This window comes from Prescottella defluvii (genome assembly GCF_000738775.1).
Classification (GTDB): domain Bacteria; phylum Actinomycetota; class Actinomycetes; order Mycobacteriales; family Mycobacteriaceae; genus Prescottella; species Prescottella defluvii.
In genome coordinates, this window is the sequence record NZ_JPOC01000040.1 from 1 (window position 1) to 57,671 (window position 57,671).

The window sequence follows — 57,671 nt, forward strand, 5'->3', positions numbered from 1 at the left end:
GGCCGCGGGGCGGGCCCTCCGGACGGCGATCCTGGCGATCGGCGTCCTCGACGTGCTCATGACGTTCGCGTTGTGGGGCCTGGTGCCCACGATCCCCGGAATGGGGGTCTGACGTGGACGTGTACAGCCGCCGCCGCACGACCTTCCTCGTACGCGGGGCGGTCGCGGTCCTGGTCGCGGTGGTGGCCGGCGCGGCCATGGTGTTGCGCGGAACAGGCCAACTGCACCGGGACCCCGAGGTGGTGGTCGCGATCCCGGCGTCGGCGGGACTCGTCAACGGCGAAGCGCCCGTCCGCTACCGCGGGGTCAATGTCGGCCGCATCTCCGGGATCGAGTCGGGCACCGAATCGTCGGTGGTGCGCCTGCAGATCGACGCAGCCGCCATCGGGGCGATTCCGGTGACCGTCGCGGCGCGGGTAGTGCCTCGCACGTTCTTCGGGGACATCTACATACAACTCGTCGACGACACGGGGAAGGCAGCAACGGGAACGAGCCTGTCCGACGGCGACGAACTGCGCATCGACACCGGACCCGATGCGGTGGCGCTGTACGGGGTCTACACCCGGCTCGTGGACGTCCTGGACCGGATGCAACCGCAGCAGATGCAGGTGGCACTGTCGGCGCTGTCGCAGGCACTGGACGGTCGCGGCGAGACGCTGGGACGGATCGTCGACCGACTCGACGTCGCGTCGCGGGCGCTCGGACCGGCCGTGCAGACCCTCCTCGCGGCGGCGCCCGAGTTCCGGACGGTGCTGCAGGCGTTGGACACCGCCACCCCTGACCTGGTCGCCACGCTGGCGTCGGCGACGTCCGTGTCCAGGACTCTGGTCGACAACGCGGACTCGCTGTCCGAGACACTGGGAGCGGCCGCGAGTTTCACGCCCGTCCTGGCCGGGTTCCTCGGCGAGCAGCGCGACCGGATCGTCACGGTGCTCGACTCGACCGGGGTGATCCTGGCGACCACCGCGGCGGATCCGTCCGGGCTGGTCGACACGCTGGAGGGCGCGCGGGCCTTCGGGGCGGCCGGTGGGCGGGTGTTCTCCACCGGGCACTTCGACATCGTCGCCGTGCCGACGTTCGCCGATCCACTGCCCTACACGGCCGCCGACTGTCCCGCCTACGGTGCCCTGTCGGGCGCGTGCGGGCCCGCCGACGTCGACGGCGGCGTCGACGAGCAGCAGGCGTTGCAGGTTCTGCAGGACCGGTTGCTCGGCGAGACAGCGGATTCGGTTCCGGCGCCCAATCCGGTGTCGGCACTCATGCTGGGCCCGCTGGTGCGGGGAACCGAGGTGCAGATCCGATGAAGGTGGCCTGGGTTCCACTCGTGAAGGTGATCGGCTTCTGCGCGGTCGGCGCCGTGTGCGCCTCGTTGGTCGCGAACACGTTGTCGGTTCCGGTGCGCGGCGCCACCGAGAGCTACACCGTCGAGTTCACCGACGTGGAGGGCTTGGGGGAGGGCAACCCCGTGACGATGTCCGGTGTGCGGGTCGGCCGCGTCGACTCCATCGAGTTCGCTGATGCGGGCGGGGGCACCAGCAAGGCCGTCGTCGGGATCGAGGTGTCGTCGGACCATCCGTTGGACCGGAACGTCACCGCGGCGGTTCGTTACGGTGACATGCTCGGTGCGCGGTACCTCGCCCTGACCCCACCTCCGGGCGGCGCCATCGAGACGGCCGCGGCCGGCGGGCCCTCGGAGACGCTGGAACCAGGTGGCATCGTCCCTCTCTCGCGGACCAGTCCGCCGGTGGACCTCACCGCCCTCATGAACGGTTTCGCGCCGTTGTTCGACGCACTCGACCCCGACGAGGTCAACACGCTGACCCGCGGATTCGTGGAGACCTTCGACGGCAGCGGGTCGACGGTCGCGACGCTGCTCGACCGGATCGGGACGCTCACCACCGACCTCGCGAACCGTCGGGGAGTCTTCGAGGAACTGGTGGCGAACATGATCGCCTTGATGGGGTCGGTGGACGCACGGCAACCGCAGGTCGAGGAACTCGTCACCGGTCTGCGCGACCTGAGTACCTCGGTGGCCGGCAGCAACGACCGGCTTGCGGCGCTGCTGGACAATGGGAATCGGGCCGTGGCATCGCTCGCGGACGCACTGTCGCAGTCGCAGGGTGCGTTCGGGAGTTCGATCACCGACCTGACGTCCGTCACCGACGCCTGGATCGCCGACACCGATGCATTCGAGCGGTTCGTCACGCAGATGCCCCAGTTCGCGGACGGGGTGAACCGGATCAGTGACTACGGCGGCTTCGTGAGCCTCTACCTGTGCAACTTCGTCCTGAAGGTCGGCGACGTCGAGGCGAACATCTTCGGCACCACCCATTCGGAGGTGTGCCGATGATGTTCCTGGTCCGGATCATCGACGTCGCCGTGGGAATGTGGCTGTTCGTCTTCCGCGGCGAACGCCGCCCGGGTGCGGCCGGTCCGCTGGCGTTGGGCACCGTCGGCATCGTGGTGCTGGTGGCGGGTCTGGCGGCGGCGATCGGCATCCCCAAGGTGTGGTACCTGGCCCGGACCAGCCCGTACACGGCCGAACTGGCCAACGCCGCCGGCCTGTCCGGTGGCGACCCGGTCTACGTCGCAGGCGTGCCCGCCGGCCGGGTCGAGGGCATCGATCTCGCGGGTGACCATGTGCGCGTGGACTTCCGGCTCGACGACGCGCAACCGCTCGGGAACCGGACCACCGCCACCGTGCGGTTGAAGACGGTGCTCGGCAAGCGTTATCTCGAGGTGGTGCCCGCCGGAATCGTCGACGAGAACGGGTCCGACGCTGCGGCGCCGAACGTCATCCCGCTTGCCCGGACCACCGTGCCGTACAGCCTCGACGACGTCAGCCGAGACGCCACCGATGCGGCGGCACGAATCGACTCGAAGTCGTTGGAGGCCATGATGGCGACGCTGTCCGATGTGATGCCGGACGATCCGGAGCAACTCGGGAAGGCACTCGCGGGCATCAGCGGAGCATCGGTGGCGGTGTCGCAGAACGCCGAGCAGATCGACCAGCTACTGGCGATGTCGCGATCGTTGTCGGATCTGGCGGTCCGGCAGAGCGATTCGCTGACCACGACGGTGGCGAACGCGCAGACCATCGTCCGCACGCTCGCGGTACGCAAGGAAGTGCTCACCCGGTTGGTCGAGAACCTCCGCTCCGTCCTGGCGACCCTGGCGACCACCTATGCCGAACACGAGGAGGAGTTCGGGCAGATGACCACGAACCTGGTCGAGGTGACCGAGACGTTGCAGCGCAACGCCGATCACGTCGACCAGATCCTGAACCGGCTGCCGAGGGCACTGCGCGCAGCCACCGACGCGACGGGCAACGGATCGTGGACCGACGTGACCGCCCCCGCGGCCGTGGTCCCCGACAACATGCTGTGCATGCTCGGCGTGATGCAGGGGTGCCGATGAGCACCCCGACGAGCACCCCGACCAGCCGCCGGACCACCGTCCGCACCGTGCTCGCGCTGGTCCTGGTGATCGCCGTCGCGGCCGGCGCCTGGTTCGTGTTCGCGGGGACCGATCGCGCGAAGACCGTGTACGTCGACTTCGCGTACGTGAACGGTCTCTACCCGGGCAGCAACGTCACCGTGCTCGGGGTGCCCGTCGGCACGGTCACCGCCGTCGAACCGCGAGGAACCCACGTCCGGGTGTCGGCGTCGGTGCCCGACACGGTGGACCTACCGGCGGATGCCCACGCGTACGTGCTGAACCCGTCGGTGATCAGTGATCGGCACCTCGAGTTCGGCCCGGCCTATCGGGGCGGTCCGACACTCGAGGACGGCGCCGAGATCCCGCTCGAGCGCAGCCACGCACCCATCGACTTCGACGGTCTGATGGGCAGCCTCAGCACGCTCACCGACGCGCTGGGACCGGACGGCGGTGACGCGGGCGACCTGCTGACCCGGGCCGCCGCCGGTCTCGGCGGTCGCGGAGACGACGTCAACCGCGCGATCCGGAACCTAGGCGCCGCAACGGGTATCGTGGGTGCGCGCAGCGAGGACATCGGTGCCGTGGTCGAGAACCTGAACACGCTCGTGGTCCAACTCGACGCGCGGCAGGTGAGCCTCGACGCGCTGGTCTCCGACCTCGCCGCACTCGGTGACGAGTGGGCGGCCGAGGACCTCGACATCTCCCGGCCGCTGCAGGATCTGGCGACGGTGTTCGATCAGATCGACCGCTTCACCGCCGACCACGGCGACGACGTGGGGGCGATCTCGCAGAACATGACGGTCCTCGGTGACGTGCTCGCCGCGAATCGGCCGGGTCTGGCCGAGTTCATGGACCTGGTGCCGCTGCTCATGCAGAACCTGTCGAAGACCGTCGGCCCCGACGACCGCGGCCGGATCCGGCTCAACATCTCCACTGCCCTCACCCAGTTCGCCGTGGCGCAGCCCCTGTGCGAGCAGTATCCGATGCCGCTGTGCACGGGTGCCGGATTCACCAATCCGATCTCCTTCCCGGTCAGCGCGTCCGACCCGCTGGGGTTGGCGACGCTCCTCTCGGGCGGGATCGCGCCGATAGGAGGGAACTGATGCGGCGCAGGGGGATCCCGGCACTCACCCTCGCCGGAGTGCTGATCACCACCGGTTGCGGCGCCGGGATCCAGGACCTGCCGCTGGGCCGGTCCGTGCCCGGCGACAACTACTCGGTGAGTGTCCAGCTCGCCCACGCCGACGGACTGCTCCTCGGTGCCGACGTCCGCCACGGCCAGCGGGTGATCGGCCGCGTCGCGCAGCTGTCGCCGGACCCCGTCGGAGCGGTCGCGGAACTGAGCCTGACGTCGTCGGTCGAACTCCCCGGCAACATCGAGGTGGCGGTGGAACTTCCGTCCGCGCTGGGCAGCCCGTTCATCCGGCTCCGGGCACCCCAGCAGCCGTCCGAGGCGACCCTGTCGGACGGTGACGTGATCGCTTTGTCCCGCACCGAGATCGGGCCGCAGATCGAGAGCGTCCTCGCCACCCTGGGCGCCGTCCTCACCGGCAGCGGGTTCGAACAGTTGCAGACCGTGATCGGTGAACTGAACACCGCCTTCGACGGACGATCCCCGCAGGTCCGGAACCTGCTCGACACGATCACCGCCCTGACCGGGACGGCGACGCAGCACCAACAGGACTTCGCCGCCGCGACCGACCTCGCCGCGAACATCTCGCGCCGGCTGGTGGCGCAGCAGGACGTTCTCGACGGATTCCTCGACATCGCGCCCGAGACGGTCAGCATCCTGGCGGGACAACGGGATCGCATTGCGGTCCTGCTCGATTCCGGCGCGCGCCTGGCCGAGCACGTGGACTTCGTGACCTCCCGTTCGTCCACGGGTCTGGACGACGTGATCGGCGACGCGGCGACCGTGGTGGCGGCGTTGCGCTCGTACAATTCCCGCATCGGCGAGACGCTCGCGAACATGAACAGTTTCCTGACGAATTTCGATCGGGCCGCCAAGGGCGACTACCTCATGTTCGACGGAACCCTCGACATCCCGGCGGGCATCGAGAACCTGTTGACCGGGGGGACGGCCGCACTGCCGCCGGAAGCGGCGACGCTGCAGTCACTGCTGTCGGGAGGGACCGGATGAGGCGCGTCGTGCTGGTCCAACTGATCCTGTTCGCCCTCACCGCCGCGGTCGTCGTGCCGTTCGGCATCGCGTATGTGGCCGGCCCGCGCGCCTTCGGCGATCCGGTTCGACTGCACGCGAACATGTCCGACGCGCTCGGACTCACCGCGGGAACGAGCGTCACCTACCGCGGTGTGCAGATCGGCAGAGTTGCCTCGGTCGGGCTGGACGCCGAACTCGGCGGTGCGCGTGTGGAGTTCGACCTCGATCCCGGAACCCGGATCCCGCGGGACAGCATCGCGAAGGTCGGCATGGGGACCGTCGCCGGCATCCAGAACGTCGACATCTTCCCGAACACCGATGCCGGGCCGTATCTCGAGGACGGCGACACCCTCGCCGCGCCGCAGGACCTGCAGCCCGTCCAGATGGATCAACTGATGGGTGATGCCGCGAGGCTCCTCGGCAGCATCGACCCCGAAGCCGTCCGCACACTCGGCACCGAGTTGGGTGCCTCCTTGGACGGGCTGGGACCGAGCCTGACCGGACTGATCGACGACGGCGATCGGCTCACCGCGCTGATCGAGCGGCAGGCACCCGAACTGCGTTCACTGCTCACCCGCACCGCGAGCCTGATGGGGACGATGGCCGGGGACTCGGACGCCTTCGTCCGCGGTATGGGTGCGGCCCGCACCTTCACCGGACAGCTCGACACGAACCGGCCGGTCCTGGTGTATCTGGTCGACCGTTCGCCCGAGGCACTCACCCGCACCCGGGAGCTGTTCGACCGCTACCACGGAACGTTCGGCGACCTGCTCGCGAATCTCGCGACCACCACCCCGGTCATCTCCGACCGGCGGGACGCCTTGGCCGCGGGACTCGACGAGATCCCCCACGGGCTCGGCAAGCTCGAATCGATCGTCAAGGGGGATCGGGCGGAGTTCGCGCTCGTCGCGACCCAGGGGCCCGTCTGCAACTACGACACGACCCGGCGTGCCGTCGGCGATCTGACGCCCACCACCCCGAACCTCACGCTGTACTGCCCGCCCGGCCCCGATATCGCGCAGCGCGGGTCACGGACGGCCCCGCGCCCCGACGACCTGGGGTTGCAGAACGCGACCACCCCCGGCACGGCCATCGGTCCGCCGATGGTGCCGGACCCGATCCTCGTCCCCACCGGGGTCGAGGCGCTCGACCAATGGAATCGACTGCTGGAGGAACTCGGTGACGGCGAACGATGAGTCGGACAACGGCAACGACACCGCGACCGACCGGCGCCGGCTCGCGATCGTGCCGGTCGCCATCCTGGCGGTACTGGCCGTCGTCCTCGGAGCCGTGGCGGGCTGGCAATGGCGGGAGCAGCGTCAGCACGATTCGATGCGCGCCGAGGCGGTCGACACCACCCGCAACTACGTGCAGACGATGGCGTCGTTCGACTATCAGAACCTGGACGCGAACCGCGACAAGATCGCGGGGATGTCCACGACTGCGTTCGCCGGCAAGTACAACGAGATGCTCGACGCGTTGCGGACACTCGTCACCGACGGTCAGGGGCAGGCGACGGCCACCGCCGTGAACATCGGCGTCCAGAGCCTCGACGAGTCGAGCGCCGTGATGCTGGCCTTCGTCGACCAGGAGGCGAAGAATGTGATTGCCCCCGAGGGCAAGTCGCAGCAGTACCGGATGGTGGTGACGCTCGAGCGGGACGGCGACCACTGGGTCGTCGACAGCGTCGAGACCAAGTAGCGGCCGGACCGAGTAGCGACGGGAAGCAGAGGGATCTCATGCCGATCAACTACCTCGATCTCGCGGGTGCCGAACCGCGACTGACGAACGAGCGCACCCGGATCCGTATCGCGACGGCACCGCGGCGGCGTGGCCGTCCTGCTCGGATCTCCGACGCACTCGACTTCTGGTCGTTCGCCGGCGGTGCCGCGAACGTGGTGATGCAGTTGTCGTGGCCGGAGGTGGGGCACGGTGTCGCGGAGAGCAAAGTCGAGTCCGGCAGCCTGGTCAAACATCCGTGGAAGCGTGCCCGCACCACGTTCACGTACCTGTCGGTCGCGATCCTCGGCGCCGACGACGAGCGCCGCGCCTATCGGGAGGCGGTGAACGGCGCGCACCGTCAGGTGCGATCCGACGAGAACAGTCCACTGCCCTACAACGCTTTTCATCGGGAATTGCAGTTGTGGGTGGCGGCCTGCCTGTTCATCGGATTCGAGGACACCCATCAGTTGCTGCACGGCAGGATGACCCCGGAGCAGGCCGAGGAGTTCTACCGTTCGTCGTCGACGCTCGGCACCACGCTGCAGGTCACCGAGGACATGTGGCCGGCCACGCGCGCCGAGTTCGACCGGTACTGGAACATCGCGTGCGTGCGGGTCGCGTTCGACGACACCGTCCGCGCCTACCTCCGCGCTCTGATCGAACTACGGATGGTGTCGTGGCCCCTGCGCCTGGTGTTCGGCAACCTGCTGAAGTTCCTCACCACCGGCTTCCTCGCACCGCTGTTCCGGGAACAACTCGGTCTGGCATGGACCGAGGACGATCGGCGCCGGTTCGAGCACCTGTTCATCTTCGTCGCGTTCGTGAATCGCTTCGTTCCCCGCTTCATCCGACACCTGCCGAGCAGGGTGCTGATGCGCGATCTGCAGCGGCGGATCCGCAGCGGGAGGAAGTTGGTGTAGGCGCCGATCATCCCGGTTGCTCGCGTTCCGGTGTTTCGTGATGCGCGAAGGCCATTCGTCCGGTTTGATGCATGACACACGGTGTGCTGCACCCCGGATGGAACAGAGGTGGTCGCTTGACCGAGAGACTGGCACCGGCGAGAAGCGCCGATTCCGCCGTCGACTGTTTCGAGCCCGACGATCGATGGGTTCCCGTCGACCGTCGATGGCTGGGCCTCGACCGCCGCACGATCCTGCCGACCCTCGTGGTTCTGGCTTTCGTGCTCGTCATGAGCGTGATCCTGCCCGCGATCGACGGCGCGACTCCGTACGACGACACGGTCGCCGCCGGGGACGTCATGGAGATCGAGGGCGGCGTGACCTTCGTTCCCGCCGTGGACTGGGGCATCACATCCGGCGTGCGGGCCGGCGATGCGCCGACATCCGGGTCGTATCCGCCGTCGGCGACGGTCGTGGACGGAGACGTCTCCTTCTCGGTGCGCAGCGCCCCCTTCTCCGGGGACGCGACAGGGCTGCTCGACCAGATCAAGCAGACGAGCGAGGCGCTCAACGGCGACAACGGATTCCGGGTCACCGGTACACCGGTCGACATCACCACCGCGGACGGCAGTCGCGGTGTGCTGGCGAGATACTCGGGGACCGCATCGGAAGGCGTGATCGCGGCGTTCGTGTTCGACGGCATCGGCGTCGAGGCGGTGGCCACGGGGCCCGCCGAGATCGCCGACGACTCGTCGTCGGACATCGGCGCCATGATCGCCAGCATCAGCCACAGCATGGGGGAGGGCGCATGACCACCGCCGAGACGATGACGGCAGACCTGCAGAGCGAACGTGTCGCGGCCATCGACAACTCCGGTTGGGGTCGCTCGTTCACCTTCTACCAACCACGCAATGCGGCGTTCTGGGTGTACCTGTTCCTGGTCGCCAGCGGAGTCCTGACGTTCTTCTCGATGCTCGCGAGCACATCCGGTGCGTACGGACGGGCGATCGCGGTCGCGGTCGTCTCGTTCACCCTGTACGGGGCGGTGTTCTGGTGGTTCACCCGCCACATCGATCGGTATGCGCGCCAACCGATCAAGCTGATCGTCGTCGCGTTCCTGTGGGGTGGCTTCGCGGCCACATGGATGATGGCGGCCAGCGCGAACGACGCGCTGAGGAGCATCTACGCGAAGGCCGTCGGCCAGGCGTGGTCCCTGGACTGGGGCGCCGGTCTGGCCGCACCGTTCACCGAGGAGATCGCCAAGGGGATCGGACTGCTGCTCCTGATCGCGCTGGCGCCGCGACTGGTACGGACCGCATTCGACGGGTTCATCCTGGGTGCCTTCCTCGGACTCGGGTTCCAGATCATCGAGGACATCGCGTACGCACTGAACTCCGCGGGATCCCAGTTCGGGGCCAACCCGGTGGAGGCCGCGATGTCGACCGTGTGGCTCAGAATGGCCACCGGAATCACCGCACATATTCTGTACAGTGCGATCTTCTGCGCCGGCCTCGTCTATCTGCTGGGCCGGCCCGGCGAACCGCGTCGGGTCGGACGGGGATTGGCCCTGATGGCGTCCGCCATGGTGTTGCACGGAGTCTGGGATTCGTCGGCCGCGCTCGCACGAGGCAACGGCGCCGTGATCCTGGTGATCATCGTCGTCGCCATTCTCGTCGCGCTGTATCTGGTGGTGCGCGTGTTCGCGATGACGGTGCCGCGCGAACGCGAGTATCTGCGGCAGATCATGGCGCCAGAGGTGGCGAACGGTGTCATCACCGATGCCGAACTCGAAGCGATGTGTGGCGATCGCAAGGCTCGCAGGGCCTTTCGCAAGGCGCCCGCGAACCACCGCGAACGCAGACGTGCCGGATTCGTGCTCGAGGCTGCGGGCGATCTCGCGGACGAACTGGCCGGGTCGCGCGGAAGCGACACCGGCCGAGTCGAATTCGCCCGGTCGGAGGTCCGGCGGATCCGTGCCGGCGTGCCCTCGATGAATCCGTAGATTCTGCAACGGCACGAAGCGCCGAGCGGTCCCGTGTACTCCTGGCGTCAGGAGTACGCGGGACCGGACCGCACCGACGGTTTCCGAGTAACACTCAGGTCACACAGCTCGGGCAATTGTTGCAAATTGGATCGGCCCGTTCGAACCATTGCCACGCCCACGTCCGGGCGTAGTATCAGTAGTGCGGATCGAGTAAGTAGTCGGTAACGGTGAAAGTCTCGTGAAACAGAGATCCGGCCGAGGATGCGAATGCATTCCCGGCCGAACCCCTGTCTGGGGTCATGCCGTGTGGCGACCGGCGTCTACGCGTCACCGGGCGGGTGTCAGCGCACCCGCAACCGCTCGCGGCGCAGTTGCTCCACCTCGGGCAGGTCCAGTGGTGCCAGTTCGTCCACCCCGAGGGCGCGCTTCAGCAGCAGGTCGGCCAGTTCCGGGTTCCGCGCGAGCACCGGTCCGTGCATGTACGTGCCGATCACCGAACCCTGCGTGACACCTTCCAAGCCGTCGCCGACGCCGTTGCCGACGCCGTGGGTCACCCGTCCGACCGGCTTCGCGTCCGCCCCGAGAGTCGTTCCGCCGCGGTGGTTCTCGAATCCGGACAGGGGAGCGGTCAGTCCGTCGATCAGCGGTGTCGTGATGACCTCACCGATCGAGCGGGTGGCCTGCGGGGAGGTGGTGGCGTCGAGCATCGAGACGCCGTCGACGCGCTCGCCGGACGACGTCTCGTACCAGTGCCCGAGCACCTGGATCGCCGCACAGATCGCCAGCACGGGAGCACCACGCTCGGCGGCGCGCTGCAGACCCGGATGGGTGTTGAGATGTCGGGTCGCGAGACGCTGCGCCGAGTCCTCCGCCCCGCCGAGGGTGTAGACGTCCAGCGAATCGGGCACGGGATCGCTGAGCGTGATGTCGACGATCTCGGCGTCGTACCCGCGCATGCGCAGGCGTTGCCGCAGGATCAGGGCGTTGCCGCCGTCGCCGTACGTGCCCATGACGTCGGGCAGGACCAGGCCGATGCGGACCGTCGACTCAGACATCGCGGCTGTTCTCCTTCGCGATCGCGGTGTTGAGGTCACGGAACGCCGTGTAGTTGGCCAGCACCTCGACCCGTCCGGGCGGGCACGACGCGATCGCCTTCAGCGGGTCCTTCTCGAGGCTGTGTTCGACGCCCGCGTACGTCAGGCGGACCGCGAGGTCGGTGCCGCGTTCACCGGCGGCCACCACCTTGACACCCTCGAAGTGCTCGAAGCGCACGTCCCACAGCCACGACAGGTCCTCACCGTCGGGCACCTGGCCGTTGACGGCGATGACGAGGCCGTCGACGCTGGGGTCGATCATCGACAGCGCCTCCTGCCAGCCGGCGGGGTTCTTCGCCAGCAGCATGTGCACGGAGTGCGCGCCCACCTGGACGGTGCTGTACCGGCCGGCGACCTCCTCGACGATGGATGCGGCGGCGACGGCGTCCTCCGCCTTCGCGCCCATCGCGACGGCCGCGGCCACGGCCTGCGCCGCGTTGCCGCGGTTCGCCCGTCCGGGGAGCGTCAGCTTCATCGGCAGCACCAGCCCGTCCGGGCCGTACAGATTGTCGTCGTCGAGCCACCAGTCCGGTGTCGGCCGCGCGAAGTCCGAGCCGGTGCTGCGCCAGTTGGGGCCGTCCCACACGATCGGCTCACCGGTGCGCGGGCAACTCACCGAATCGCTGGCCCAACCGCCGCCCGCGGCCACCCAGACGACGTTCTTGCAGTCGTAGGCGACGGACGTGACCAGCACATCGTCACAGTTCGCGATCACGAGCGCGTCCGGGTGCCGCTCGAGGCCCGCCCGCAGCTTCCGCTCGATCATGTTGATCTCGCCGACCCGGTCCAACTGGTCGCGGCTCAGGTTGAGCAGGACCACGACCTCGGGGTTCACGGCGTCGGACACGTGCGGGACGTGCAACTCGTCCACCTCGAGGGCCGCGAGGGGGGCGTTCACACGCGCAGTCAGGGCGGCGACGATGCCGGCGTCCATGTTGGCGCCGTCGGCCTGCGTCGCGACCTCGTCGAGCGTCGCCAGCGCGGCCGCGGTCATGCGGGTGGTGGTGGACTTGCCGTTGGTGCCGGTGATGACGACGGTGCGCCGTCCGCGACCGAGCTGCTCCATGAGCGTCGGATCGATCTTCAGCGCGATCAGGCCGCCGATCATCGAGCCCTTGCCGCGTCCGGCCTTCTGCGACGCCCAGGCGGCAGCGGCCGCGGCACGCAGGGCGAGGCGTCCGCGCAGACTGATCCGAGTACTAGTTCCCACGTGCCGAGTTTTCCACAGGCCGATCCCGGACGCCGCCCGGTGCCGGGCCTGCCGCTCCGGAAACGGCGATGCCGCGCTCCCGATCGGGAGCGCGGCATGGCGAACAGAGGAGCGACAGGAGCCGCCCGGACCCTCGAGAGCTCAGGTCAGCTGGCCAGGGCCTTGGCCTTGAGCGCCTGGAACTCGTCCGGCGTGATGGTGCCGTTGTCGAGCAGTGCCTTGGCGTCGGCGATCTGCTCCGCACCGGACTTGCCGGCGACCTCGCGGATGTAGGAGTCCTGCGCGCTCTTCATCTGCTGAGCGGCGGCGATGGACCGCTTCGTCATGTCGTCACCCTTGACGATCAGGTACACGAGCGCAGTGATGAATGGGAGGACGATCAGGAAGACCACCCAGATTGCCTTGACCCAGCCGGAACTCTTGTGATCCCGGAACAGGTCCGTGATGATCGAGAACAGCAGCATCAGGTAGGCGACGAACGCGAAGCTGACGAGAATCACCCAGAGAAAATCCCAGAAAGAGTCCATGAGGACGGCTCCATTCACGTGTGCGGTCGAGAGTGCAACTGACTGTGACACAGCGGACGCGGCTATTTGCTCATTCTCCGCAGGTGAAATCCGAGTCATTCCGAAACCGCGCCGCGAATTGCGCACTTATCGCGCTGCCGGGGCGGCTCGGGGCGCGATTTGCGCACTTATCGCGGGGGGCGGGGCGGACGCGTCGCGCCGGTGTCCCAACCGCGTCCGGGCACCTCGGTGCGCGGCGGGCCACCGACGTCCCGGCTGCGATAGACGATGTACGGCCGGAACAGGTACTTCACCGGGGCGCTGAAGGCGTGGACGAGGCGGGTGAACGGCCACAGGATGAACAGCACGATGCCGAACAGGGCGTGGACCTGGTACGTCAGCGGCGCCGACGCGATGAGATGGATCTCCGGTTGCAGGATGAACAGGCTGCGGAACCAGGGGCCGATCGTCTCCCGGTAGTTGTAGCCCTCGTTCAGCGAGTTCGCGACGACGGTGGTCCACAGGCCCGCGCAGATGGTGGCGACCAGCACGAGATACATCATCTTGTCGTTTCGGGTGGTGGCCATGAAGACCGGACCCTTGGTGCGCCTGCGATACAACAGGATTCCGATCCCGACGAGTGTGCAGAAGCCCGCGATACCACCGAACACGTACGCGACGTAGTGGTAGCGCGTCTCGCTCACCCCGAGCGCGGCGGTCCATTCGTCGGGGATCACCAGTCCCAGCACGTGCCCGGCGATCACGAACACCAGGCCGAAGTGGAACAATGGGCTGCCGATGCGGAGCAGCCGGGACTCGTACAGCTCGGACGAGCGTGTGGTCCAACCGAACTGGTCGTACCGGTACCGCCACGCGATACCGGTGACGAACACCGCGACCATGACGTACGGCAGCACCGCCCACAGCAGGATGTCGGTGAGGCTGCTGTCGGTCATCGCGCACCTCCGGTCGGGAACGGTTCCAGCCCCACGTCCTCCTGCGGCGGTCCGCTGCGCGCCAGCGCCAGCACCGCGTCCCGGTCCTTCGCGGTAGGGCCGGGCAGCGTCGACAGCAGAGCGTCCAGCAGCGCCGCGTACGGGCTGTGGACCTCGGTGAGGCCGAGACGGATCAGTTGCAGGCCCAGTACGTGCTTGACGAGCAGCGAGCGGTCGCCGGTCGCGGCGGAGAACTCGAGCACTACGGGGAGGAAGTCCGGCAGGTCGGCGGCATCGAACTCGACACCGGCCCGTCGGTAGTACTGCTTGAGGCGGACCAACGTCACGCCGCGTCGGCGGGTGTCGCCGTCGGCGTAGTAGGTCAGGTACAGGCAGCTCTTGCGCCGCAGATCGAAGGTCTCGACGTAGTGCCGGGTGAGGTCCGGAAGCGGCTGGGTACGTAGATGTTCGACGAACGCGACGAGCGATTCGACGGCAGCGCTGCGGGGAAGCTCCGCCAACGCCTCCTCGACAACCGGCAGTCGGTTCGCCAGCGCCGGCGTGGGATAGTCCAGCAGCAGGGACGCCGCCTGGTCGACCACGCGCAGATCCGCGGCCCTCATCGCTTGTCCCCGTTCCGCTTCGGGAACATGCCGTCCACGGCGCCCTTGCCGTCCCAGTTCAGGAGATTGACGCGCGCCGACCGGTCCTGCGGGTCGGCTACGTCCTCGGCGGACTGCCGGTGCTTCAGCGCATGGAAGGTCTCCACGGCGACCGGGACCGGGCGGCCGGACGCCTCCCCGAACGGCCCGCTGTCGAGCATGCCCGGCCCGCCCTCGAAGTCGAGGCTGCAGCCGAGTTCCTCCAATTGGTGTGCCTGTTCGGCGTGCGCGGTCGGGATGACGTACCGCTCGTCGTACTTCGCGATCGCGAGCAGTCGGTACATCTCGTAGATCTGTTCGCCGGTCATCCCGACCGCCGTCGCGATGGATTCGTCCGGTTCGTCGGCGAGATTGAGGTCCCGCATGTACGAGCGCATCGCCCCGAGCCGATGCAGCACGTCGGTGATCGGCTCCGGATCTCCGGCGGTGAACAACCCCGCGAGGTACTCGATCGGGATACGCAGGGTGTCGATCGCGCCGAAGAGGTTGTCGAGATCCTCACCGTCGTTACCGGTTTCGGTCAGGACGTCGACGACCGGCGACAGGGGAGGGACGTACCAGACCATCGGCAGCGTCCGGAACTCCGGATGCAGCGGCAGCGCCACCCGATACTTCTCGATCAGCGCGTACACGGGAGACCGGCGCGCCGCGTCCATCCAGTCCTCGGGGATGCCCGCCGCCCTGGCCCCCTCGATCACCGCCGGATCCTCGGGGTCGAGCAGCAGGCCGCGCTGCGCGTCGTAGAGGTCGCGCTCGTCGGGCGTCGACGCCACCTCGCCCACCCGGTCGAGGTCGTACAGCACGATCCCGATGTAGCGGAGCCGGCCGACACACGTCTCCGAGCACACCGTGGGAAGACCCACCTCCACCCGCGGGTAGCAGAAAGTGCACTTCTCGGCCTTACCGGTGCGGTGGTTGAAATACACCTTCTTGTAAGGGCATCCAGTGACGCACATCCGCCAGCCGCGGCACTGGTCCTGGTCCACGAGCACGATGCCGTCCTCGGCGCGCTTGTACATCGCCCCCGACGGGCACGACGCCACGCACGACGGATTGAGGCAGTGCTCGCAGATCCGCGGCAGGAAGAACATGAACGTCTTCTCGTACTCGAGCCGGACCTTCTCGGTGGCCTGCTCACGCATCTGCTCGAGGATGGGGTCGTGTGCCTCGGTGGCCGCGGTACCGCCGAGGTCGTCGTCCCAGTTGGCTCCCCACTCGATCGGCATCGGCTTGCCCGACAGCAGTGAGATCGGCTGTGCCACCGGGAAGTCGTCGCCCAGCGGCGCCTTGGTGAGGGTGTCGTAGTCGTAGGTCCACGGCTCGTAGTAGTCGCGGATGTTGGGCAGCAGCGGATTCGCGAAGATCGACAGCAGCTTCTTGACCCGGCCGCCGGCTCGCAGGGTCAACCGTCCGCGGCGGTTCAGCGTCCAGCCGCCCTTCCACAGGTCCTGGTTCTCGTACTTGCGCGGATAACCCTGCCCGGGGCGGGTTTCCACATTGTTGAACCACACGTACTCGGTGCCGCTGCGATTGGTCCACGTCTGCTTGCACGTCACCGAACACGTGTGGCACCCGATGCACTTGTCGAGGTTCATCACCATCGCCATCTGCGCTGCCACCTGCATCAGTACTGCACCTCCTGGCTGCGGCGACGGATCACCGTCACCTCGTCACGCTGGTTGCCGGTGGGCCCGAGATAGTTCCACGCGAACGACAGCTGCGCGTACCCGCCGATCAGGTGCGTCGGTTTCACCAGCACCCGGGTGAGCGAATTGTGGATACCGCCGCGCCGGCCGTCGGTCTCCGACTTCGGCACGTTGATCAGGCGTTCCTGTGCGTGGTGCACGAACACCGTGCCCGGCGGCATCCGGTGCGTGACGACCGCGCGGGCGACGACGATGCCGTTGCGGTTGACCGCCTCCACCCAGTCGTTGTCGACGACACCGATCGAGGCGGCGTCGTCGACGTTCATCCAGACGTTCGGCCCGCCGCGGGAGAGGGAGAGCATCAACAGGTTGTCCTGGTACTCGGAGTGGATGGACCACTTGGAGTGCGGCGTGAGGTATCGCACCGACAGGACCTTGCCGTCCGACTCGCCGAGTCGCAGCTCCCCGAACAGGCGCGTGATGTCGAGTGGTGGCCGGTAGATCGGCATCACCTCACCGAACTCGCGCATCCATACGTGATCGAGGACGAAATGCATGCGCCCCGTGAGGGTGTGCCAGGGCTTGAGCTCCTCGACGTTGATGCTGAACGGCGCGTACCGTCGGCCGCCGGCCTCGCTGCCGGACCATTCCGGGCTGGCCAGGGTCGGGACGGGTTGAGCCTGGGTGTCGGCGAAACGGATCCGGCGTTCCTCGTTGCCGGCAGCCAGATGACTCAACGGTTTTCCCACGCGCCGGGACAGTTCCTCGAAACCGGCGAGGGCGAGCCGGCCGTTCGTGGTCCCGGACAGTGCGAGGATCGCCTCGGCCATCTTCGCATCGGTGTCCAACGCCGGCCGCCCGGCGCCCGCACCGGACGACATCACCCCGCACCGCTGCGCCAGTTCGGCCACCTCGGCGTCCGGACGGAAGGTGACGCCCTTGGTGTTCAGGCCCAACTCCTCCACGAGCGGGCCGAGGGTGGCCATCTTCTCGGCGATAGCGGTGTAGTCCCGTTCGACCACCTTCAGGCCCGGCATCGTCTTCCCCGGCACCGGTTCCACCTCACCGGCCCGCCAGTCACGCACCTCCCCGAACGGCTGCGCGGTCTCGCCGGGGGTGTCGTGGCCGAGTGCGGTCGCGACCAGATCGTGCCGGGTACCGAGATGGTCCTTCGCGAGTTCGCTGAAACGGCGGGCGATCTCGGCGAACGCGTCGAAGTCGCTGCGGGCCTCCCACGGCGGGTCGACGGCCGGGGTGAAGGCGTGCACGAACGGGTGCATGTCGGTGCTGGAGAGGTCGTACTTCTCGTACCATGTCGCGGCGGGCAGCACGATGTCCGACAGCAGCGTCGAACTGGTCATCCGGAAGTCCAGGGACACCATCAGATCGAGCTTGCCGCGTGGTGCCTCGTCTCGCCAGCGGACGTCCACGGGCCGCCCCTCGGGCGGCGTCTCGGTGGCACGCAGGCTCGAACCCGCGCCGAGCAGGTGCTCGAGGAAGTACTCGTTGCCCTTCGCCGACGAGCCCAGCAGATTCGCCCGCCACAGGGTGAGCACCCGCGGCCAGTTCTCCTCCGCATCCGGATCCTCCACCGCGAAACGCAGTTTGCCGCTGCGAAGTTGGTCGACGACGTAGTCGCCCGGCTCGGTTCCGCTCGCCGCGGCCTCGTCGGCGAGGTCGAGGGGGTTGCGGTCGAACTGCGGGTACGACGGCATCCATCCCATCCGTGCGGACTGCGCGATGGTGTCGGCGGTGTGCTGACCGGCGAGACGCCCCTCGGCGAGTGGTGAGGTGAGGGCGTCGGCGCGGTAGCCGTCGTAGCGCCACTGGTCGGCATGCATGTACCAGAAAGCGGTGCCGATGGCCTGCCGCGGCGGCCGGGACCAGTCGGTGGCCATCGCCATCGTGGCCCACCCGGTGAACGGCCGCACCTTCTCCTGTCCCACGTAGTGCGCCCAGCCGCCACCGTTCTTGCCCATGCTGCCGGTGAGCATCAACAGCGCCAGCACCGCGCGGTAGGTGGCGTCGCCGTGGAACCACTGGCAGATCCCGGCGCCCATGATGATCATCGAACGCCCACCGGATTTCTCTGCCGAGCGGGCGAATTCGCGGGCGATGCGGATCACCGCGCCCGCGGGCACCGACGTCAGCGACTCCTGCCACGCCGGGGTGTACGGCTGGTCCGGGTCGTCGAAGCCGGTCGGCCAGGTTCCGGGCAGGCCGTCGCGTCGTACGCCGTACTGCGCGAGCATCAGGTCCAGCGCGGTCGTCACCAGGTGTCCGCCGACCTCGCGGACCGGCACGCCCCGCCGCATCACCTCGCCCTGCTCGCCGACGTCGAACCGGGGCAACAGAATCTCGACATCACGACTGCTGCCGGGGGCGTCGCGCACGCTCAACGCCGGCACGGTGTCGCCCAGGTCGAGGTTCCACTGCCCGACACCGGATTCGGTGTGCCGGAATCCCATGCTGCCGCGCGGGACGACGGGTGAGCCGTCGGCGCCGTCCAGCAGGACGGTCTTCCACTCGGCGCCCTCGCCGTCGTCACCGAGATCCGACGCCCGCAGGAACCGCCCCGGCACATACGCGCCGTCGCGTTCGGTGAGCGTGACCAGGAACGGCAGATCCGTGTACCGCGATGCGAAGTCGGCGAACAGGGGAACCCGCCGGTCGACGTAGTTCTCCTGCAGGATCACGTGCCCCATCGCCATCGCGAGGGCACCGTCGGTGCCCGGCTGTGCGGGTAGCCATGCGTCCGCGAACTTGGTGGCGTCGGCGTAGTCGGGGGAGACCACCACCACCTTCTGGCCGCGGTAGCGGGCCTCGGCCATCCAGTGCGCGTCCGGGGTGCGCGTGACCGGGACGTTGGAGCCCCACATGATCAAGTAGGCGGCGTCCCACCAGTCGCCGGACTCGGGCACGTCGGTCTGGTCGCCGAACACCTGCGGCGACGCGACCGGAAGGTCGGCGTACCAGTCGTAGAACGAGGCCATCACCCCGCCGAGCAGTTCGATGAAGCGCGACCCCGCCGAGAACGACACCATCGAGAACGCCGGGATCGGCGAGAACCCCGCGACCCGGTCCGGGCCGTACTTCGCGATGGTGTGCACGTGCGCGGCGGCGATCATCTCCACCGCGTCCTCCCACGACGCCCGCACCAGGCCGCCCTTGCCGCGGGCCCGCTGATACCGCGCGCGGCGGTCGGGATCGCCGACGACGTCGGCCCACGCCAGCACCGGGTCGCCCAGCCGCTCGCGGGCCTCCTGGAACATCTCGAGCAGCAGGCCGCGCACGTACGGATAGCGAACCCGGGTGGGGGAGTACGTGTACCAGGAGAATGCGGCGCCGCGCGGACAGCCACGGGGTTCGTACTCGGGGCGGTCCGGCCCCACCGACGGGTAGTCGGTCGCCTGCGTCTCCCACGTGATGACGCCGTCCTTGACGTACACCTTCCACGAGCAGGACCCCGTGCAGTTCACGCCGTGCGTCGACCGGACCACCTTGTCGTGGCTCCAGCGGTCGCGGTAGAACACGTCGCCCTCGCGTCCACCCGTCCGGTACACCGCCCGCAGGTCCGCGGACACGGTGGAACGAGTGAAGAACCGCCCCGTCTCGAGCAGCGCCGCGCCGAGTGGGCTCTCGATCGGCACGGGCGGTGTCGGGGCGGAGCGATCGGGTTCGTCGGTTGCACGCGACATGGGCTGCCTCCCTCAATCGAGGATGGACCAAACCGTCGACCCGCGCAGCGAAACTCGACCGGAACTGTCGAATCGGGACCTGTCGCAACACGACACGCGCATCATGGGGAGGTGTCCGACGGACCTGGTGTGAAGGCAGGCCCCGGCCGCGCGCTGACCGCCATCCCGGCCGGGGCAGGCGCCGCGGCGATGTCGACGGGCATCGTGTCGGTGGCCCTGCACCTGGTCGGTCTCGAATGGTTCTCCCGCTGTTGGCTGGTGGTCGGGGCACTGATCTGGGCGCTGCTGGTGGTCGTCTTCGTCCGTCGACTGTTCGACGATCGCGCCCGCTGGGCGAACGAGGCGGACACCCCGCCCGCGCTCACCGGTGTCGCCGCGACGTGCGTGCTGGGTGCGCGGTGCGTGCTGCTCGGCTGGAACCACGTGGGCTGGGTGGCGCTGGGCATCGCGCTCGTCGCGTGGGTGGTGCTGATCCCGGCGGTGGTACGGCACTGGGCGTCGCCCACCGTCGGCGTCCACTTCCTGCTCTGCGTCTCGACGCAGGGACTCGCGGTGCTCGGTGCGTCGCTGGCGGTGACGGCGTCGGCCCACTGGCTCACCGGCCCCGCGTTCGTCGCGTTCCTGCTGGGTCTGTTCTTCTACCTGATGGTGCTGATCCGCTTCTCGTACGACCAGTTCCGGGTGGGTGCCGGTGACCAGTGGGTGTTTGCGGGCGGCCTCGCGATCAGCGCACTCGCCGCCGGGAAACTCGCGCCCGCCGCGGTCTCGTCGGGCTGGCCCGTCGGCGCGCACACCTCGATCCAGATCGCCGGCGCGGTGATCGTATGCATCGTGCTGGTCGACTACGTGGTACTGGTGATCTCCGAGATACGTTGGCCCCGTCTGCAGTACGACGTGCGCCGCTGGTCCACCGCATTTCCCATGGGCATGACGGCGGCGGCATCGCTCACGGTCGCGGTGTCGTCCGACGTCGACTGGCTGCGGCCGATCGGCCAAGTGCTCGTGTGGCCGGCCGTCGTGGTGTGCCTGATCCTGCTGGTCGGGTCGGGGCGGCACCTGGCAGCCGAGGCGCGGCCGGTGTCGGCCTGAGCGCCCACTCGTCGTCGCCATCCGCGGAAACCCGCAGCCCGGATCGAGGAATGGGCGCTCAGGCCGGACCGGGAAACGCCGGAGGGGCCGCACCCGATGGATGCGGCCCCTCCGGCGGAGCTGAACTCAGTGCGCCCGGTTGACCGCCGAGACGACCGCGCGCAGCGACGCGGTGGTGATGGACGTGGCGATGCCGACACCCCACACGACCTTGCTGGTGCCGTCGGCCAGGGTCACCGCGCACTCGACGTACGCCGCGGCCTGCGCGTCGTCACCGGCGGACATCGCGTGCTCGGAGTAGTCCAGGACACGGACGTCCAGGCCGATCGTGCCGAGCGCATCGACGAACGCGGCCAGCGGGCCGTTGCCGGAGCCGGAGACCTCCTGCTCGACACCGTTGACCTTGATCACCGCGGTGATCGAGTCGGTGCCACCGTCCTCCTCGGACGCCGTCACCTTCTGGCGGATGCGCTCGAGCGGGTTGACCGGTGCCAGGTACTCCTCGGAGAAGACGTCCCAGATCTCCTTCGGGGAGACCTCGCCGCCCTCGCCGTCGGTGATCTTCTGGACGGCCTGCGAGAACTCGATCTGCAGGCGACGCGGCAGCACCAGACCGTGGTCGGCCTTCATGATGTAGGCGACGCCGCCCTTGCCGGACTGCGAGTTCACGCGGATCACGGCCTCGTAGGTGCGGCCCACGTCCTTGGGATCGATCGGCAGGTAGGGGACCTCCCACACGATGTCGTCGACATCGGCGTTCTGGTCGTCGGCCGCGACCTTCATCGCGTCCAGGCCCTTGTTGATCGCGTCCTGGTGGCTGCCGGAGAACGCGGTGTAGACCAGGTCGCCGCCGTACGGGTGCCGCTCGTGGACGGGCAGCTGGTTGCAGTACTCGACGGTGCGACGGATCTCGTCGATGTTCGAGAAGTCGATCTGCGGATCGACTCCGCGGGTGAACATGTTCAGACCCAGGGTCACCAGGCACACGTTGCCGGTGCGCTCACCGTTGCCGAACAGGCAACCCTCGATGCGGTCCGCGCCGGCCTGGTAGCCCAGCTCGGCGGCCGCGACACCGGTGCCGCGGTCGTTGTGCGGGTGCAGCGACAGGATGATGCTCTCGCGCTGCGCCAGGTTGCGGTGCATCCATTCGATCGAGTCGGCGTACACGTTGGGCGTGGCCATCTCGACGGTGGCGGGCAGGTTGATGATCACGCGGTTGTCGGGGGTGGCGCCCAGCGTCTCGACGACGGCGTCGCACACCTCCTTGGCGTACGACAGCTCCGTGCCGGTGTACGACTCGGGGGAGTACTCCCAGCGCCAGTTGGTGTCGGGGTGGCTCTTCGCCTCCTCCAGTACCAGGGCGGCCGCGTCGGTGGCGATCTTCTTGATCGCTTCCTTGTCGGCGCGGAACACCACGCGCCGCTGCAGGATCGACGTCGAGTTGTAGAAGTGCACGATCACGTTCTTCGCGCCGTCGCAGGCCTCGAACGTGCGCTTGATCAGCTCGGGCCGCGACTGCGTCAGCACCTGGATGGTGACGTCGTCCGGGATCGCGTTGTCCTCGATGATCTCGCGGACAAAGTCGAAGTCCGTCTGGCTCGCGGACGGGAAACCGACCTCGATCTCCTTGTAGCCCATCCGCACCAGCAGCTCGAACATGCGGCGCTTGCGGGCGGGGCTCATGGGATCGATCAGGGCCTGGTTGCCGTCACGCAGGTCCACGGCGCACCACTGGGGGGCGCGGTCGATGACCTTGTCGGGCCACGTGCGGTCCGGCAGCGAGACCGTCTCGACCTCTTCGCCGAACGGGCGGTAGCGGAAGGTCGGCATCGACGAGTTCTTCTGGGTGTTCCATACCGGCTGGTCGGCGGGCGCCGGCTTGGACGGCGGCGTGATGGTGCGCGAACCGGAAGTGAAGGCGTCAGCGGGGGACATGGGAATCGATCTCCAGGTTTTGTGTGTGGACTTTACGAGCCCGACAGCTGAGACGACCGGCGCACGGAGAGGACCCGCGACGGGAGGCCAGTCTGGATCAGACCCCGCCGCGGCACCCAAGAAGGAGAGCGCGCTGCATAGCTGGCACTGTACTCCTGCGTTCCCCTAGCAGGTGCGGAGTGGGGAGCAAATTCACACCGAGGGTGGGGTCGGCGTGGTCGACTGTGCGCATGACAGCACAGCTCGACGCGGCCCGTTCCTACGTTGCCGCCCTGCTCAGCCACGACGGGGATTCGGTGCCGTACGCGCCGAACGCGGTGCGCCACGAGGTCGGTCTCAAGACCGGCTTCTCGGGAAACCACCTGCGCCGCAGCCTTTCGCGGGGCCCACAGTTCCGGGTGATCCGCGCCATCCGCGACGAGCGGTACCGCGTGGAGGGCGACGAGGTGGTAGCCGAATATCTGATCGACGCCGGGCTGTTCGGTCGCACCCTCGTCACCGCGAGCGTGTACGAGACGTTCCTCATCCCCGCCGACGACCCGCGCATCCACCGGATCGACGCGAAGATCCGACTGGTCGGGCGGCGAACATCATCCGGAGGGAGTGAGGACGCCACGGGTTCGCCGCTGCAGACTTCGCAGCATGGGCCGAGTGGTCGAGGCGGTACGGGGATGGATCCGGACCAGGCTCCCTGAGAGGCGGTCGTTCAAGGCTGACTTCGTCGCGGGGATCCCCGGCGCCATCAGCAGCGTGCCGGACGGTATGGCGTCCGGCGTGCTGGCCGGGGTCAACCCGGTCCACGGGCTCTACGCGAGCTTCGCGGGCCCGCTGTTCGGTGGGATGCAGACCAGCACCAAGCTGATGGTGATCACCACCACCAGTGCTGCCGCGCTGGCCGCGGGGTCGGCGGTGGCGGACGTCCCGGAGGCGGACCGCTCCAGTGCACTGATCCTGCTGACGTTGATGGCCGGGCTGCTGATGGTCGCGGCGGCGCTGTTGCGCCTGGGTCGCTACACCCGCTTCGTCTCGCACTCGGTCATGACCGGTTTCCTCACCGGCATCGCGGTCAACATCGTGCTCGGGCAGGTCCCGGATCTGACCGGCGCCGACGCGACCGGGTCGATCGCGCTCACGAAGTTCGTCGATGTGGTCTCGAACCCGTCGAGCATCGGGTGGCAGTCGGCGGTGACCGGGGCGACGGCGCTGCTGCTGGCGGTGGTGCTGGCGCGCACGCGACTCGCGCTCTTCGGTTCGCTGGTCGCGTTGGTCGTGCCGAGTGCGGTGGTGATCGGCCTGGGCTGGGACAGCGTGGCCCGCGTGTCCGACGTCGGGACCATTCCGACGGGGCTGCCGCTGCCCGGCCTGCCGGACCTCGGTGCGTTCAGCCCCGAACTGGTGACCGGCGCCGTCGCTGTCGCGGTGATCGTGCTGGTGCAGGGTGCCGGGGTGGCGGAGGCGGCGCCCAACCGGGACGGCAGCCGTTCGGCGCCGAACACCGACTTCTCGGCGCAGGGCATCGGCAACATCGGATCCGCGCTGTTCGGTGGGATGCCCGTCGGAGGCTCGGTGGGTCAGACGGCGCTGAACGACGCCGCGGGGGCGCGCACCCGGTGGGGTGCGGTGTGGTCGGGCATCTGGATGCTGATCATTCTCGTGGTGTTCTCCGGGTTGGTCGGCAAGGTGCCGATGCCGACGCTCTCGGCGGTGCTGGTCTTCGCGGCGCTCGGGTCGATTCGGCCGGGGCGGATCCGGACGATCCTGCAGAGCGGGCCGAGTTCGCAGATCGCGCTGGTGACCACCTTCGTTGCGACACTGCTGCTTCCGGTGACGGCGGCGGTCGGCATCGGTGTCGCGCTGTCGCTGCTGCTCCAGCTCAACCAGGAAGCGATCGACCTGTCGGTGGTCGAACTGGTGCCCGGGGAGGACGGCGCTCTGCGGGAGCAGGCGGCGCCACGGACTCTCGCGGACGGCCGGATCGTCGTGCTCGACGTCTACGGGAGCCTGTTCTATGCGGGCGCACGGACGCTGCAGGCGAGGCTTCCCGATCCGAACGGTGCCTCGGGCCCCGAAGTGATTCTGCGCCTGCGGGGCCGCACCACCTTCGGTGCCACGTTCTTCGCCGTCGTCCGTGACTATGCGAAGCGGCTCGATGCGGTCGGTGGACGCCTGTATCTGAGCGGTGTGGACGAGTCGGCCTGGCGGTACTGGGACGACGAGCGCCTCGCGGGTCAGGGCGTCTCGCTCGAGGTCTTCCCGGCGACCGACACGCTGGGCGAATCGACTCGCAGGGCCTTCGCCGCGGCCGAGCGTCGTCTGGTGAAGGTGTCCGCCCGGGCGGACAGCTGAGCCGGCGACCGCTGTCAGTCGGGTAGCCGCCGCATTTCGATCAGCGTCAGCCCCAGCGCGTCGAAACGCGCGAGCATGCCCCGGAGCTCGGTCGGGTTGCGGACCGGTCCGTAGAGCGTGGTGTGGGCGCCGGCGGTCTCGGACACCCGGAGTTCGGGGAACGCTGCCAACACCCGTTCGGACAGTTCGCCCCCGACCAGGAACGCATAGCGCACGGACGCTGGCCAAGCCGCGTCGGAAGTGGCCATTGCGCCTCCTCGGCGTCTAGTCGGGTGTCACGCACCGGGTCACACTCTGCGGTTCCGTCGAGCATTCCGCGCCACCGACGTGGCCGCCTCACCCGTCGATGGTGAATCCGAGAATCAGAGGAGCCCGTGGGTGTGCGCGGCCGCGACCGCGTCGCGCCGGGTGGTGACCCCCAGCTTGCGGTAGATGCCGCGCAGGTGTGTCTTGACGGTGTTGATCGAGACGCACAGGTCGGCGGCGATCTCTTCGGCCGTGCGCCACGTCGGCAACTCGGCGAGCAGTTCGAGTTCGCGACGGGTCAGTTTCTCTGCGCTGGTGTGCGCATTCCGCGGGAGCGATGCCCAGATCCCGTCGGCGAAGGTGCTCTGAGACCCGAAGCGTCCGTGATTGGCGGACAACAGTTCTCGTGTCGCCTGTGCCATGTCGTGGAAGGGCCGAACCACTGTCTCCGGCTCGGCGAGCCGGAGGGCTTCGAGGAGAGCGTCGTGGGCGCGTGCGTCGTGGGAACGCCGGCGGGCGATCTCGGCTTCGAGGAGCCATGCCGTCACGTGGTTGGTGGCGGCCGCGCACGGCAACTCACCGTCGAGGACGGGCCGGAGAATTGTCCGTGCCCGCTCGAGATGGTTGGTGCACACGCACAGAATCGCTTCGAGAAGGGCGATGTCGCCGATCGGGCCGAGTGCCTTCGACGCCGTGACGACGAGTTCGCGCGCCCACGTCGTCTCACCGATGTGCAGGTACGCGAACTGGACGGACGGCAGGCCGACGGTCACCAGCCCGGGTGGCCGCACGGCCGACCGTCCGGTGGTGGAGATCGTGTGCAGCGCGGCGACCGCAGTGCGGCGATCCTCGGCGAGGTCGATGCCGAACAGTGCCGCCGCGATCGTGCTCTCGTGGGCCAACGGTGAGGGGGAGTCACGCAGGGTGGCCGCGGAGGTGGAGGCGAGTTCGAAGGCGGCCGTGACGTCGTTGCGGAGGTAGTGGCACATCGCCTCCAGTTGGAGCGCCCGGTGATGATCGAGCGATCCGATCGGAATTTCCGCTGTGACGGAACGAGTCTCGACGACGGTGGCCCGGGCCTCGGTGAGCATGCCGCGGCACAGCGCCACCGCCGCCAAGGCGTTCGACGTCGGAACGAGCGTTCGGGCCGACGCGATCTGGCGGGCGTGCTCGTGGGCGTACCTCAGGTGTTCGTCGGCCGCATCGAGGCGACCCAGATGCAGGTGACCGCGTCCCCGTTGCAGCGACAGGAACGAGTCCAGGAACGGGTCACCCGAGAGTGGCGTGTCCACGGCCGGTGTCGGGGTGAGTACGGACTCGGCCCGGCCGGTGTGGATGGCGACCTGGAGGCGGACCGCATCCGCGAGAAGGGTCGTGCGGTCCGGGGACTCGGGGGGTTGCGAGCGGCTGTCGAGTCCGGCCAGCATGGAGGCGGCGACGGTCGGATTGTCGTCGTGCAGGTGAGCCGCGGCCCGGACGAGCCTGCTGATCGGCTGGTCCCGGATGGTGGCCGGCGCGCCGACGAGCAGGCGCTCGACGGCCTGCCCGTGACCGTCCAGCACCAGCGCCAGACCCGATTCGGACAACACCGCTACGACGTCGGACGTGTTGCCGGCGGCGATGCCGTGTTCGAGTGAGAGCAGGGCATCGCCGAACTCGGCGTACCAGCGGGCGGCGACGTGTTCGAGTTCGGCCACCGCGCGACTGCCGAGAAGTTCGATCTCGGCGCGAAGGTAGCTGCGGAGCAGCGGGTGGTAGCGAAAACGGATGGGAGATCCCTCTATTCGCGTGATCAAGAAGTTGCGGTGTTCGAGCGCGTCGATGATCGTGTGGGCTTCGGTGCAGCCGGTGAGTTGTTCCGCGAGTGCGGCCGTGAAGACCGTCGGGACCGATGTCTTGATCAGGAACTCTCGGACGTCCGCGGTCTGCCCCGCGAGCACCTGCTCGATCAGATAGTCCGCGACCGCCCGACGACATCCGGTGAAATTCTCGATCAGTGCCGTCGGATCGGGATGGCCCGACAGTGACATGCCGGCGAGTCGGAGGCCGGCAGCCCACCCTTCGGTTCGCTTCATCAGCGCCTCGAGGTCCTCCGGTCCGAGGTGAACGTCGTGCTCGGCGAGCATGATTGCCGCCTCGTCGGTCGTGAAGGCCAGATCCTCGAATGCGAGGTCGAGGACTCGTCCGTCGAGCCGCAGCTTCTGGAACGCGAGTGGGGGTTCGAAGCGTCCGCACACCACGATCCGCAGGGTGTGCGGCCGGGTTCGCAGGAAGGTTTCGAGGTCGCCGAGGGCGTCCGCGTCATGGAGGAGGTGAGCGTCGTCGAGGACGAGGCACAGCGGCCGGTCCCAGTGGGCGAGCGCATCTACCACCGGAAGGGGAAGGGCGGGTGAGGGATTCGGGAGATCGTTGCAAATCTGTTGTATCTGTGGAATTCCGGTGCCGACGAGTGCCTTCACCAGGGTGGAGTGCAGGGCCGCCGGAGTGTTGTCCTCCTCCAGAATGGTCGCCCAGGCGACGGGAGGCGGATCGGACCTGCCGGGGGACGGGCGTGCCCATTCCGCCAGGAGCGTCGTCTTCCCCGAACCCGCCGGCGCGCACACGAGCGCCACCGATGCCGCAATGTGGCTCGAACTGCCCACCGTGGCGTCGAGTAGATCCAGTAGTCGGTCGCGGGACACGATCCTATCGCTGCGAAGCAATGGAAGTGCTTCCTCTGCAGAGCTGTTCGATGGTTCTGACGACGTCACCAGACATGCCTCCCCGCATACGAGAGCCCGCCCCCCGACGGAACGGACAAACCGCCTGACGCGTCCGAATTCTAACGCGTGCAGGCGGTTCGCGCGCCGTAACTCGCTCAGTCGCGGGCCATCGCGGCCTCCATGTGCTTCTCGAGGTCGACGTACGCATCGTCAGCGATGTCGAACACGACCTTCACGATCTCGCCTCCGCGGAACTCGAATCGTGGCTCCGGGTAGGCGCTCGAGACGGGGTCGGCGCTGTCGTATCCGATGCACAGTCCCTCACCGCACAGCGAGAAGTGGCCGAGTACGGTGCGGATCTTCTGCTCGGCGACCTGCTTGTCGTCGATGTAGAGCTTCAGCGGTCCGATCCCTTCGCGGTGCGGTCCGATGCCTTCCTTGATGAACTCGACGCCGATGATGTGCTTGCCGGACGTCGGTACGGGCGCCGAGATGCGGTCCTCGGGCGGGATGCCGAGGAAGTTGTACGCGTAGGTGACGGTGCCGCCGGAGACGAACAGGGAGTGCCCGCCGAACCGGGAGCCGTGCGCGAAGATCACGCCCTGTGAGTCCGGGGTGAGCTCGACCTCTGCCAGGATCTTGTACGAGACGCCGTGCACGTTCGCCGCCGAGCGCTCCGGAACCTCGGACGTGCCCGGGTAGTACACGTACTGCCCGCTCGGTGGCACCGGCTGGTGGAACTCCATCGCGACGAAGGTTTCGAAGTCCTTGGGGTTGCCGATGATCTGAAGGTCGTTGAGCGGCAGGACGGCGTTGGCCTCCGCCTCCGCCATCCACAGCGCCTTCAGCTCCTCGAGCCTGCCGGGATGCTCTGCGGCCAGGTCGTGGGCCTCGGCGCGGTCGACGTCTGCGTGGTAGAGCTCCCATTCGTCCTTGTCGAAGTTGCCCATGCCCGAGACCGGGCCGTGCACGGAGACGGCCTTCCAGCCCTTGTGCCACAGCCCGCGCTGGCCGAACATCTCGTAGTACTGGGTCTCCTTGGCGGTCGGTCCGTCGGCCGGCGCGTCGAACGAGTACTTCATGGACACACCGGACAACGGGGTCTGCTCCACTCCGTTGTAGGTGTCCGGGAACTCGACGCCGCAGGCCTCGAGGATGGTCGGCACGATGTCGGTCGAGTGGTGGTACTGGTGTCGGACCTCGCCGCGCGCCGTCATACCGGCGGGCCAGTGGATCACCAACGGGTCACAGACGCCGCCCTGGTAGGTGTAGCGCTTGAACATCTTGTACGGCGTCGAGAACGCGGCAGCCCAGCCCGTCGGGTAGTGGTTGTACGTGTCGGGGCTGCCGAGCTTGTCGACCATCGTGAGGTTCTGTGCTTCGTCGTCGGGGTAGCCGCCGAAGATCTTGCCCTCGTTCACCGAACCGTTCGGGCTGCCCTCGCCGGAGGCGCCGTTGTCGGCACAGTAGATGATGAGCGTGTTGTCGAGCTGGCCCGACTCCTCGAGGTAGTCGACGATCCGGCCGACCTGCGCGTCGGTGTATTCGGAGAAGCCGGCGAACACCTCCGCCATCCGGGAGAACATGTGCTTCTCCTCGTCGTTCAGCTCGCCCCACGGCCGTACCTCGTCGGTGGGGGAGAAGGTGCCCTCGGGCATCGGGTTGAGCGGCGTGAGATCGGTGTCGGCGGGGAGGATCCCCTTCTCGATCATGCGGGCGAGCACCCATTCGCGGTAGGCCTCGTAGCCGTCGTCGAACATGCCCCTGTACTTGTCGATGTATTCCTGCGGCGCGTGGTGCGGCGCGTGGTTCGCGCCCGGACAGAACCACAGGTACCAGGGCTTCTCGGGCTCGGTCTGCTTGACGTCGCGGATCATTCGCAGCGCCTGGTCCGCGAGATCCTTCGAGAGGTGGTAGCCCTCCTCGGGGGTGTAGGGCTGGTCGATGTACCGGTTGTCCTCGGCGAGCGAGGGGTACCAGTTGTTGGTCTCACCGCCGATGAACCCGTAGAAGCGGTCGTACCCCTGCGCGAGCGGCCAGTTCTTCTTCGACGCGCCCGCGGTCCACTCGTCGATCGGGACGTTGTGGTTCTTCCCGACCCAGAACGTCGACCATCCGGCGTCGCGCAGCACGTTGGCCATCGTGGCGTTCGACGGCGGAATGTGTGAGTTGTAGCCGGGGAATCCGGTGGAGGACTCCGAGATCGACGCGAAGCCGTTGAGGTGATGGTTGCGGCCGGTGAGGAAGGTCGAGCGGGTCGGCGAGCAGAGCGCGGTCGTGTGCCACTGCGAGTACGTCAGTCCGTTGTTCGCGAGGCGGTCCATGGTCGGCATGTTGATCCGGCCCCCGTAGGGGGACCAGGCCGCCATACCGGTGTCGTCGTACAACACGACCAGGACGTTCGGTGCACCCTCGGGTGCCTTGTCGGGCAGGAACGCATCCCAGTCCGAGACCGAATCGCGGACATCGAGTTTGATCTCGCCCTTGAACTGCCTGGCCATTGCGTACTCCGTTCCGTCGGTGCGTGAAGTTGCTTCGAGGGTGCGTCCGGCCGCATCCGGCCGCATCGTCCCCTCCGGGTGAAAGTCGTCCCGCATCCGGCTTCACCCCCGGGGTGTGATGAGTGACGGGGCCGGGACGGTCACGATGACCGGGTGACACCCGAGACGACGAACTGGCCCGTGTTCGCCTCGCTGCAGCACTATCGACGCGGCTGGATCCGGCCCGACGTGATTGCCGGCCTGACGGTGTGGGCGGTGCTGGTGCCGGAGGCGCTCGCGTACGCGACCATTGCCGGTGTGCCGCCCGTCGTCGGGCTGTACGCCGCGATTCCGTCGCTGATCCTGTATGCGGCCGTGGGCAGTTCACGGCACTTGGTGGTGGGGCCGATGTCGGCGACGGCGGCGCTGTCGGCGGCGATCATCGCGCCGTTGGCGGGCGCGGACAGCGGCAAGTTCGTCGCGCTGTCCGCCGTGCTCGCCATCGCGACGGGCATCGTCGGGTTGCTCGCCGGCCTCATCCGTCTCGGGTTCATCGCGTCGTTCATCTCGGAACCGGTACTCAAGGGCTTCATCGTCGGTCTCGCGCTGACCATCATCATCGGGCAGGTGCCGAAGCTGTTCGGGGTCGAGAAGTCCGAGGGGAACTTCTTCGAACAGGCGTGGGGAGTGATCCGGAACCTCGGTGACACCGATTGGCGGACAATGCTCGTCGGCTTCCTGAGTCTGGTCGTCGTTCTCGGTCTCAAACGTCGGCTGCCGCTGATCCCGGGATCGCTGCTGGTGGTGTTGCTCGGCATCGCGGCTGTCGCGGTGTTCGGGCTCGACGACAAGGGCGTGTCGATCGTCGGTCACATCGACGCGGGCCTGCCGGCGCTCGGGTTGCCCGACGGCATCGGCTTCGACGACTACATCGACCTGCTCGGGCCCGCGGTGGGTGTGCTGCTGATCGGGTTCGCCGAGGGGCTCGGCGCCGCGAAAACCTATGCCGCGAAGGCCGGCTACGAGGTGGATGCGAACCGCGAACTCGCCGGGCTCGGGGCCGCGAACCTCGGCGCCGGACTGTCGTCGGGGATGGTCGTGAACGGCAGCCTCTCGAAGACGGCGGTGAACGGGGGAGCGGGCGCGAAGACCCAGGTCAGCGGGCTGGTCGTCGCGGGTCTGACGGTCCTCACCCTGCTGTTCCTCACCGGCCTGTTCGAGAAGCTGCCGGAGGCCACGCTCGCCGCCGTCGTGATCGCCGCCGTCATCGAACTCGTCGACATCGCGGCCCTGCGCCGCCTGTACGGGGTATGGACCGAACGTCTCGGCAGCATCTACGGGCACGCGGCCCGCGCCGACTTCGCCGCCGCGGTCGCCGCCATGGCCGGTGTGCTGTTCTTCGACACGCTCCCCGGCCTGGTGATCGGCATCGGCGTGTCGATGCTGCTGCTGCTGTACCGCGCGTCCCGGCCTCAGGTGGCGGCTCTGGCGAAGGAGGGCGACCTCTGGGTGGACGCGGCACGGCACCCGGATCTGCCGACCCGCGACGATCTCCTGGTGTTGCGTGTCGAGGCCGGGCTGTTCTTCGCGAACTGCGACCACGTGAAGCAACGGATCGAAGCGATGTGCACCGACCGCACCCGGGTCGTCGTGCTCGACGCGGAAACGTCGCCCTACGTCGACGTGACGGCCGCCGAGATGCTGATGCAGTTGCGGGACTCGCTCGGCCGACGGGGGATCGAGTTGCGGGTGGCGCGCGACATCGGGCAGTTCCGGGACACCCTCCGAAAGTCCGCAGCCGACGGGGCACCGATGGGCGTCTACCCGACGGTGGCCGACGCGCTGGCGCTGCCGAGATGACCGCCGTGCTGGCGCCGACGATGGCCGGCTACCGGAAGAGCTGGCTCCGCGCGGACCTGGTCGCCGGTCTGAGTGCCGGTGCCGTCGTCATTCCGCAGGCGATGGCGTACGCGACGATCGCCGACATGCCGGTGCAGATCGGGCTGTACACGTGCATGGTGCCGATGGTCGTGTACGCGTTGCTCGGTGGTTCGCGTACCGCCAGCGTGAGTTCGACGTCGACGATCGCGACGCTCACCGCGTCCACCCTGATCGGTGCGGGCATCGCCGCCGGATCGGAGGACGCGCAGACGTCACTGATGACATTGACCCTCTTGGTGGGGGTGATCCTGGTGGCGGCGCGCGTGCTGCGTCTCGGTGCGATCATCGAGAACATCAGCGAGGCGACACTGTCCGGGATCAAGCTCGGCGTCGGGCTCACCGTGGCGGCGAGTCAGCTCCCCAAGTTGCTCGGCGTTCCGGGCGATCCTGAGGCCACCGGGTTCTTTCATGTGGTCGGCGGAGTGCTGCGTCAGTCGGGCGACGCGAACGCCGCCACCGTCGCACTGTCCGTCGGATCGATCGCCGTGCTGCTCGTGCTCGGCCGGGTGGCGCCGCGGGTGCCGGGTCCACTTCTCGTGGTCGCGGTGGGCATCGCGCTGATCGCATTCACCGGTTTGGCGGGCCGTGGCGTCGCGGTGATCGCCGAAGTCCCCCAGGGCATTCCGCTACCCGGGATACCTTCGCTGCACGACATCGGTGCTCTGCTCCCCGGTGCGCTGGCGATCGCGGTGATGGCGTTCCTGGAGACGGTCGCGGTGGCGCGCGGTGTCCGGCGGTCGGGCGAGCCGCAGATCGACAGTGACCGTGAGCTGCTCGCCAACGGCGTTGCTTCGGTAGCAGGTTCGTTCTTCCACACGTTGCCGCCTGCGGGTGGCTTCTCCCAGACCGCGGTCGCGCTGCGGGCCGGCGCACGCACCCAGCTGAGCGGAATCGTCACCGCGGTCCTGGCGGTGCTCGTGGCGCTGTTCCTGGCCCCGGTTCTCAGTGATCTTCCGCAGGCGACGCTCGGCGCGATGGTGGTGGTCGCGACGTTGGGGCTCGTCGATGTCGGATCGTTCGTGCGGTACTGGCGGGTGAACCGGATCGAGTTCTGGATTGCGGCCGCGACCGGGGCGATCGGGCTGACCGCGGGGCTGCTGCCGGCGGTGCTCGCCGGGGTGCTGCTGACGCTGTACCTGGTGCTGCGTGAACTGGATCGGCCCCACATCGTGCAATTGGTCCGGAACCTGGACGGCACCTGGTCGCCGGTCGACCCGGACGGTCCACCGGTCGCGACGGATCCGCTGGTGCTGCGTGTCGACTCGGGGCTCTACACCGCCAACGTCCGGGCGAACACCCGCGAGATCGCCCACCGGGTCGCCGCGGCCGCGCCGGCGGCAGTCGTGATCGACTGCTCACGGATCACCCAGGTGACCACGACCGTCATGCGCAACTTCGTCGACCTCGCGACGGAACTGTCGGACTCGGGGGTCGGTGTGTACTTCGCGGCACTGCCCCGCAGGAATCTCGCGACCGTCCGTCGAACCGGCCTCGGACATGACTACGAAGCGCAGGGCCGGGTGTTCGACAGTGTCGAGGCGGCCGCACGCACGTTGAGCGGCTGACGGCCGACTGCGGACCGCGGGGACGCGCACGTCGCTCGGTGTCGATGTCACAACCATTCGACCCGAACCGCGCGATAGCGGCCGTGCGGAAACCTACCGTCCGCATATGGCGTTCGGGTCGTCGGTGCTGTGGGTGCGGTCGTGGTGACGCGGGTTCTCGTCGCCGTGGCGGTCGTCGCGGCGCTGTGTGGATTCGGGTTCGCGTTCTACCGGGTGCTGTCCGAATTGCCGCAGACGTCGACGAGCCGTCCGATCGTGAAGGAGACGTACACGATCGGCGGGCAGCCGACCACGTGCGAAAGTCTGTTCGGGTCGTGTGACAACACACTGCAGACCTCGTTCAACGAGTGGGGGCGGAATCTCGACGTGTTCCGCGACCAGCCCACCCTCGGGCCGTTCGGCCGTGATGTCGGCTTCCCGGCGTCGGCCCGGCTGGGATTGCTGGCGTGCGAGGTTGCGAGGACGCCGGGGCTGACCTACCTCGAGTTCGTCGATCGCGCCGATGTCGAGCTCCCCGGGGCGACCAGCCCCCAGCTCTTCCCGTTCTGGGACCTGGCCACCCGGGAGCTCTGCCCGACGCAGCGCTGACAGGGGCTTCATGCGTCACGGGTGAGGCGGGGCAGCGTCCGGGGGAGTTGGCTTCGGTCATGGGAGAGCTGATGCTGCAGTTGATGCCGGAGTTCGCCGGCATGGCTGTCACGCCCGCCGCCATCGCGGGTTGCGTGCTGCTGTTGCAGACGAAACGTCCTCTGGCGAATGCGGTCGCGTTCTTCGCGGCCTTCATGATCGCGTACACCGCGATCGGCATCGCGGCGCTGATCGGCGGCGCCACGCACGACTCGGTGCGATCGGGCACCGTCAGTCATTGGGCGGGGCTGGCTGTCGGCGTCGTCTTCCTGACATTCGGTGTGGTGCAGGTGGTTCGGAAGCGGGCGCCGTCCGACACCGGACCCGAGTGGATGCAGCAGCTCTCCGAGGCCAAGCCGCGTGGCGCGTTCCTCATGGGCGCCGCGCTGTCGGTGGTGAACCCGAATCTGGCGATCATGATCTCCGGGATGAGCGTGATCGCCGCGTCCGACACCACGGTCGCGGCGGCGGTGACCGGCACCGTGCTGCTGTTGCTGGCTGCCGGCCTGGATTTCCTGGTGCCGATCGGGATCTTCGTGGTTCTCGGCGACCGCGCGAAGTCGGGCTTGGCGGCCGTCAAACGGTGGATGATCGCCCACGACCGTGCCATCGGCATCGCGGTGTTCTTCGGTTTCGGCGGCCTGTTCGTCGGGCGGGCATTGGCGGCGCTGCTCTAGGCGCCCGGCGGGGATCTACTGTTCGATTTCCAGTTCGCCCATGCGCGACCAGTCGACCCCGGGAATCTCGGTGTTGATGATGCGTGGGGTCTCCCGCAGCATCGGGCGCATCGCGTCCAAGCCGTTTCGGAAGTGCGCGGAACCGACGTGCTCGGCGCCGGCCTGCCCGTCACGGAACGCCTCGATCAGGACGTACTGGGCGGGATTGTCCACGCTACGAGTCCATTCGAACCAGAGGTTTCCCGGCTCGGCTCTGGTCGCATCGGTGAACTCCCGAGTGATCTCGAGCCAATCGTCCTTGTGCTCGTCCAGGACGTCGAACTTCACGACGATGAAAATCACGATGACTCCAGTCTGTTCGTCAACGGATGTCGAACCGGCGGCCCGGTGTCTGCCGCCGCGTAGTCAGTATCTGTCGTGGGCGACGTCGCGATCAATGCGAGCGAACTTCCCGCCGCGGCTCGGCGAACCGGAAGAACTCGAACATGATGAGCGCGAGCAGTACCGCGGTGAGCACTCCCAGCGTCGCGAGGGCCGGGAGATGCCACACGACGGGGACGAGCGCGATCAGCACGATCACTGCGCCGATGCGGGGAACGCTGAGCGCACCCGTTCCGTACTTCTTGAAGAACACCAGTGCCGCCAGATACAGCGCGGTGCCGCCGAACAGCGCCACCAGTGGCCACCCGGTGAGCGGGTCCGTCAAACGGTGGTGGTTGCCGTCGCCGACGTAGTAGAGGATCTTCTTCAGCCCGAGCGAGAGCATCACGATGCCGATCACCATCGGTAGGTGCGCGTAGCTGTAGCAGCGTTGCGCGATCCGGATTCGTCGTCGTCCGCCGGCCTCCTCGAACGCGTGCTCGACCATGAGCGAGGTGACGTCGAAATAGGCCCACCACAGCAGCGACGACACGGCCAGGCCCAGCAGCGAGGCGACGATGATCGCCCAGGTGATCGGCAGGCTCGCGACACCGATGCCGATCGAGACGATCGACTCGCCCAGCGCGATGATGACGAACAGGCCGTGCCGCTCCGCGAAGTGGCTCACCGAGCGCAGACGCCAGTCGGTGCCGCCGAGCAGGGTGCCGAGATAGTCACCGGCGAGCGCCAGGAACCACATCACCGTCTGCCACGGTCCGGTCAGCTGCGACGCGATCAGCAGGAACGTCGTGCCCGCGAGCATCGACGGAACGAACCGCATCACCTGGCCGCGTAGCTGGGGGTCGTCCCTGCTGATCACCAGGAACATCAGGATGTGCAGCAGTCGGACCGCGAAGTAGCCGAGGGCGAAGACGATCGGGCCGTCGAGTCCGCCCGGCAGGTCGTCGAATGCCTCCGGGATGGTCAGCGCCACGATGAACACCGCGGACATCGCCGCCAGCATCACCACCCGCACGACGCCCTCGTCGGCGCGCACCAGGTTGGCCAGCCACGAGTAGCCCACCCAGCTCCACCACAGCACCGCCATCACCAGCACGCCGTGCAGCAGGGTGATGCCGCGGGGATCGTCGGCCATCAGGTCGGTGACCCGGGTGAGGGCGAAGACGAACACCAGGTCGAAGAACAGCTCGAGCGGGGAGACCGACGCGCGTTCCTCGGTGGGCCGGGTGGTCAACCGTCGGGTGAGGTCCACAACGACGATGCTGCCACCGGCGGAGACGAATCGTGTCGTGAATCCATTGGTCAGGACGGCCCTGCACTCAATCGGACGCTCGTCGGTAAGCTCGACAGCTGGACTTGCATCATCCATCCATCTACCCGGAGGTACACACGCGTGGCTCTCGTCGTCCAGAAGTACGGGGGATCCTCGGTCTCGAGTGCCGAGCGCATCCGACGCGTCGCTGAACGGATCGTCGAGACGAAGAAGGCGGGCAATGACGTCGTCGTGGTCGTCTCGGCGATGGGCGACACGACCGACGAACTGCTCGACCTCGCGCAGCAGGTGTGCCCGGTGCCGCCTGCTCGCGAGATGGACATGCTGCTCACCTCGGGTGAGCGCATCTCCAACGCTCTCGTCGCGATGGCGATCCACTCCCTCGGCGCGCAGGCGCGGTCGTTCACCGGCTCGCAGGCCGGCGTCATCACGACCGGAAGCCACGGCAACGCCAAGATCATCGACGTCACGCCGGGCCGCGTCCGCGCCGCGCTCGACGAGGGTTCGATCGTGCTGGTGGCCGGCTTCCAGGGCGTCAGCCAGGACAGCAAGGACGTCACCACGCTCGGCCGCGGCGGCTCCGACACCACCGCCGTCGCCCTCGCCGCGGCGCTGAAGGCCGACGTGTGCGAGATCTACACCGACGTCGACGGTGTCTTCACCGCCGACCCGCGCATCGTGCCCGACGCGCAGCGCCTCGACACCGTCTCCTTCGAGGAGATGCTGGAGATGGCCGCGTGCGGCGCCAAGGTGCTCATGTTGCGCTGCGTCGAGTACGCCCGCCGCTACAACGTGCCCGTGCACGTCCGCTCGTCATACACGACCAAGCCCGGAACGATCGTGTCCGGATCGATGGAGGACATTCCCGTGGAAGAAGCCCTGATCACCGGTGTTGCGCACGACCGCGGCGAGGCCAAGGTCACCGTCGTCGGACTGCCCGACACTCCGGGTCACGCCGCGAAGCTCTTCCGTGCCGTCGCGGACGCCGAGATCAACATCGACATGGTGCTGCAGAACATCTCCAAGGTGGAGACCGGCAAGACCGACATCACCTTCACGCTGCCCAAGTCCGACGGCCCGCGCGCGGTCGAGAAGCTGACGGCCCTGCAGTCGGAGATCGGCTTCACGCAGATCCTGTTCGACGACCTCATCGGCAAGGTGTCGCTCGTCGGCGCCGGCATGAAGAGCCACCCGGGCGTCACCGCCAAGTTCTGCGAGGCGCTGGCCGAGGCGGACGTCAACATCGACCTGATCTCCACCTCGGAGATCCGCATCTCGGTGCTCGTCAAGGACACCGACCTGGACGACGCGGTGCGCGCGATCCATGCAGCTTTCGGACTCGGCGGCGAGGAAGCGGCCGTCGTACACGCAGGAACGGGACGGTAACTCGAGATGACCACGATTGCAGTCGTCGGTGCGACCGGTCAGGTCGGCATCGTCATGCGCACCCTGCTCGAGGAGCGCAACTTCCCCGCCGACAAGGTGCGGTTCTTCGCGTCGGCGCGTTCGGCGGGCAAGACGCTGCCGTTCCGCGGGGAGCAAATTGTTGTGGAAGACGCAGCGGATGTTTCCGATGAATCTTTGAAGGACATCGACATCGCGCTGTTCTCGGCCGGTGCGACGCTGTCGCGTGCGCAGGCTCCCCGCTTCGCGGCGGCCGGCGCGATCGTCGTCGACAACTCGTCGGCATGGCGCAAGGATCCCGAGGTTCCCCTCGTCGTCAGCGAGGTCAACCCGGAGGAGACGAAGAACCCGCCGAAGGGCATCATCGCCAACCCGAACTGCACCACGATGGCCGCGATGCCGGTCCTCAAGGTGCTGCACGACGAGGCGGGCCTGCAGCGCCTGATCGTCAGCAGCTACCAGGCTGTTTCCGGCAGCGGCATCGCCGGTGTCGAGGAGTTGGTCGGCCAGGTGCGTGCCGTCGCCGACGACGCCGAGAAGCTGGTGCACTCCGGTGCGGCCGTCGACTTCCCGGCGCCGGACAAGTACGTCGCGCCGATCGCGTTCAACGTGGTGCCGCTGGCCGGCGCGCTCGTCGACGACGGCAGCGGCGAGACCGACGAGGACCAGAAGCTCCGCAACGAGAGCCGCAAGATCCTCGGCCTGCCGGACCTGCTGGTGTCGGGCACGTGCGTGCGTGTCCCGGTCGTCACGGGTCACTCGCTGGCGATCAACGCCGAGTTCGAGCGCCCGCTGTCGGTGGAGCGTGCCCAGGAACTGCTGGCCGCCGCTCCCGGCGTCGAACTGGTGGACGTGCCGAATCCGCTGGCTGCCGCCGGCGGCGACGTGTCCCTCGTCGGCCGGATCCGTCAGGACCCGGGTGCCCCCGAGGGGCGCGGTCTGGCGCTGTTCGTCTCGGGTGACAACCTGCGTAAGGGTGCGGCGCTCAACACGATTCAGATCGCCGAGCTGCTGGTCCGCTAGAGGCCCAGTCGCTGTCGGAGATGCCCCGTACCGGATTCGGTACGGGGCATCTTCCGTTCGGGAACCGGTTCAGTCGAGTTCGGCGATCGCGACCAGCCCACCGAGATACTCGGAATCGGAGTACGCCCTGGCCAGGATCGTGCCGAGTTCGGCGAGCGCGTCGTGGTCGGTGCCGTACGCGACGAACATCCCGGCCTCGGGATCGGTGCGGAAGCGTTCCTCCAGGTGGGGTGCGTCGCGCCCGACCACGGCGTGGGCGACCGAGGCCCAGTCGTACCCGGAGCCTTCGAAACCCTCCACCTGCTCGAATACTGCTGCCACCGTGCCGAAATGCTGGTCCGTCAGCATCAGCGACCAGTTGCCCGGGGACGTCTCGAAAAGCCGCAACGGTTCGATCGAAGGCGATGTCATGGGTGCATCGAAGCACGACCGACCGACAAGTCTGCTCTCGGGGACCGCGGGGCCAGGTTCAGGGGCTGCCGAGTCCTTTTGCCGCCGAGTGCGATCGGCCGTAGGTTGGCATCGACGGTGGCCGACGTGATCCGGTTCACTCGCGGGATCGGGAAGGACATCGACGATGGACGCTGGGAACAGTCGGGAGTGGGCACCGCTCCTGGAACGTCTGGCCGACCGGAAGACGGCGGCGCAGACGATGGGCGGTGCCGAGAAGGTCGCCCGGTACCGGGCGGCGGGGCGACTCGATGCGCGCACCCGGATCGAGCACCTGCTCGACCCGCAGTCGTTCGACGAACTCGGCCTGCTCGCGGGAGACGGCATTCCGGCCGACGCGTTCGTCGCCGGATCGGGCCTGGTCGACGGCCGACCGGTCATGGTCGGGGCCGAGGACTTCACCGTCGCCGGCGGGTCCATCGGCACCGCGGCGGCGACCAAGCGGACACGTGCGGCCCAACTGGCGCTGCGAAACCGGATTCCGCTGGTGACGATGCTCGAGGGGGCCGGGCATCGCGCCACCAACGCGCTCGAGCGGAACCGGCCCGCGCCCAACGACCTCCAGGCGATGGCGGACCTCTCGGGACTGGTGCCGACGGTCGCGATCGTGACCGGGCCGTCGGCCGGTCACGGGGCCCTCGCGGCACCGCTGTCCGACTTCGTGATCATGGTGGACGGCCACGGTGCGCTGTTCACGGCCGGGCCTCCGCTGGTGGCGGCGTCCACCGGCGAACAGGTCGACAAACAAGCACTCGGCGGCCCACGGGTCGCGATCGACGCCTCCGGTGTCGCGCACAATCTCGCCGACTCCGACGAGGCCGCCCTGGCCCTGGCTCGCCGCTACCTGTCGTACTTCCCGAGCAGTGCGTGGCAGCGGCCGCCGTGGGCCGGACCTGCGCAGGGCAACCACGACGTGGGGGAGCGGGCACTGCCGGAACTGCTCGACCTGATCCCGGTGAACCAGAAGCGGCCCTACGACATGCGTGCCGTCGTCGACCGGCTGGCCGACGACGGCACCGTCACCGAGATCCAACCCACCTACGGGAAGTCGATCATCACCGCTCTGGCCCGGATCGGCGGGCACGCGGTCGCAGTGGTGGCCAACCAGCCGAGCGTGATGGCCGGGTCGGTGACGGTGGCCGCCGCCGACAAGGCCGCCGCCTTCCTGCAACTGGTGGGAGCGTTCCACCTTCCGGTCGTGTTCCTCGCGGACAATCCGGGGGTGATGGCGGGCAGCGCGTCCGAGCAGGCCGGCATCCTCAAAGCCAGTGCCCGGATGTTCACGGCGCAGCACCGACTGCGGACCCCCAAGTTCCACATCACGGTCCGCAAGGCCTTCGGGTTCGGCAGCTCGGTGATGGGGATGAACCCGTACGACGACCAGTCCATGACGCTCGCGTTCCCCGCCGTCACCCTCGGTGGCATTCCGGCCGATGTCGGAGGCCGGACGGCGAAGGAGGACGACGAGACGCGGCGGGCGCTGGTCGAGAACGAGGCCTCCGGGCCCTGGGCGCTGGCGCAGACACTGTTCTACGACGACGTCATCGACCCGCGCGAACTCCGCAACATCCTGATCCGGGGTCTACGGAGAGCCGCCCACGACGGCGGAGCGGTCGAACCCGTCGCGCACCACGGCTACCTGCGCTAGCGGCAATTCACGGGTGTGTCGCGCGCGGTTCGCGCATACCGCCGGCCGGCCCGGTCAGGGGCGTGCGGTGAAGGTGCTCTGCGCGGATGCCGCGACCCCCGACAGCAGCGACACGATCGCGATGCCGACGACGAGGTAGATGGCCCCGCTGGCGATCTGCGACTTGGTGGTGGCGTCGACGCTGAACGGCCACAGGGCCGCGGCGGCCGTCGCCAGGATGCCGATCCAGGAGAAGAAGACGGACGCGCGCGGCGTCGAGATGAGAAGAAGGTGCAGCAGTCCCGTCGCGATCAGTGCCGCGATCGCGGAGTAGACGGCCACGGTGGTGACCTGCGAATCCCACGGCGTGTGCGGCGGTGAGATCACGGGGGTGTCGATCGGGCCGCGCACCGCCAGCACCCCGACCACGGCGGCGAGTGCGGCGACGATCGCAGTGGCGACACCACCCGCCCACAGTCGCCGCCAGTTGATTGCGGTACGGGTGACTCGAACCGTCGGTTCCGCGCTCATCGAGTGCTCCTTCCGGATCTCGAACCGGATGTGCCGTGCTGTTCAGGCTAGGCCGGGAGCAGGGGTCGGCGGGCGTGCTCGGGAAGAATCGTGGCCGATGCGAACTCTCGGTGCCCACCGACCGGGTTGCGGCGCCGACACCCGACCGGGTTGCGGCGCCGACACCCGAGCGGGTGTCGGCGCCGCAACCGGGGAGGCGCGAGGCCCTGCGTTACGCGTCCGGGCCCGTGGAGCCGAGAGGGAGCCCCGCGAGTAGATCGCCGAGGTCTGCCGGCAGCAGCTCCTGCAGGCTGCCCAGATCGAGGTCGGCCGGCAGGATGTCCTGCAGGCTGCCGAGGTCGACGCTACCGAGCAGGCCGCCGACCGGCACGATCTGAGCCTCACCCACCGCCGGCTGTTCCGGGTCGGTCAGCGAAATGCACTCGCCGACAACCGCGTACATGCCGTTTCCGAGATCGGTGGTGAACGTGTCCTCAGCGCCCGGGCCGACTCGTTCGGCCACGTCCGTCTGCCACGACAGGAAGCCCGGCTCCGTGATCTTGCTCGGATCCTGCTGCAACGCGGGCAGCTTGGCGGCCTCGAGCGCGAAGGCGCCGCAGCTCGTGGTGGGGTCCTCGTTGGTGTTGGCGACGGTGACCGAGAGAGTGTTGCCGTCGACGGCGGTCGTCACGGTCGGGCTGGTGAGCTCGACCGGTTCGGCCGAGGCCAGAGCGGGTGCTGCGAGCGCTGCCGCGGCGACGATGGCAGCCCCACCGACCGCGTGACCGAGTGCCTTCCGATTACGCAACTGCATGTTCATCCCCTTCCAAATGTGAACCATCGGAACGTGATCCGGGTTGGCGCAATCCCGACACCAAGATCACCCCTCCACCATCGACGCCATACGTCGGGGCTGCAACAGCAAAGTCGGTCAAATGGGTCGTATCGGCCGAGGGCCCGGCGTAGGGTGACGGGTCCGCGTGGGCGGGGCAGCGCCATGAACAGGGCAAACCGAGTGGTCAGTCTTCTAGGTAACGATGCTGTAACGGTATGATCTGGACGGTCGATCAATCATTGCGACGCTTGGGTTTTCGGAGGGTAGACGGTCTCGGTGAGGGGCTCCGCCGGTCCGCGCAGGTACCGGCCGATCGGCCCCTCGTCCAGCGCGAGCGCCTTCGCGATCACCGAGGCACCGACGACGATTCCGCACGCGACGAACATCCAGCCGATCGCGGTGAAGATCAGGCCCAGGTCCCCGAACTTGGCTTCGGCCGTGGCCACCGTCCGAGGCAGGACGACGTTGCCGCCGATCCGTAGCACCGTCAGCCCCGCGGCGGTGATCACCCCGGTGGACCACAACACGCGGGCCGAGAGACGGCGTTCGGTGAGCAGGTACGGCACCAGCGTCCACAGCCCGGCCCAGACGGCGAACTGGGCGACGAGGACGAGCGACCCGCCCAGGTACGGCACGCCGAGCAGTGCCCGGGTGGCGCCGATCAGGGCCGCGCTCGCCGCCACCGACAGCAGCACCGCGATCCACCGCCACCAGCTCGCGAACTTCAGCGTCGGGACGTGCCACACCCGCCCGTACATCCGGCCGAGGGCGCGGGCGAAGGACGTCCCGCCGAGCAGGACCATCAGCAGGCCGACGATGCCGAAGGCCGCGAACGACGGATCGTCGACGCCGAGGCCGTCCGTGCTCACGTCGACGCTGTCCATGTCGATACCGAACTGGTCGAAGAAGCCCTTGGTGAACGTGTCGTGGCTACCGATCGTCGATGCGACGATCACCACCGGCAGCACCGACGTGAACGACTGGGCCGCCAGTGTCATGGACCGGTCCGCCCACTCGATGTCGACGAAGCCGGACAGCATCCGCTGAACCGTCCGACCGGGTGCGGTGCCGCGCAACCAGCCCTGCGCGGACTCCGACCGCGCGGCCAGCGCCTCCCGCGCCAGCGCGACATTGAACCTCGACGACCGCACGGCATCCCCTTCGAAAGGCCAGCGCCGGGGCGGCGGTTGCCACCCCGGCGGATTCCGACAGCGTAGGAGATCTCGGTCGACGCCACCCTCGCGGTGCCTGTCGCGGAGAGTGCCGTCAGCGCACTCGGGTCACCCGAGGTCGCGCAGGAGGAAGGACAGCACGGAGGCCAGCCAGGCGTCACGGGCCTCGATCATGGTCCAGTGGCCGCACTTGGGGAACACGTGGAATTCCGCGTTCGGGATGTCGCGCATCGGCAGCAGACCCATGTCGACGGGGCTGACGCGGTCGTCGCGACCCCACGTGATCAGGGTCGGGGCCTTGATCTTGCCGAGCTTCGCCCAGTACGGGGTGACATCGGCCTGCGCGGCTGCCGCCGCCATCCCTGCCATCGCCTTGCTGCTGTACATGCGGCGGGCGATCTCGAGCGTCTTCGGCTCGGTCGCGAGCGCCCAGCGTTCCTCGATGAGCTGCTCGGTCACGATCGCGGGGTCGTAGACCATCGAGTGCAGCCAGCGGATCAGGCTCTCGCGGGTCGGGTTGTCGGTGAATTCCGTCAGCAGCTTGATGCCCTCGCCCGGGAAGGGGGAGAGGACGTTCTTGCCGATGCCGCCGATCGAGACGAGCTTCTTCACCCGGTCGGGGTGCGAGATCGCGATGTTGGCGCCGACGCCGCCGCCCATCGAGTTGCCGATGATGTCGACCGCGTCGAGGCCGAGGCCGTCGAGGAACACGGGGACGGCGCCCACGGCCTCGACCATGGGGTGGCCGTCGCACGGGTCGGAGACGCCGAAGCCGGGGAACTCGAGGACATAGCAGGTGAAGTGTTCCGCGAAGTCCGCGAGGACGCCGCGGTAGTTGCGCCATCCGGTGACACCGGGGCCCGAGCCGTGCAGCAGTAGCAGCGGCGGACCGTCGCCGGCCTGGTGGTAGCGGAGCACACCCTGATCGGTGTGCAGTTCCCGCTTGGAGTCCTCGTAACTGATTTCGGTGGTCATCGTCAGCCTCTGTCTGTCGCAAATGTCATCCGGACGCTCCAGCCTGTCTCGAATCGTTGCCGCCCGCCACATGGCTTCCCGCGAAGTGGAAAGGGTTCCGCGGGGCGATTCGTCCGCCTCGCCGGGAACGGGACGGGGAATCGAGGGGGATGCGTGCAAAGCATCAGGGCGGCAGACGGTTCCGGCGTACCGTCGGGCGGGCGTACTCCGGTAGGGCGACCACGGGGAGTGTGACGGTGACATGAGCGGACGGATTTCGCGGCGTGCCTTCAACCGCGGCCTCGCGTGGACGGCCGGTGCCGCGGGCGTCGGGGCGGCCACCGTGGGGGCGTCGACGGTGCGGGCACAGGATCTGGGCGATCTCGGCAACATCGACCCGTCCCGGCCGCAGTTGTTCGCGTCGCCACGTATCGAACCGTTCGTCGACGAACTGCCCCGAATTCCGGTGCTGTCCGGATCGCAACTGGAGTTGCGCGCCGCGAGCACGACGCATCGGTTCCACCGCGACCTCGCCCCGGCGCCGACGCTCGCCTACGGCGGCATGGACTATCTCGGCCCCACCATCGAGGCGCACCGGGGCGACCCGCTGACGGTCTCCTACCGCAACGAGATCGGGGTGCACCCACTGGCCGCCGACTTCGACACCACGCTGCACGGCGTCACCGAGCAGGATCGGACATCGGTGCCCACGTCGATGCATCTGCACGGGGCGGTGACACCACCCGAGCACGACGGCCACCCGGCGTTCCTGCAGCGGCCCGGACAGGGGCACGTGCATCACTTTCCGAACGGTCACGAGGCCACCCAACTCTGGTACCACGACCACGCGATGGGGATCACCCGGCTCAACGTGTACGCCGGGCTCGCCGGAGTGTGCCTATTGCGAGACGAGTTCGACACGGGCACAGCAGGAAACGCGTGGGGGTTGCCGTCGGGAGAGTTCGAGCTTCCCCTGGTCCTGCAGGAGAAGCTCTTCACCGCGGACGGGCGGCAGAGCGTCCGGGTGTCGCCGCTCCTCCCGCAAGGCCGGTGGAACCCGGCCACCCCCGGCGACGTCGGTGTCGTGAACGGCAAGATCTGGCCCCAACTCGAGGTGGCCCGGGGAATGTACCGGCTTCGGGTGCTCAACGCCGCGTCGTTCAGTGTGTGGAACCTGTTCTTCGGCAACCGGATGCGGTTCTGGGTCCTGGGAATGGAGAGTGGACTGCTACCGGCCCCCGTCGCGGTCGACCGGATACGGCTCGCGCCCGGCGAGAGAGCTGATCTCCTGGTGGATTTCGGTGTTCTGGACGGCGGTTCGACGGTGGAGTTGTGCAACGACGAACCGCCGCCGCTGGGGGCTGCTCAGCAGGGTGTGCGGGCGATGCCGTTGTTCTGTCGCTTCCGGGTGGCCGACGGCAAGGGATTCACCGGCGGGGTCCCGCAAACCCTTCGCGGCGGGTCGGGACAACCCGCGGACCTGGAACCGGTGCCGGTGCCGCAGGTGCAGCGGACCGTCACCGTGCTGCAGTTGCCCGACCCGTCGAGCGGCAATGTGCTGATGTCGCTCAACAACCTTCGGTTCGGTGACTCCGACATCGAGATGCCCCGGCAGGGCACGGTCGAGCAGTGGAACATCGTCAACGTCACGCCCGAACCGCACCCGATCCACCTGCACCTGGTCAACTTCCGGGTCCTCGGTCGACAGGGCATCGACGTGCAGCGGTACGTGCAGGAGAATCCGCAACCGCCGGTCGGCACCAGGTGGGCTCCGCCGGTCGACGCGTTCGTCACCTCGCCGCTCGTCCCGCCCGAACCGTGGGAGGCGGGACGCAAGGACACCGTGGTGACGAACCCGGGAACGGTGACGCGGATCGTGGCGGTGTTCCCGACAGCCGACCGGTTGGGATTCGACCCGGACGCGACGTTCGGTGTGGGCGAGATCGCGGCACCGGCCCCGGCACCGTCCGGCCACGGCACGCCCGCGCACGCAGGTCACGACACCGCCCCCGCGGCGACCGGACCGCTGCAGGGCTACGTGTGGCACTGCCACATGCTCGACCACGAGGACCACGACATGATGCTCGGTTTCCGAACAGTCGCGGAGTGACTTGCCGCTGACCCCCCCGAGCTCATTGATTAGATAGATGTCAATATAGACGCATGTCGAATCAAGTGGCGGACTGTTGTGCATCGATCGGAGGGCAGGCCATCGAGCCGGGTCAGGCCGCCGATCTTGCCCGGATGTTCAAGGCGCTCGGCGATCCGGTGCGGCTGCGGATGCTGAGCCTCATCGCCGCGCACGAGGGTGGGGAGAGCTGTGTCTGTGACATCTCGCCAGCCTTCGATCTGTCCCAGCCGACGATCTCCCACCACCTGAAGGTGCTACGGGAGGCCGGCCTGCTCGGCTCGGAGCGGCGCGGCACCTGGGTGTACTACCGGGTGATTCCGTCAGCACTGGAACAGCTTTCGGCGGTACTGTCGCCGACGGTGGGCGTCGTCGCGGGCTCGGCCTGCGCGCCGACCGTCGAGGTCGGGCTGTGACCGACGCGAACGTGCCCTCTGCTGTCGTCGGCAAGCTCTCGACACTGGATCGGTTCCTGCCGGTGTGGATCGGTGTTGCGATGATCGCCGGCCTGCTCCTCGGCCGGATGATCCCGGGACTCGGCGACGCGCTCGGTGCCGTCGAACTCGACGGCATCTCGCTGCCGATCGCGCTCGGTCTGCTGATCATGATGTATCCGGTGCTGGCGAAGGTCCGGTACGACCGTCTCGACGCCGTGACCGGCGATCGCAGGTTGCTGGCCGGTTCGCTGTTGCTCAACTGGGTCCTCGGCCCGGCGCTGATGTTCGCGCTCGCCTGGATCTTCCTGCCGGATCTGCCCGAGTACCGGACCGGTCTGATCATCGTCGGCCTCGCGCGCTGCATCGCGATGGTGATCATCTGGAACGACCTCGCGTGCGGCGACCGGGAGGCGGCCGCCGTGCTCGTGGCGATCAATTCGGTGTTCCAGGTGATCATGTTCGCGGTTCTGGGCTGGTTCTACCTCTCGGTGCTACCGGGTTGGCTCGGCCTCGAGCAGACCACGATCGACACCTCCCCGTGGCAGATCGCGAAGTCGGTGCTGATCTTCCTGGGGATCCCGCTGCTGGCTGGGTTTCTCACCCGCCACTTCGGGGAGAAGGCCAAGGGGCGCGAGTGGTACGAGTCGACGTTCCTGCCGAGGATCGGTCCGTGGGCGCTGTACGGGTTGCTGTTCACGATCGTGATTCTCTTCGCGCTGCAGGGTGAGCAGATCACCTCACGGCCAATGGATGTCGTGCGGATCGCGATCCCGCTGCTGGCGTACTTCGCGATCATGTGGGGTGGCGGCTACCTGCTCGGCGCGGTGATGGGTCTGGGCTACGAGCGCACCACCACTCTCGCGTTCACCGCGGCGGGCAACAACTTCGAGCTCGCGATCGCGGTCGCCATCGCCACCTACGGTGCCGCATCCGGGCAGGCGCTCGCCGGCGTCGTGGGTCCACTGATCGAAGTCCCCGTGCTCGTCGGGCTCGTCTACGTCTCGCTCGCGTTGCGCAAGCGCTTCGCCCGAATCGAGTCCGCGAATACCTTGGTGTCGAAAGAGGTTTGAAACCTTGCGCGTTCCCAGTGTGCTCTTCGTCTGCGTTCACAACGCCGGCCGGTCCCAGATGGCGGCCGGATACCTTGCTCATCAGGCGGGGGATCGAATCGAGGTCCGCTCCGCCGGCAGCGCGCCGGGCGACCAGGTGAACCCGGCGGCCGTCGTGGCGATGGCCGAGATCGGCATCGACATCTCGACGCAGTCACCGAAAATCCTCACCGTCGACGCGGTTCAGGCCGCCGACGTCGTGATCACGATGGGTTGCGGTGACACCTGCCCGGTCTTTCCCGGGAAGTCCTACCGCGACTGGGTTCTCGACGATCCCGCCGGGCAGGGGCTCGACGCCGTCCGGCCCATTCGTGACGAGATTCGCTCGCGGGTGGACGCGTTGATCGCCGAGCTCCTGCCGTAGCCGACAGGGAGGACTGTTCAGCAGCAGGACGATCCGGTCGATGCGGATTCGTCCGGAACGGCTGTGCCGCAACATGCCCCGTTCTCGGCTGCCGAGACCTCGAGGTGCTGTGGGCTGGAGCCGAACGTCTCGGAGTCGGCGAGCACGGTGTATACCTCCCACTTCTCACCGGCCGGGCCGGTGACCCACACCTTGTCCTGGGTCGCGAAGCAGCACGTGGTGCCGATCTCCTCGTCGGTGAACAGGCCCTCGTCGGTGAGGCGGGCGATCTCCGCGTGCACCTTCGCGCTCGATTCGACCTCGACGCCGAGATGGTTGATCGTGCCGCCCTTACCGGGATTCTCGAGCAGTACCAGTTTCAGCGGCGGTTCGGCGATCGCGAAGTTCGCGTAGCCGGGCTTCAGCTTGGCGGGCCGGGTTCCGAACAGCTTGGAGTAGAAGGTGACCGCCTCCTGCAGGTCGTCGACGTTGAGGGCGAGTTGGGCGCGTGACATGACTGCCTCCGGGCTATGTGACATATATCGAACTACTTGCGGACTTCAGGTTGCCACCTTTTCGACATAAGTCAAGGAGCTGGCTAGGATCGGCGGCATGCCCAAGGCCCTGCCCATCGTCGATGTCAGTGCACCGATCTGCTGCGCGCCGGTATCGGCGGCGCCCATGAGTGACGACGCCGCACTGCAGGTCGCGCTCCGCTTGAAGGCGCTCGCGGACCCGGTCCGGATCAAGCTCGTCTCGATTCTGCTCACCGCCGCCGGGGGAGAGGTCTGTACATGTGATCTGGCCACCAGCGTCGGACTGGCGGAGTCGACCGTCAGCCACCACCTCGGGCAACTCAGGAAGGCCGGCATGGTCGAATCGGAGCGGCGCGGCATGAATGTCTTCTATCGGGCGCGCGGCGACTCGTTGGACGCGCTTCGCGTGGTGCTCGACCCCAACTGCTGTGGTGGGGCGCGGTAGTTCCGTGGTTCCTCGGTGTCGCAGCCTTGGTGATCCACCGCTTCTGCTCGTACTGGATCACCTTGCTGTAGGCATTCGTTGTCTGTCCGAGTCGCAGTGCCGCTCCTGGTCTCAACACGCTAACGAATATCGCTATGTGTGTGAATCGGCCACCAGGGTGCGAAGACTGGTCGGGCAGCGCGGTTGAAATGCCGTGCGGTCGAAATCCCGGAGAGGACCCCTGGATGAGCCCGACGCCCGCCACGCCTTCGCGGGGCGCGAGGTAGATCGCCATGGTGACCGACGAAGTTCGCAAGCTGGGCGTCGAGGAGGAGTTCCACCTCATCGACGCGGAGACCCGTCGGCTCGTCACGCGCGCACCCGAGTTGCTCGAGCGCCTGCCGGGGGACGTCTACGTCGAGGAACTGCAGCGCTGCGTCGTGGAGGTCAACAGCGGAGTGTTCGCACACCTCGTCGATCTCCGTGCGGACCTGATCCGCCGGCGACAGGTCCTCGTCGAGGCCGCCGCCGACCTGGGCGTCGGGGTGGTGGCCGCGGGCGCGGTGCCGCTCGCGGTGCCCGCCGAGATGGCCGTCACCGAGACCCCGCGGTATCGCCGCATGCTCGCCGACTACCAACTCCTAGCCCGCGAGCAGCTGATCTGCGGCACCCAGGTGCACGTCGACGTCGCGGACCGTGACGAGGCCGTGCAGATCGCCAATCGCGTGGCGCCGTACCTGCCGATCTTCCTCGCCCTGAGCGCGAGTTCGCCGTTCTGGGCCGACGGCACCGACACCGGATACGCCAGCATGCGGTCCTTGGTGTGGACCCGCTGGCCCACCACCGGTCCCGCGGCGCCGGTGCAGTCCGCCGCGGAATACGACCGGCTGATCGCCGACCTCGTCGGCAGCGGCGTGATCAGCGGCCCCGGGATGGTCTACTTCGACCTGCGACCGTCCGATCGGTATTCGACGCTCGAGCTGCGGGTGTGCGACAGCTGCCCGTCGGTGGACACGATCGCGCTCGTCGCCGGGCTGTTCCGGGCCCTCGTCGATCGCGAGGCCGTCGCCCTCCACGAGGGGCGACCGCCACTGCAGGTTTCGCCGACGCTGGTGCGCGCGGCCATGTGGCGCGCCGCGCGTTCGGGCCTCGAGGGCGACCTCGTGGACGTGGAAGCCGTGGCGCCGCGACCCGCGTCGCAGGTGGTCGAGGGGCTGATCCGGTCGCTGCGGCCCCACCTCGAGTCCACCGGCGACTGGGACGTGGTCTCCGAACTGGCGGACGTCACCCTGCAGGTGGGGAGTTCGTCGGCGCGGCAGCGGCGGAGCCTGCGTAGGCGCGGGAGCCTGACCGACGTCGTGGACCTGCTGGCGGCCGAGACCCGAGGAGGAGTGGCCGAGTATGTGTGGCATCTGCGGTGAGGTTCGTTTCGACGGGGCGACGCCCGACGTCGCCGCGGTGGCACGGATGACCGACGCGATGGTGACCCGCGGGCCGGATGCGGCCGGCGCGTACGCACAGCAGTCGGTGGCGTTCGGCCACCGCCGCCTGTGCATCATCGACCTGTCGGCTCGGGGCGGTCAGCCGATGGTCGACAGCGAACTGCGGTTGTCGCTGGTGTTCAACGGTTGCATCTACAACTACAAGGAGTTGCGGGCGGAGCTGCAGCAGGCGGGTTACCGGTTCTTCTCGACCGCGGACAGTGAAGTGGTGCTCAAGAGCTTCCACCGCTGGGGGGCCGACTGCGTGCAGCGGTTCAAGGGAATGTTCGCCTTCGCCGTCCACGAGATCGATTCGGGTGTGGTGACGTTCGCGCGTGATCGGTTGGGGATCAAGCCCCTGTACTTCACCGAGCAGCCGGGGCGGTTGCGATTCGCGTCGACGCTGCCGGCGCTGCTGCACGGAGGTGGCGTCGACACCACGATCGATCGTGTCGCCCTGCACCACTATCTGAGCTTCGCCGCGGCCGTGCCGGCGCCGCACACCATGTTCGAGGGTGTCCGCAAGCTGCCGCCGGCGACGATCCGGGTGGTGCGTCCGGACGGAACGGCCACCGAAAGGCAGTACTGGGAACCGCTGTTCGAGCCGTCGCCCGAGCGGGTGTCGTGGACGGCGGAGCAGTGGCAGCACGCCCTGATGGACTCGCTGCGCACGGCGGTGTCCCGCCGGATGGTCGCCGACGTCCCAGTGGGGGTGCTGCTGTCGGGTGGCATCGATTCCAGTCTGCTCGTGGCCCTGCTGGCCGAACAGGGGCAGCGGGACCTGGCGACCTTCAGTATCGGATTCGACTCGGCCGGAGGAGAATCGGGAAACGAGTACGTCTACTCCGATCTCGTGGCCCGGACGTTCGGCACCGATCACCGGCAGATCCACATCGATCCGTCGCGGCTCCCGGCGGCGGTGCCGAAGGCGATCGAGGCGATGAGCGAGCCGATGCTCAGCCACGACTGCGTGGCGTTCTTCCTGCTGTCGGAGGAGGTCTCCAGATCCGTCAAGGTGGTCCAGTCCGGCCAGGGGGCGGACGAGATCCTCGGCGGCTACCACTGGTATCCCCCGCTGGTCGGGGTGGCGCGGGAACAGTCCGCGGAGGCCTACGCCAAGGTGTACTTCGACCGCACCCACGACGACATCGCGGCCCTGGTCGATCCCGACTACTGCCTCGATCGCGACGTCAGTACCGAATTCGTGGTCCGGCACCACCGGGCGCCGGGCGCCGACACCGCCGTCGACGCCGCACTGCGACTCGACACGACGGTGATGCTCGTGGAGGACCCGGTCAAGCGGGTCGACACGATGACGATGGCGTGGGGACTCGAGGCGCGGGTGCCGTTCCTCGACCACGAGTTCGTGGAGTTGGCGGCCACCTGCCCGACGGACCTCAAACTGGCGGGCGACGGCAAGGGTGTGCTGAAGGAGGCCAGTCGCGGCCTGCTCCCGAACGCGGTGATCGACCGGACCAAGGGCTACTTCCCGGTACCGGGCATACGGCACCTCGAGGGTGGTGTCCTCGCCCTCGTGCAGGACGCGCTGAGCAGTCGCGGCGCCCGGGAGCGACGGCTGTTCCGGCCCGAGGTGCTCGACGCACTGTTCGCCTCCCCCAACGAGATCCGCACCGCCCGTGGCGTGAACACCCTGTGGCAGGTGGGTCTGCTGGAGATGTGGCTGCAGGCGATGGAGCGGCTGTGACCGCCGGAGTCTCGACGGAACGCGAAGGCGGACAGCATATCCGCTTCACATCGGGTGCGTCGGTGTCGCCGGATGCGACCGGATTCGCCCACATCGTCGACGACGGGGGATACCCGTGGGCCGTGCAGCGGTTCCTGTCCGGCCGGCACGGCAGCACGGACCGTCGCGTCGAGTTGCCCGTGCCCGGCCCCGTCACGCGGATCGTGCATTCGGCGGACAGCGGGTGGCTCGCGTGCCAGGTCGCGCCGCACGGTGGCAACCGCACCCAGGTGTGGGTCGTGCAGACCGACCCGCAGGACCGCTCGGCCCGCCTGGTCGGGTCACAGCGCGCGGTCTCGACCGAGCTGATCGGCTGGGACGGGAACCTGGTGGTGCTCACCGCGACCGACGAGGACGGTGTGGCCGAGGCCAGGTTGGTGGATCCACAGAGCCAGGACATCGTCGTCCTCGACCGTCGTGTCGGCAGCTTCCTCGTCGACGCGTGGGACGGATCGGCGCTGCTGCGGGTGGGCCCGCGCGGGCATCGTGAACTGCTGCTGCAGCGCGCCGACGGAAGTCGGATCCCGCTGCTGCCCGCAGACTTCGGGTCGACCACCGATGCGGGGGTTCTCCTCGACGACCACCGCCTGCTGGGTGTGCTCGGCCAGCATCGGTCGCCCTGGGCATCGAGCGAGGGTGAGCCGGACAAGTACATCCGCGCGCTCGTGCGCAGCGACAACGGGGCCGAGTTCGCGCGACTGCTCGGTGTGGCGGCGTCCGAGCGTGGCGTCTCCTACCGGGTGCTGGCCGAGCGGGACAACTGCGGACTCGACGAATTCGTCGTCAGTGACGACCACAGCACCGTGGCACTGCTGTGGAACTACAAGGGCCTGAGCGAATTACAGATCCTGCATCTCGCGGACGGCACGTTCGATTCTCCGATCGGTCTGCCGGGACTGGTGGCGTCGGAGCTGAGCATCAGTGCCGACGGCTCGTTGCTCGCAGTCACGGTGGAGGGGCCCGGGATGCCGCCGTCGGTGGAGATCGTCGACCCGCGGACGGGTGAGTGGGGTCCGGTGGAGCCGGCCCGGACCCGGATCGCCCGGGCCGACGCCCCGCTGCTCGTCGAGCTCACCGCGCGCGACGGGCTGCCCCTGACCGGGTGGCTGTACCGCGCGCCGGGGAACGAACCCGGTCCGGTGATGCTGTGGTTCCACGGCGGACCGGAGCTCCAGGAACGCCCCGGATACAGCGACTACTTCCCGGCGCTGGTCGCGGCCGGGATCACCGTCTTCGCGCCGAACGTGCGCGGCTCGGGCGGATTCGGCCGCACCTTCATGCACGCCGACGAGCGGTACGGCCGATTCGCGGGCATCGACGACGTCGCGGACTGTGTCCGCCACGTCGTCGACAACGGCGTTGCCGACCCCGCGCGGATCGCGTGCGCCGGGCATTCGTACGGCGGCTATCTGACGTTGGCGGCCCTGACGTTCCACCCCGACCTGTTCGCGACCGGTATCGCCGTCTGCGGCATGAGCAACCTCGAGACCTTCTACGCCAACACCGAGCCGTGGATCGCGGCCGCCGCCTATCCCAAGTACGGGCACCCCGAGCACGACCGGGAACTGCTGGCGGAACTGTCGCCGATCCACCGCGTCGACGCCCTGCGGGCACCGGTGCTGGTGGTGCACGGCGCCCACGACACCAATGTGCCGGTCAGCGAGTCGGAACAGGTGGTGGCGTCGGTGCGGGCCCACGGCGGTGTCGCCGAACTGCTGCTGTTCGACGACGAGGGCCACGACATCGTCAAGCGGGAGAACCGGGACACGCTGGCGAAGACGATGGTGAAGTGGCTGACCAGCCGGCTGGCCCGGTCCGGCGCCCGGGTGTCGGCGATCTGACGGGGGTGCTGCCCATGCGTATCGACAACGACCGGCTCGTCGCGTGGCGGCGGGATCTGCACGCCCACCCCGAACTGTCCTTCGCCGAGTTCCGGACGACCGCGCTGGTGCGCGATCACCTGGCTTCGCTCGGGCTCGATCCGGTCGTCCTGCCGGCCGGCACCGGCCTGTGGTGCGACGTCGGGCCCGACACCCCGACGTGCGTCGCGTTGCGGGCCGACCTCGACGCGCTCCCGCTGACGGAGGCCACCGGTGCGCCGTACGCGTCCACGGTCGACGGCGTGAGCCACGCGTGCGGACACGACGCACACACCGCGATGCTTCTCGAGGCCGCGACCGCGCTCGTCGCCGAGCCACCGCGGCAGCGGGTGCGGTTGATCTTCCAGCCGGGGGAGGAGACGACCCCGGGAGGTTCGCTCGACGTCGTCGCGGCCGGTGCCCTCGAGGGTGTCTCGCGAATCTTCGCCCTGCACTGCGCACCTCAGCTCGAGGTCGGCCAACTCGCCACCCGCGCGGGCCCGATCACGTCGTCCGGTGCGATGCTCACGGTGCGACTCTCCTCCCCGGGCGGGCATTCGGCACGTCCGCACCTGACGGGCGATCTCATCCACGCTGCGGCCGTACTGGTGACCGGGCTGGCGTCGGTGCTCGATCGCCGACTCGACGCCCGCACAGCCACCGTGCTGACGTGGGGTCGCATCCGGGCCGGCCGGGTCGGCAACGCGATACCGGAGTCGGGGGAACTGGTGGGCACGCTGCGCAGTGCGTCGCACCAGACGTGGGCGACGGTGGAACCACTGGTGCGACGCGCCGTCTCGGACCTGCTCGCACCCTACGGGGTGGACCACGAACTGGACTACGTGCAGGGCGTACCGCCGGTGGTCAACGACCCCGAGGCGACCGGCGAACTGATCGCCGCGATCGCGTCCGTAGTGGGTCTCGAGAATCTGGCCGAGGCCGGACAGTCCAGCGGCGGTGAGGATTTCGCGTGGTACCTCGAACACGTTCCCGGTGCCATGGCGCGGCTGGGTGTCTGGGACGGCACCAGCCCGCGGCACGATCTTCACACGCCGAACTTCGACCTGGACGAGCGTGCCCTCGTGTACGGCGTGCGGACCCTCCTCGCGCTGGCGTACGCCTGAGCGTGCTCCGCGCGTCCGGCCGCGTCGAGGGTCAGGACGGGTGGTGTGGTCGGGTGGCGGCCAGCACGATTCCGACGATTCGGTCCAACTCCTCAGCGGATGCTCTGCGGCCGAGCATCATCGGGCCCATGAACAAGGGGGCGGCCAACGCATTCACCATGGCCTCGGGCGTGTGGTCGGCATTGGCCTCGCCTCGGTCGATCGCGCGCTGCGCCATCTGTCGCCACGCATCGAGAACGGGCTTGTACTGCTCGAGGACGAGCTGGTTGAAATCGGGGTAACGCCGGCTCGCCATGAGTGCCGCCGAGGCGACCTCGACGGGGCTGTCCGCGTACTCGGCGATCTGTTCTGCGAAGGCGCGGACGTCGGACTGCCACGACCCCGTGTCCGGCGGGTCGACCTGGCGGACGTGCATCGACACCGCCTCGACGAGTAGATCGTTGTGCGTGGGCCACCACCGGTAGATCGTCTTGCGGCTGACGCCGGCGCGGGCAGCGACCTCGACGGTGGTGAAGTCGAGGCGTCCTTCGGCAAGAAATCCCAGGCATGCCTCGCCGACCGCGGCACGTACCTTCTCGCTCCGGCCACCGGTTCGCACCCGCTCGGGCTTGTCGCTCAACGCCGTCTCCTTCTCCGCAACAAACTGTTAACGACACATGGTGTTGACTTAGCCTGGTCGGCGATGGATGATTTCCGTCACACGCAGCCGAACAGGCCGCTCCAGCCTCTCAGAGCATTGCGGCCGTGACGGCATCGCGATCGAGCCTTGCGCGTGGCGAAGTCGGAACCAGACCAGTCAACGAGGAGAATTGATGCACGATGAAGGTTGTTTCGATGTCGTCGTCGTCGGGGCGGGGCCCCTGGGTGCGGCCACCGCGCGGCACCTGACGGAACGTGGCGCCACGGTGCTCGTCGTCGGACCGGACGAGCCCTCGGGGTTCGCGGACCACGACGGAGTGTGGGCCGGCTACTACGACCAGGGGCGACTGGCGCACGTCCTCGAGGTTCCGCTCATGACCTCGATGCTGGCGATGAGGTCGATCCGGCGCTTCGCCGATCTGCAGGAACGTACCGGTGTGCAGTTCGCGACGCCGCGGCAGTCGCTGACGGTCATGCCCGACGACTCCGAGGGGGGCGGGCTCGCCGACTGGTTCAATCGAGGACTGCTCGCTGACAACGCCGCCGATCTGAACGTTGCCGTAGAGCAATTCAGCGCCGAAGAGTTGCGGCGGGAATACCCGGACCTGCGGTTCGCGCCCGGCCACGTCGGCATCGTGCAGCGTGACGCCTTCAT

At 68.2% G+C, this 57,671-nt stretch carries 48 protein-coding genes and 3 pseudogenes (1 of these 51 running past the window's edge); 31 read left to right on the forward strand and 20 right to left on the reverse strand.

From position 1 onward, the window contains the following. From IJ15_RS26070 to IJ15_RS0115280, 11 genes and pseudogenes are all read left to right on the forward strand, one after another. Window positions 1–112 (forward strand): annotated as a pseudogene (locus tag IJ15_RS26070) (ABC transporter permease); the annotation flags it as partial. A 1-nt stretch (window position 113) separates the two neighbouring features. After that, window positions 114–1,304 carry an MCE family protein gene (locus tag IJ15_RS0115235; RefSeq protein ID WP_031939207.1) on the forward strand — a complete coding sequence of 397 codons (1,191 nt, stop codon included), beginning with the start codon at window positions 114–116 and terminating at the stop codon, window positions 1,302–1,304. Then, window positions 1,301–2,350, forward strand: a complete 1,050-nt coding sequence (locus tag IJ15_RS0115240) for an MCE family protein (RefSeq protein WP_031939208.1) — start codon at window positions 1,301–1,303, stop codon at window positions 2,348–2,350. The genes IJ15_RS0115235 and IJ15_RS0115240 overlap by 4 nt, the downstream gene beginning before the upstream one ends. Then, the gene (locus IJ15_RS0115245) at window positions 2,350–3,417 is read left to right on the forward strand and encodes an MCE family protein (RefSeq protein WP_031939209.1); all 1,068 of its coding nucleotides are present in this window, start codon (window positions 2,350–2,352) and stop codon (window positions 3,415–3,417) included. The genes IJ15_RS0115240 and IJ15_RS0115245 overlap by 1 nt, the downstream gene beginning before the upstream one ends. Further along, complete coding sequence (locus IJ15_RS0115250) at window positions 3,414–4,541, forward strand: MCE family protein (protein WP_031939210.1); 1,128 nt, start codon at window positions 3,414–3,416, stop codon at window positions 4,539–4,541. Before IJ15_RS0115245 ends, IJ15_RS0115250 begins: the two co-directional genes overlap by 4 nt. Continuing rightward, window positions 4,541–5,578 (forward strand): MCE family protein, encoded by a 1,038-nt coding sequence (locus IJ15_RS0115255; protein WP_031939211.1) that lies wholly within the window; start codon window positions 4,541–4,543, stop codon window positions 5,576–5,578. The genes IJ15_RS0115250 and IJ15_RS0115255 overlap by 1 nt, the downstream gene beginning before the upstream one ends. Further along, window positions 5,575–6,795, forward strand: coding sequence for an MlaD family protein (locus IJ15_RS0115260; protein ID WP_031939212.1), 1,221 nt, complete (start codon window positions 5,575–5,577; stop codon window positions 6,793–6,795). Before IJ15_RS0115255 ends, IJ15_RS0115260 begins: the two co-directional genes overlap by 4 nt. Continuing rightward, entirely contained in the window at window positions 6,779–7,300 is a 522-nt protein-coding gene (locus IJ15_RS0115265) for a mce associated protein mas1a (protein ID WP_231569545.1), read from the forward strand. The genes IJ15_RS0115260 and IJ15_RS0115265 overlap by 17 nt, the downstream gene beginning before the upstream one ends. 38 nt (window positions 7,301–7,338) lie before the next feature. Further along, window positions 7,339–8,241, forward strand: coding sequence for an oxygenase MpaB family protein (locus IJ15_RS0115270; RefSeq protein ID WP_031939214.1), 903 nt, complete (start codon window positions 7,339–7,341; stop codon window positions 8,239–8,241). Between the two features lie 116 nt (window positions 8,242–8,357). Continuing rightward, window positions 8,358–9,032: a hypothetical protein gene (locus tag IJ15_RS0115275; RefSeq protein ID WP_231569546.1), complete on the forward strand. Its 675-nt coding sequence runs from the start codon at window positions 8,358–8,360 to the stop codon at window positions 9,030–9,032. Beyond that, window positions 9,029–10,222, forward strand: a complete 1,194-nt coding sequence (locus IJ15_RS0115280; protein ID WP_031939216.1) for a PrsW family intramembrane metalloprotease — start codon at window positions 9,029–9,031, stop codon at window positions 10,220–10,222. Before IJ15_RS0115275 ends, IJ15_RS0115280 begins: the two co-directional genes overlap by 4 nt. 323 nt (window positions 10,223–10,545) lie before the next feature. On the opposite strand, the gene IJ15_RS0115285 is transcribed toward IJ15_RS0115280, so the two are convergent. The 7 genes from IJ15_RS0115285 to IJ15_RS0115315 form a co-directional block, all read right to left on the reverse strand. After that, the gene (locus IJ15_RS0115285; protein WP_031939217.1) at window positions 10,546–11,259 is read right to left on the reverse strand and encodes a type 1 glutamine amidotransferase; all 714 of its coding nucleotides are present in this window, start codon (window positions 11,257–11,259) and stop codon (window positions 10,546–10,548) included. Next, window positions 11,252–12,508, reverse strand: coding sequence for a Mur ligase family protein (locus IJ15_RS0115290; protein WP_031939218.1), 1,257 nt, complete (start codon window positions 12,506–12,508; stop codon window positions 11,252–11,254). The genes IJ15_RS0115285 and IJ15_RS0115290 overlap by 8 nt, the downstream gene beginning before the upstream one ends. A 146-nt stretch (window positions 12,509–12,654) precedes the next feature. Further along, complete coding sequence (locus IJ15_RS0115295; protein WP_031939219.1) at window positions 12,655–13,035, reverse strand: SHOCT domain-containing protein; 381 nt, start codon at window positions 13,033–13,035, stop codon at window positions 12,655–12,657. A gap of 167 nt (window positions 13,036–13,202) precedes the next feature. After that, the gene (gene narI / locus IJ15_RS0115300; RefSeq protein WP_031939220.1) at window positions 13,203–13,970 is read right to left on the reverse strand and encodes a respiratory nitrate reductase subunit gamma; all 768 of its coding nucleotides are present in this window, start codon (window positions 13,968–13,970) and stop codon (window positions 13,203–13,205) included. Beyond that, a complete protein-coding gene (gene narJ, locus IJ15_RS0115305; RefSeq protein WP_031939221.1) occupies window positions 13,967–14,572 on the reverse strand; it encodes a nitrate reductase molybdenum cofactor assembly chaperone in 606 nt (201 codons plus the stop codon). Before narJ ends, narI begins: the two co-directional genes overlap by 4 nt. Beyond that, window positions 14,569–16,236 (reverse strand): nitrate reductase subunit beta, encoded by a 1,668-nt coding sequence (gene narH / locus IJ15_RS0115310; RefSeq protein ID WP_031939222.1) that lies wholly within the window; start codon window positions 16,234–16,236, stop codon window positions 14,569–14,571. Before narH ends, narJ begins: the two co-directional genes overlap by 4 nt. Next, window positions 16,236–19,955, reverse strand: a complete 3,720-nt coding sequence (locus tag IJ15_RS0115315; RefSeq protein WP_031939223.1) for a nitrate reductase subunit alpha — start codon at window positions 19,953–19,955, stop codon at window positions 16,236–16,238. The genes narH and IJ15_RS0115315 overlap by 1 nt, the downstream gene beginning before the upstream one ends. A 111-nt stretch (window positions 19,956–20,066) precedes the next feature. Between IJ15_RS0115315 and IJ15_RS0115320 the strand changes: the two genes are divergently transcribed. Then, on the forward strand, window positions 20,067–21,044 hold the full coding sequence (locus IJ15_RS0115320; RefSeq protein WP_031939224.1) for a tellurite resistance/C4-dicarboxylate transporter family protein: 978 nt from the start codon (window positions 20,067–20,069) through the stop codon (window positions 21,042–21,044). A 126-nt stretch (window positions 21,045–21,170) separates the two neighbouring features. Here IJ15_RS0115320 and leuA read toward each other — a convergent pair whose 3' ends face one another. After that, window positions 21,171–22,979 carry a 2-isopropylmalate synthase gene (gene leuA / locus IJ15_RS0115325; RefSeq protein ID WP_031939225.1) on the reverse strand — a complete coding sequence of 603 codons (1,809 nt, stop codon included), beginning with the start codon at window positions 22,977–22,979 and terminating at the stop codon, window positions 21,171–21,173. 230 nt (window positions 22,980–23,209) lie between these two features. Here leuA and IJ15_RS0115330 point away from each other — a divergent pair. Next, window positions 23,210–23,542 (forward strand): annotated as a pseudogene (locus tag IJ15_RS0115330) (hypothetical protein); the annotation flags it as partial. 79 nt (window positions 23,543–23,621) lie between these two features. After that, window positions 23,622–25,325: a SulP family inorganic anion transporter gene (locus IJ15_RS0115335; protein WP_031939227.1), complete on the forward strand. Its 1,704-nt coding sequence runs from the start codon at window positions 23,622–23,624 to the stop codon at window positions 25,323–25,325. A gap of 14 nt (window positions 25,326–25,339) precedes the next feature. Here IJ15_RS0115335 and IJ15_RS0115340 read toward each other — a convergent pair whose 3' ends face one another. The 3 genes from IJ15_RS0115340 to IJ15_RS0115350 form a co-directional block, all read right to left on the reverse strand. Continuing rightward, on the reverse strand, window positions 25,340–25,573 hold the full coding sequence (locus tag IJ15_RS0115340; RefSeq protein WP_031939228.1) for a hypothetical protein: 234 nt from the start codon (window positions 25,571–25,573) through the stop codon (window positions 25,340–25,342). Window positions 25,574–25,687: 114 nt separating this feature from the next. Further along, window positions 25,688–28,252, reverse strand: coding sequence for a LuxR C-terminal-related transcriptional regulator (locus IJ15_RS0115345; protein WP_197059839.1), 2,565 nt, complete (start codon window positions 28,250–28,252; stop codon window positions 25,688–25,690). A 176-nt stretch (window positions 28,253–28,428) separates the two neighbouring features. Next, on the reverse strand, window positions 28,429–30,840 hold the full coding sequence (locus tag IJ15_RS0115350; protein WP_407984090.1) for an arylsulfatase: 2,412 nt from the start codon (window positions 30,838–30,840) through the stop codon (window positions 28,429–28,431). Window positions 30,841–30,927: 87 nt separating this feature from the next. Here IJ15_RS0115350 and IJ15_RS0115355 point away from each other — a divergent pair, with 87 nt between their 5' ends. The 4 genes from IJ15_RS0115355 (at window position 30,928) to IJ15_RS0115370 (ending at window position 35,563) form a co-directional block, all read left to right on the forward strand. Then, window positions 30,928–32,613 (forward strand): SulP family inorganic anion transporter, encoded by a 1,686-nt coding sequence (locus IJ15_RS0115355; RefSeq protein ID WP_231569547.1) that lies wholly within the window; start codon window positions 30,928–30,930, stop codon window positions 32,611–32,613. Next, complete coding sequence (locus IJ15_RS0115360) at window positions 32,610–34,259, forward strand: SulP family inorganic anion transporter (protein WP_031939232.1); 1,650 nt, start codon at window positions 32,610–32,612, stop codon at window positions 34,257–34,259. Before IJ15_RS0115355 ends, IJ15_RS0115360 begins: the two co-directional genes overlap by 4 nt. A gap of 144 nt (window positions 34,260–34,403) precedes the next feature. Then, complete coding sequence (locus IJ15_RS0115365) at window positions 34,404–34,847, forward strand: hypothetical protein (protein ID WP_031939233.1); 444 nt, start codon at window positions 34,404–34,406, stop codon at window positions 34,845–34,847. 59 nt (window positions 34,848–34,906) lie between these two features. Further along, a complete protein-coding gene (locus IJ15_RS0115370) occupies window positions 34,907–35,563 on the forward strand; it encodes a GAP family protein (RefSeq protein WP_031939234.1) in 657 nt (218 codons plus the stop codon). 15 nt (window positions 35,564–35,578) lie between these two features. Here the strand turns inward: IJ15_RS0115370 and IJ15_RS0115375 are convergent, their stop codons facing one another. Further along, complete coding sequence (locus tag IJ15_RS0115375) at window positions 35,579–35,905, reverse strand: putative quinol monooxygenase (protein WP_031939235.1); 327 nt, start codon at window positions 35,903–35,905, stop codon at window positions 35,579–35,581. 91 nt (window positions 35,906–35,996) lie between these two features. Continuing rightward, entirely contained in the window at window positions 35,997–37,196 is a 1,200-nt protein-coding gene (locus IJ15_RS0115380; protein ID WP_031939236.1) for a low temperature requirement protein A, read from the reverse strand. A gap of 141 nt (window positions 37,197–37,337) precedes the next feature. Here IJ15_RS0115380 and IJ15_RS0115385 point away from each other — a divergent pair, with 141 nt between their 5' ends. Both IJ15_RS0115385 and IJ15_RS0115390 read left to right on the forward strand, forming a co-directional pair. After that, window positions 37,338–38,603 (forward strand): aspartate kinase, encoded by a 1,266-nt coding sequence (locus IJ15_RS0115385; protein ID WP_031939237.1) that lies wholly within the window; start codon window positions 37,338–37,340, stop codon window positions 38,601–38,603. Between the two features lie 6 nt (window positions 38,604–38,609). Next, window positions 38,610–39,644, forward strand: a complete 1,035-nt coding sequence (locus IJ15_RS0115390; RefSeq protein ID WP_031939238.1) for an aspartate-semialdehyde dehydrogenase — start codon at window positions 38,610–38,612, stop codon at window positions 39,642–39,644. A 69-nt stretch (window positions 39,645–39,713) separates the two neighbouring features. Here the strand turns inward: IJ15_RS0115390 and IJ15_RS0115395 are convergent, their stop codons facing one another. Further along, the gene (locus IJ15_RS0115395; RefSeq protein WP_031939239.1) at window positions 39,714–40,055 is read right to left on the reverse strand and encodes an Imm51 family immunity protein; all 342 of its coding nucleotides are present in this window, start codon (window positions 40,053–40,055) and stop codon (window positions 39,714–39,716) included. Window positions 40,056–40,221: 166 nt separating this feature from the next. On the opposite strand from IJ15_RS0115395, the gene IJ15_RS0115400 reads away from it, so the two are divergent. Continuing rightward, complete coding sequence (locus tag IJ15_RS0115400) at window positions 40,222–41,742, forward strand: acyl-CoA carboxylase subunit beta (RefSeq protein WP_031939240.1); 1,521 nt, start codon at window positions 40,222–40,224, stop codon at window positions 41,740–41,742. A 54-nt stretch (window positions 41,743–41,796) separates the two neighbouring features. Here IJ15_RS0115400 and IJ15_RS0115405 read toward each other — a convergent pair whose 3' ends face one another. The 4 genes from IJ15_RS0115405 to IJ15_RS0115420 all read right to left on the reverse strand — a co-directional run bounded on the left by IJ15_RS0115405 (window position 41,797) and on the right by IJ15_RS0115420 (window position 45,213). After that, the gene (locus IJ15_RS0115405) at window positions 41,797–42,252 is read right to left on the reverse strand and encodes a DUF6069 family protein (RefSeq protein WP_031939241.1); all 456 of its coding nucleotides are present in this window, start codon (window positions 42,250–42,252) and stop codon (window positions 41,797–41,799) included. A gap of 211 nt (window positions 42,253–42,463) precedes the next feature. Beyond that, a complete protein-coding gene (locus IJ15_RS0115410) occupies window positions 42,464–43,045 on the reverse strand; it encodes a hypothetical protein (RefSeq protein WP_231569548.1) in 582 nt (193 codons plus the stop codon). Window positions 43,046–43,302: 257 nt separating this feature from the next. Next, window positions 43,303–44,217, reverse strand: a complete 915-nt coding sequence (locus IJ15_RS0115415; protein ID WP_031939243.1) for a membrane protein — start codon at window positions 44,215–44,217, stop codon at window positions 43,303–43,305. A 129-nt stretch (window positions 44,218–44,346) separates the two neighbouring features. Beyond that, complete coding sequence (locus tag IJ15_RS0115420; protein WP_031939244.1) at window positions 44,347–45,213, reverse strand: alpha/beta fold hydrolase; 867 nt, start codon at window positions 45,211–45,213, stop codon at window positions 44,347–44,349. Between the two features lie 241 nt (window positions 45,214–45,454). Here IJ15_RS0115420 and IJ15_RS0115425 point away from each other — a divergent pair, with 241 nt between their 5' ends. The 4 genes from IJ15_RS0115425 to IJ15_RS0115440 are packed head-to-tail and all read left to right on the forward strand — an operon-like array spanning window position 45,455 to window position 49,230. Beyond that, entirely contained in the window at window positions 45,455–47,302 is a 1,848-nt protein-coding gene (locus IJ15_RS0115425; RefSeq protein WP_031939245.1) for a multicopper oxidase family protein, read from the forward strand. A gap of 53 nt (window positions 47,303–47,355) precedes the next feature. After that, window positions 47,356–47,736: an ArsR/SmtB family transcription factor gene (locus tag IJ15_RS0115430; protein WP_081880755.1), complete on the forward strand. Its 381-nt coding sequence runs from the start codon at window positions 47,356–47,358 to the stop codon at window positions 47,734–47,736. Beyond that, the gene (gene arsB / locus IJ15_RS0115435; RefSeq protein ID WP_031939247.1) at window positions 47,733–48,827 is read left to right on the forward strand and encodes an ACR3 family arsenite efflux transporter; all 1,095 of its coding nucleotides are present in this window, start codon (window positions 47,733–47,735) and stop codon (window positions 48,825–48,827) included. Before IJ15_RS0115430 ends, arsB begins: the two co-directional genes overlap by 4 nt. 4 nt (window positions 48,828–48,831) lie before the next feature. Then, window positions 48,832–49,230 carry an arsenate reductase ArsC gene (locus IJ15_RS0115440; protein WP_031939248.1) on the forward strand — a complete coding sequence of 133 codons (399 nt, stop codon included), beginning with the start codon at window positions 48,832–48,834 and terminating at the stop codon, window positions 49,228–49,230. A 17-nt stretch (window positions 49,231–49,247) separates the two neighbouring features. On the opposite strand, the gene IJ15_RS0115445 is transcribed toward IJ15_RS0115440, so the two are convergent. Continuing rightward, window positions 49,248–49,724 carry an ArsI/CadI family heavy metal resistance metalloenzyme gene (locus IJ15_RS0115445; RefSeq protein WP_031939249.1) on the reverse strand — a complete coding sequence of 159 codons (477 nt, stop codon included), beginning with the start codon at window positions 49,722–49,724 and terminating at the stop codon, window positions 49,248–49,250. Between the two features lie 97 nt (window positions 49,725–49,821). Between IJ15_RS0115445 and IJ15_RS0115450 the strand changes: the two genes are divergently transcribed. From IJ15_RS0115450 to IJ15_RS0115470, 5 genes and pseudogenes are all read left to right on the forward strand, one after another. Continuing rightward, the gene (locus IJ15_RS0115450) at window positions 49,822–50,190 is read left to right on the forward strand and encodes an Rv2640c family ArsR-like transcriptional regulator (RefSeq protein ID WP_031939250.1); all 369 of its coding nucleotides are present in this window, start codon (window positions 49,822–49,824) and stop codon (window positions 50,188–50,190) included. A 272-nt stretch (window positions 50,191–50,462) separates the two neighbouring features. Then, window positions 50,463–51,557: pseudogene (locus tag IJ15_RS0115455) on the forward strand (carboxylate-amine ligase); the annotation flags it as partial. 13 nt (window positions 51,558–51,570) lie between these two features. Further along, window positions 51,571–53,355, forward strand: coding sequence for an N-acetylglutaminylglutamine amidotransferase (locus IJ15_RS0115460; RefSeq protein WP_031939252.1), 1,785 nt, complete (start codon window positions 51,571–51,573; stop codon window positions 53,353–53,355). Further along, window positions 53,352–55,235, forward strand: a complete 1,884-nt coding sequence (locus IJ15_RS0115465; protein ID WP_407984089.1) for a S9 family peptidase — start codon at window positions 53,352–53,354, stop codon at window positions 55,233–55,235. The genes IJ15_RS0115460 and IJ15_RS0115465 overlap by 4 nt, the downstream gene beginning before the upstream one ends. A gap of 14 nt (window positions 55,236–55,249) precedes the next feature. Next, on the forward strand, window positions 55,250–56,377 hold the full coding sequence (locus tag IJ15_RS0115470; RefSeq protein ID WP_031939254.1) for an amidohydrolase: 1,128 nt from the start codon (window positions 55,250–55,252) through the stop codon (window positions 56,375–56,377). Window positions 56,378–56,408: 31 nt separating this feature from the next. Here IJ15_RS0115470 and IJ15_RS0115475 read toward each other — a convergent pair whose 3' ends face one another. After that, a complete protein-coding gene (locus tag IJ15_RS0115475; RefSeq protein WP_031939255.1) occupies window positions 56,409–56,996 on the reverse strand; it encodes a TetR/AcrR family transcriptional regulator in 588 nt (195 codons plus the stop codon). Between the two features lie 193 nt (window positions 56,997–57,189). Here IJ15_RS0115475 and IJ15_RS0115480 point away from each other — a divergent pair, with 193 nt between their 5' ends. Beyond that, window positions 57,190–57,671, forward strand: the 5' end (the start) of a protein-coding gene (locus IJ15_RS0115480; RefSeq protein ID WP_031939256.1) for an NAD(P)/FAD-dependent oxidoreductase. The gene runs 763 nt beyond the window's last position; only the first 482 of its 1,245 coding nucleotides appear in the window; it begins with the start codon at window positions 57,190–57,192; its stop codon lies beyond the right edge, outside the window.

Excerpts from the sequence above, each read along its gene's own strand:
- IJ15_RS0115240 (WP_031939208.1), top strand. The coding sequence starts at position 1,301 with ATGAAGGTGGCCTGGGTTCCACTCGTGAAGGTGATCGGCTTCTGCGCG.
- IJ15_RS0115245 (WP_031939209.1), top strand. The coding sequence starts at position 2,350 with ATGTTCCTGGTCCGGATCATCGACGTCGCCGTGGGAATGTGGCTGTTC.
- IJ15_RS0115250 (WP_031939210.1), top strand. The coding sequence starts at position 3,414 with ATGAGCACCCCGACGAGCACCCCGACCAGCCGCCGGACCACCGTCCGC.
- IJ15_RS0115255 (WP_031939211.1), top strand. The coding sequence starts at position 4,541 with ATGCGGCGCAGGGGGATCCCGGCACTCACCCTCGCCGGAGTGCTGATC.
- IJ15_RS0115260 (WP_031939212.1), top strand. The coding sequence starts at position 5,575 with ATGAGGCGCGTCGTGCTGGTCCAACTGATCCTGTTCGCCCTCACCGCC.
- IJ15_RS0115270 (WP_031939214.1), top strand. The coding sequence starts at position 7,339 with ATGCCGATCAACTACCTCGATCTCGCGGGTGCCGAACCGCGACTGACG.
- IJ15_RS0115280 (WP_031939216.1), top strand. The coding sequence starts at position 9,029 with ATGACCACCGCCGAGACGATGACGGCAGACCTGCAGAGCGAACGTGTC.
- IJ15_RS0115285 (WP_031939217.1), bottom strand. The coding sequence starts at position 11,259 with ATGTCTGAGTCGACGGTCCGCATCGGCCTGGTCCTGCCCGACGTCATG.
- IJ15_RS0115295 (WP_031939219.1), bottom strand. The coding sequence starts at position 13,035 with ATGGACTCTTTCTGGGATTTTCTCTGGGTGATTCTCGTCAGCTTCGCG.
- narI (WP_031939220.1), bottom strand. The coding sequence starts at position 13,970 with ATGACCGACAGCAGCCTCACCGACATCCTGCTGTGGGCGGTGCTGCCG.
- narJ (WP_031939221.1), bottom strand. The coding sequence starts at position 14,572 with ATGAGGGCCGCGGATCTGCGCGTGGTCGACCAGGCGGCGTCCCTGCTG.
- narH (WP_031939222.1), bottom strand. The coding sequence starts at position 16,236 with ATGCAGGTGGCAGCGCAGATGGCGATGGTGATGAACCTCGACAAGTGC.
- IJ15_RS0115315 (WP_031939223.1), bottom strand. The coding sequence starts at position 19,955 with ATGTCGCGTGCAACCGACGAACCCGATCGCTCCGCCCCGACACCGCCC.
- leuA (WP_031939225.1), bottom strand. The coding sequence starts at position 22,979 with ATGTCCCCCGCTGACGCCTTCACTTCCGGTTCGCGCACCATCACGCCG.
- IJ15_RS0115335 (WP_031939227.1), top strand. The coding sequence starts at position 23,622 with ATGGGCCGAGTGGTCGAGGCGGTACGGGGATGGATCCGGACCAGGCTC.
- IJ15_RS0115340 (WP_031939228.1), bottom strand. The coding sequence starts at position 25,573 with ATGGCCACTTCCGACGCGGCTTGGCCAGCGTCCGTGCGCTATGCGTTC.
- IJ15_RS0115350 (WP_407984090.1), bottom strand. The coding sequence starts at position 30,840 with ATGCGGCCGGATGCGGCCGGACGCACCCTCGAAGCAACTTCACGCACC.
- IJ15_RS0115360 (WP_031939232.1), top strand. The coding sequence starts at position 32,610 with ATGACCGCCGTGCTGGCGCCGACGATGGCCGGCTACCGGAAGAGCTGG.
- IJ15_RS0115370 (WP_031939234.1), top strand. The coding sequence starts at position 34,907 with ATGGGAGAGCTGATGCTGCAGTTGATGCCGGAGTTCGCCGGCATGGCT.
- IJ15_RS0115390 (WP_031939238.1), top strand. The coding sequence starts at position 38,610 with ATGACCACGATTGCAGTCGTCGGTGCGACCGGTCAGGTCGGCATCGTC.
- IJ15_RS0115395 (WP_031939239.1), bottom strand. The coding sequence starts at position 40,055 with ATGACATCGCCTTCGATCGAACCGTTGCGGCTTTTCGAGACGTCCCCG.
- IJ15_RS0115400 (WP_031939240.1), top strand. The coding sequence starts at position 40,222 with ATGGACGCTGGGAACAGTCGGGAGTGGGCACCGCTCCTGGAACGTCTG.
- IJ15_RS0115405 (WP_031939241.1), bottom strand. The coding sequence starts at position 42,252 with ATGAGCGCGGAACCGACGGTTCGAGTCACCCGTACCGCAATCAACTGG.
- IJ15_RS0115410 (WP_231569548.1), bottom strand. The coding sequence starts at position 43,045 with ATGCAGTTGCGTAATCGGAAGGCACTCGGTCACGCGGTCGGTGGGGCT.
- IJ15_RS0115420 (WP_031939244.1), bottom strand. The coding sequence starts at position 45,213 with ATGACCACCGAAATCAGTTACGAGGACTCCAAGCGGGAACTGCACACC.
- IJ15_RS0115425 (WP_031939245.1), top strand. The coding sequence starts at position 45,455 with ATGAGCGGACGGATTTCGCGGCGTGCCTTCAACCGCGGCCTCGCGTGG.
- IJ15_RS0115430 (WP_081880755.1), top strand. The coding sequence starts at position 47,356 with ATGTCGAATCAAGTGGCGGACTGTTGTGCATCGATCGGAGGGCAGGCC.
- IJ15_RS0115445 (WP_031939249.1), bottom strand. The coding sequence starts at position 49,724 with ATGTCACGCGCCCAACTCGCCCTCAACGTCGACGACCTGCAGGAGGCG.
- IJ15_RS0115450 (WP_031939250.1), top strand. The coding sequence starts at position 49,822 with ATGCCCAAGGCCCTGCCCATCGTCGATGTCAGTGCACCGATCTGCTGC.
- IJ15_RS0115460 (WP_031939252.1), top strand. The coding sequence starts at position 51,571 with ATGTGTGGCATCTGCGGTGAGGTTCGTTTCGACGGGGCGACGCCCGAC.
- IJ15_RS0115470 (WP_031939254.1), top strand. The coding sequence starts at position 55,250 with ATGCGTATCGACAACGACCGGCTCGTCGCGTGGCGGCGGGATCTGCAC.